42 protein-coding genes and 1 tRNA gene are annotated in these 52798 nt (G+C 37.6%); 21 read left to right on the top strand and 22 right to left on the bottom strand.

Annotation, left to right across the window (positions count from 1 at the left end; translation table 11 throughout):
- The first annotated feature begins 459 nt into the window (after window positions 1-459).
- The 3 genes from G6N06_RS17645 to G6N06_RS17635 all read left to right on the top strand — a co-directional run bounded on the left by G6N06_RS17645 (window position 460) and on the right by G6N06_RS17635 (window position 4377).
- Window positions 460-1257: an AAA family ATPase gene (locus G6N06_RS17645; protein WP_163518033.1), complete on the top strand. Its 798-nt coding sequence runs from the start codon at window positions 460-462 to the stop codon at window positions 1255-1257.
- An 80-nt stretch (window positions 1258-1337) separates the two neighbouring features.
- A complete protein-coding gene (locus tag G6N06_RS17640; protein WP_163518032.1) occupies window positions 1338-2264 on the top strand; it encodes a PfkB family carbohydrate kinase in 927 nt (308 codons plus the stop codon).
- Between the two features lie 214 nt (window positions 2265-2478).
- On the top strand, window positions 2479-4377 hold the full coding sequence (locus tag G6N06_RS17635) for an amidophosphoribosyltransferase (RefSeq protein ID WP_163518031.1): 1899 nt from the start codon (window positions 2479-2481) through the stop codon (window positions 4375-4377).
- Between the two features lie 646 nt (window positions 4378-5023).
- On the opposite strand, the gene G6N06_RS17630 is transcribed toward G6N06_RS17635, so the two are convergent.
- Window positions 5024-5632 (bottom strand): superoxide dismutase, encoded by a 609-nt coding sequence (locus G6N06_RS17630; protein ID WP_163518030.1) that lies wholly within the window; start codon window positions 5630-5632, stop codon window positions 5024-5026.
- Between the two features lie 211 nt (window positions 5633-5843).
- Here G6N06_RS17630 and G6N06_RS17625 point away from each other — a divergent pair, with 211 nt between their 5' ends.
- The 4 genes from G6N06_RS17625 (at window position 5844) to G6N06_RS17610 (ending at window position 14519) form a co-directional block, all read left to right on the top strand.
- Window positions 5844-8990: a UvrD-helicase domain-containing protein gene (locus G6N06_RS17625; protein ID WP_163518029.1), complete on the top strand. Its 3147-nt coding sequence runs from the start codon at window positions 5844-5846 to the stop codon at window positions 8988-8990.
- Window positions 8991-9013: 23 nt separating this feature from the next.
- Complete coding sequence (kbl, locus tag G6N06_RS17620) at window positions 9014-10207, top strand: glycine C-acetyltransferase (protein ID WP_163518028.1); 1194 nt, start codon at window positions 9014-9016, stop codon at window positions 10205-10207.
- Between the two features lie 124 nt (window positions 10208-10331).
- On the top strand, window positions 10332-11693 hold the full coding sequence (locus tag G6N06_RS17615) for an OmpA family protein (protein ID WP_163518027.1): 1362 nt from the start codon (window positions 10332-10334) through the stop codon (window positions 11691-11693).
- Between the two features lie 66 nt (window positions 11694-11759).
- On the top strand, window positions 11760-14519 hold the full coding sequence (locus G6N06_RS17610; protein WP_163518026.1) for a PD-(D/E)XK nuclease family protein: 2760 nt from the start codon (window positions 11760-11762) through the stop codon (window positions 14517-14519).
- Window positions 14520-14580: 61 nt separating this feature from the next.
- On the opposite strand, the gene G6N06_RS17605 is transcribed toward G6N06_RS17610, so the two are convergent.
- Window positions 14581-14654 (bottom strand) — tRNA-Ala (locus G6N06_RS17605).
- A 264-nt stretch (window positions 14655-14918) separates the two neighbouring features.
- Between G6N06_RS17605 and G6N06_RS17600 the strand changes: the two genes are divergently transcribed.
- Complete coding sequence (locus G6N06_RS17600; protein WP_163518025.1) at window positions 14919-15422, top strand: GNAT family N-acetyltransferase; 504 nt, start codon at window positions 14919-14921, stop codon at window positions 15420-15422.
- A gap of 303 nt (window positions 15423-15725) precedes the next feature.
- Here the strand turns inward: G6N06_RS17600 and G6N06_RS17595 are convergent, their stop codons facing one another.
- Window positions 15726-16367 (bottom strand): 2OG-Fe(II) oxygenase, encoded by a 642-nt coding sequence (locus G6N06_RS17595; RefSeq protein ID WP_163518024.1) that lies wholly within the window; start codon window positions 16365-16367, stop codon window positions 15726-15728.
- A 118-nt stretch (window positions 16368-16485) separates the two neighbouring features.
- On the opposite strand from G6N06_RS17595, the gene G6N06_RS17590 reads away from it, so the two are divergent.
- Together G6N06_RS17590 and G6N06_RS17585 are read left to right on the top strand one after the other, a co-directional pair.
- Complete coding sequence (locus G6N06_RS17590) at window positions 16486-16935, top strand: 6-pyruvoyl trahydropterin synthase family protein (protein WP_163518023.1); 450 nt, start codon at window positions 16486-16488, stop codon at window positions 16933-16935.
- Window positions 16936-17123: 188 nt separating this feature from the next.
- Entirely contained in the window at window positions 17124-17876 is a 753-nt protein-coding gene (locus G6N06_RS17585) for a UDP-2,3-diacylglucosamine diphosphatase (protein WP_163518022.1), read from the top strand.
- On the opposite strand, the gene G6N06_RS17580 is transcribed toward G6N06_RS17585, so the two are convergent.
- The 5 genes from G6N06_RS17580 to aspA all read right to left on the bottom strand — a co-directional run bounded on the left by G6N06_RS17580 (window position 17873) and on the right by aspA (window position 23638).
- Window positions 17873-19153, bottom strand: coding sequence for an MFS transporter (locus tag G6N06_RS17580; RefSeq protein ID WP_163518021.1), 1281 nt, complete (start codon window positions 19151-19153; stop codon window positions 17873-17875). The two genes, G6N06_RS17585 and G6N06_RS17580, sit on opposite strands and share 4 nt — an antisense overlap.
- Window positions 19154-19281: 128 nt before the next feature.
- Window positions 19282-19719, bottom strand: coding sequence for a DUF8479 domain-containing protein (locus tag G6N06_RS17575; RefSeq protein WP_163518020.1), 438 nt, complete (start codon window positions 19717-19719; stop codon window positions 19282-19284).
- Window positions 19720-19767: 48 nt separating this feature from the next.
- The gene (recJ, locus tag G6N06_RS17570) at window positions 19768-21459 is read right to left on the bottom strand and encodes a single-stranded-DNA-specific exonuclease RecJ (RefSeq protein ID WP_163518034.1); all 1692 of its coding nucleotides are present in this window, start codon (window positions 21457-21459) and stop codon (window positions 19768-19770) included.
- A 101-nt stretch (window positions 21460-21560) separates the two neighbouring features.
- Entirely contained in the window at window positions 21561-21983 is a 423-nt protein-coding gene (locus tag G6N06_RS17565; RefSeq protein ID WP_163518019.1) for an OsmC family protein, read from the bottom strand.
- A gap of 233 nt (window positions 21984-22216) precedes the next feature.
- Window positions 22217-23638: an aspartate ammonia-lyase gene (gene aspA, locus G6N06_RS17560; RefSeq protein ID WP_205334790.1), complete on the bottom strand. Its 1422-nt coding sequence runs from the start codon at window positions 23636-23638 to the stop codon at window positions 22217-22219.
- A 498-nt stretch (window positions 23639-24136) separates the two neighbouring features.
- Here aspA and G6N06_RS17555 point away from each other — a divergent pair, with 498 nt between their 5' ends.
- Window positions 24137-26983, top strand: a complete 2847-nt coding sequence (locus tag G6N06_RS17555) for a carboxypeptidase-like regulatory domain-containing protein (protein WP_163518017.1) — start codon at window positions 24137-24139, stop codon at window positions 26981-26983.
- 5 nt (window positions 26984-26988) lie between these two features.
- Complete coding sequence (locus G6N06_RS17550; RefSeq protein WP_163518016.1) at window positions 26989-31560, top strand: TonB-dependent receptor plug domain-containing protein; 4572 nt, start codon at window positions 26989-26991, stop codon at window positions 31558-31560.
- A 94-nt stretch (window positions 31561-31654) separates the two neighbouring features.
- On the opposite strand, the gene G6N06_RS17545 is transcribed toward G6N06_RS17550, so the two are convergent.
- From G6N06_RS17545 to G6N06_RS17530, 4 genes are all read right to left on the bottom strand, one after another.
- The gene (locus tag G6N06_RS17545; RefSeq protein WP_163518015.1) at window positions 31655-32230 is read right to left on the bottom strand and encodes a uracil-DNA glycosylase family protein; all 576 of its coding nucleotides are present in this window, start codon (window positions 32228-32230) and stop codon (window positions 31655-31657) included.
- Between the two features lie 13 nt (window positions 32231-32243).
- Window positions 32244-33614 carry a dihydrolipoyl dehydrogenase family protein gene (locus G6N06_RS17540; protein ID WP_163518014.1) on the bottom strand — a complete coding sequence of 457 codons (1371 nt, stop codon included), beginning with the start codon at window positions 33612-33614 and terminating at the stop codon, window positions 32244-32246.
- 209 nt (window positions 33615-33823) lie between these two features.
- Window positions 33824-34501, bottom strand: a complete 678-nt coding sequence (gene rsmI / locus G6N06_RS17535; protein ID WP_163518013.1) for a 16S rRNA (cytidine(1402)-2'-O)-methyltransferase — start codon at window positions 34499-34501, stop codon at window positions 33824-33826.
- A 3-nt stretch (window positions 34502-34504) separates the two neighbouring features.
- Complete coding sequence (locus tag G6N06_RS17530; RefSeq protein ID WP_163518012.1) at window positions 34505-35242, bottom strand: DUF8457 domain-containing protein; 738 nt, start codon at window positions 35240-35242, stop codon at window positions 34505-34507.
- Window positions 35243-35345: 103 nt separating this feature from the next.
- Here G6N06_RS17530 and G6N06_RS17525 point away from each other — a divergent pair, with 103 nt between their 5' ends.
- The 6 genes from G6N06_RS17525 to G6N06_RS17500 all read left to right on the top strand — a co-directional run bounded on the left by G6N06_RS17525 (window position 35346) and on the right by G6N06_RS17500 (window position 42001).
- Window positions 35346-35993 carry a thymidine kinase gene (locus G6N06_RS17525; RefSeq protein WP_163518011.1) on the top strand — a complete coding sequence of 216 codons (648 nt, stop codon included), beginning with the start codon at window positions 35346-35348 and terminating at the stop codon, window positions 35991-35993.
- The gene (alr, locus tag G6N06_RS17520) at window positions 35986-37092 is read left to right on the top strand and encodes an alanine racemase (RefSeq protein WP_163518010.1); all 1107 of its coding nucleotides are present in this window, start codon (window positions 35986-35988) and stop codon (window positions 37090-37092) included. The genes G6N06_RS17525 and alr overlap by 8 nt, the downstream gene beginning before the upstream one ends.
- 77 nt (window positions 37093-37169) lie before the next feature.
- Entirely contained in the window at window positions 37170-37580 is a 411-nt protein-coding gene (gene mscL, locus G6N06_RS17515; protein ID WP_163518009.1) for a large conductance mechanosensitive channel protein MscL, read from the top strand.
- Window positions 37581-37703: 123 nt separating this feature from the next.
- Entirely contained in the window at window positions 37704-38693 is a 990-nt protein-coding gene (locus G6N06_RS17510; RefSeq protein WP_163518008.1) for an aspartate-semialdehyde dehydrogenase, read from the top strand.
- Window positions 38694-38829: 136 nt separating this feature from the next.
- Complete coding sequence (locus tag G6N06_RS17505) at window positions 38830-40995, top strand: prolyl oligopeptidase family serine peptidase (protein WP_163518007.1); 2166 nt, start codon at window positions 38830-38832, stop codon at window positions 40993-40995.
- A 67-nt stretch (window positions 40996-41062) separates the two neighbouring features.
- Window positions 41063-42001 carry an ABC transporter ATP-binding protein gene (locus tag G6N06_RS17500; RefSeq protein ID WP_163518006.1) on the top strand — a complete coding sequence of 313 codons (939 nt, stop codon included), beginning with the start codon at window positions 41063-41065 and terminating at the stop codon, window positions 41999-42001.
- Between the two features lie 86 nt (window positions 42002-42087).
- Here G6N06_RS17500 and G6N06_RS17495 read toward each other — a convergent pair whose 3' ends face one another.
- The 9 genes from G6N06_RS17495 to pdxA form a co-directional block, all read right to left on the bottom strand.
- Entirely contained in the window at window positions 42088-42549 is a 462-nt protein-coding gene (locus G6N06_RS17495; protein WP_163518005.1) for a 3-oxoacyl-ACP synthase, read from the bottom strand.
- Window positions 42539-43234: a monofunctional biosynthetic peptidoglycan transglycosylase gene (gene mtgA / locus G6N06_RS17490; RefSeq protein ID WP_163518004.1), complete on the bottom strand. Its 696-nt coding sequence runs from the start codon at window positions 43232-43234 to the stop codon at window positions 42539-42541. The genes G6N06_RS17495 and mtgA overlap by 11 nt, the downstream gene beginning before the upstream one ends.
- Before the next feature lie 48 nt (window positions 43235-43282).
- Complete coding sequence (locus G6N06_RS17485; protein WP_163518003.1) at window positions 43283-44398, bottom strand: NAD(P)/FAD-dependent oxidoreductase; 1116 nt, start codon at window positions 44396-44398, stop codon at window positions 43283-43285.
- 366 nt (window positions 44399-44764) lie between these two features.
- A complete protein-coding gene (gene accC, locus G6N06_RS17480) occupies window positions 44765-46117 on the bottom strand; it encodes an acetyl-CoA carboxylase biotin carboxylase subunit (RefSeq protein WP_163518002.1) in 1353 nt (450 codons plus the stop codon).
- A gap of 99 nt (window positions 46118-46216) precedes the next feature.
- The gene (accB, locus tag G6N06_RS17475) at window positions 46217-46702 is read right to left on the bottom strand and encodes an acetyl-CoA carboxylase biotin carboxyl carrier protein (protein ID WP_163518001.1); all 486 of its coding nucleotides are present in this window, start codon (window positions 46700-46702) and stop codon (window positions 46217-46219) included.
- A gap of 40 nt (window positions 46703-46742) precedes the next feature.
- Entirely contained in the window at window positions 46743-47738 is a 996-nt protein-coding gene (locus G6N06_RS17470; protein WP_163518000.1) for a beta-ketoacyl-ACP synthase III, read from the bottom strand.
- Between the two features lie 180 nt (window positions 47739-47918).
- Window positions 47919-48122: a 50S ribosomal protein L32 gene (gene rpmF / locus G6N06_RS17465; protein ID WP_066430995.1), complete on the bottom strand. Its 204-nt coding sequence runs from the start codon at window positions 48120-48122 to the stop codon at window positions 47919-47921.
- A gap of 11 nt (window positions 48123-48133) precedes the next feature.
- Entirely contained in the window at window positions 48134-48673 is a 540-nt protein-coding gene (locus G6N06_RS17460; protein ID WP_163517999.1) for a YceD family protein, read from the bottom strand.
- A gap of 72 nt (window positions 48674-48745) precedes the next feature.
- Window positions 48746-49792: a 4-hydroxythreonine-4-phosphate dehydrogenase PdxA gene (gene pdxA, locus G6N06_RS17455; RefSeq protein ID WP_163517998.1), complete on the bottom strand. Its 1047-nt coding sequence runs from the start codon at window positions 49790-49792 to the stop codon at window positions 48746-48748.
- Window positions 49793-49928: 136 nt separating this feature from the next.
- Here pdxA and G6N06_RS17450 point away from each other — a divergent pair, with 136 nt between their 5' ends.
- Complete coding sequence (locus G6N06_RS17450; RefSeq protein WP_163517997.1) at window positions 49929-50519, top strand: riboflavin synthase; 591 nt, start codon at window positions 49929-49931, stop codon at window positions 50517-50519.
- On the opposite strand, the gene G6N06_RS17445 is transcribed toward G6N06_RS17450, so the two are convergent.
- Complete coding sequence (locus G6N06_RS17445) at window positions 50516-50746, bottom strand: Fjoh_0651 family PID-CTERM protein (RefSeq protein ID WP_163517996.1); 231 nt, start codon at window positions 50744-50746, stop codon at window positions 50516-50518. The two genes, G6N06_RS17450 and G6N06_RS17445, sit on opposite strands and share 4 nt — an antisense overlap.
- Before the next feature lie 515 nt (window positions 50747-51261).
- Here G6N06_RS17445 and G6N06_RS17440 point away from each other — a divergent pair.
- Window positions 51262-51645, top strand: a complete 384-nt coding sequence (locus tag G6N06_RS17440) for an acyl-CoA synthetase family protein (RefSeq protein ID WP_371865867.1) — start codon at window positions 51262-51264, stop codon at window positions 51643-51645.
- A 21-nt stretch (window positions 51646-51666) separates the two neighbouring features.
- Window positions 51667-52506, top strand: coding sequence for an alpha/beta hydrolase family protein (locus tag G6N06_RS17435; RefSeq protein WP_163517995.1), 840 nt, complete (start codon window positions 51667-51669; stop codon window positions 52504-52506).
- Window positions 52507-52798 lie beyond the last annotated feature (292 nt).

Genomic DNA, 52798 nt, shown 5'->3' with positions numbered 1-52798 from the left:
ATAGGTTGGCAGATTCATCTGGCAACAAAGCTATGTTTTCAAGTCCGTTCGGCTGACAAACCTCTATAACCAACTAAATTTCAAATATTTCAAAGAACAATTTTAAGTTTTAATGGGACAGTAATGATAGTTTTTAAAAAGTGAAAGACGAAAGCGTGGCACCATCACCCCGAAATAGCTACTTATATTTGAAACCTCTCGGAAGCAAAGGTTTAGAAATATGTTTCTAAAGGTTTCTTGACGAATATGGCTTATTGGCACAGCTGCTTTTGGCACATAACTCTCTGAATAAAAACTGTATTGTCTTCAACTCTAATCATATTTGTGAGAATGCGCATCATTCATGTCAAACGGTTTTATGGCGTTGTGATAATTCTATTTACTTGTTGTTCTCCAAATTAAAAGAATTAAAATAAGTATCTTGATTCCTATAAATATCGTATTTCTTTGATAAAAACAATGTCCTACCTGTCTTCCATACATATTGAAACCAACAGAACCCATCCTTTCCCGTATGATATTCCCGCGATCAAATATGCGAAAAACACTGATGTATCCAACTCAATCACATTTCTGGTTGGAGAAAACGGTTCAGGAAAATCGACCTTGCTGGAAACATTGGCATGTAGATTACAGCTCCCTCACTTGGACGGCGCCGATTACAACAAACCTAGTTTTGATGCGGCAAAACGACTACTGCCCTATTTGGAGCTCACTTGGACCATTGAACGTCCTACAGGATTTTTCTTTAGGGCTGAAGATTTTGGCGATTATCTGAACAGTGTGAATAGAACAGATGCCCAGATTCAAAATAAATTTTCTGATTTGGAAGGCCATGTTCCGGATCACATCATCAGTCAAATGAAAGAAAATGCCAATTACCAACTGCGCTATATGCGGAAAAACTATGGTCAGGAATTAAATGCCTTTTCCCACGGGGAAGCCTATCTTCATATCATGGAGCAAATGATAAAGTCGCCAGGTATTTATGTATTGGATGAGCCCGAAGCCGCACTTTCTCCATCAAAACAATTATCTTTTATCTATTTTCTCCATAACCACCTGCAAAATCACTTATCCCAATTCATTATTGCCACACATTCCCCCATGCTGATGGCTTATCCTGGAGCAACCATTTATGAGATTACCAATGAGGCAATGCAGGCAACCCCACTCGAAAACACGGATCATTATTCGGTTACAAAATCGTTTTTAAATGACCCCAATGCCTTTTTGCGACATTTCAATCCCGAATAAACACACATAAATTCCTCGAAAATAGTGCTGAATTCGAAGCTAAAAAGCATTATCTTTGCACCAAATTTTGAAACCGCAATATGAGCAAATTAGTAATTGTAGGTACCGTTGCCTTTGACGCTATCGAAACACCTTTTGGAAAAACTGATAAAATCTTGGGTGGTGCTGCAACCTTTATAGGCTTGGCTGCATCCCAATTTAATGTAGATGCCGCCATTGTTTCGGTTGTTGGGGGTGATTTTCCTAAAGAATACTTAGACTTATTAGCTAATAAAAATCTTGATATTTCTGGTGTTGAAATTGTAAAAGAGGGCAAAACCTTCTTTTGGAGAGGCAAATATCATAACGATATGAACACTCGTGACACTTTGGCAACAGAGCTTAACGTCCTTGCCGATTTCAATCCCGTGGTTCCGGAAGATTATAAAAACGCAGAGGTAGTCATGCTCGGCAACCTGCATCCTTTGGTTCAAATGAGTGTTTTGGAGCAAATGAACAAAAAACCAAAAATGGTGATTTTAGATACCATGAACTTTTGGATGGATTGCGCTCTTGATGAATTAAAAGCAGTCATCAATAAAGTGGACGTCATTACAATCAACGATGAAGAAGCCCGTCAGTTGACCGGAGAATATTCGCTGGTAGTGGCCGCCCAAAAAATTCATAAGATGGGCCCAAAATATGTGGTCATTAAAAAAGGAGAGCACGGTGCCTTATTATTCCATGGCGAAAATGTCTTTTTTGCACCAGCCTTGCCTTTGAAAGAGGTATTTGATCCAACTGGTGCTGGCGACACATTTGCTGGGGGATTTGCCGGATATTTGACAAAAACGGAAGATTACTCTTTTGAGAATATGAAAACTGCCGTTATTTACGGTTCCACATTAGCATCGTTTTGTGTAGAAAAATTCGGAACAGAACGCATGGAGGAACTCCAAGACAGAGAAGTGTACCAGCGATTGGATCAATTTAAACAATTGACCAAATTCGAGATTATTTTAGAGTAATCAAAAAGTTTGTAAAGAACCTATCATTAGAACTAAAAAACTGTTTCATATGATTTTTAATAATGCTTCTTGGAAACATATAAAAAATGAATTGATATAAATCAACGCGCTCTAAATGGAGCGCGTTTTTTAATAACCCTAGTTTGTAATAATTCTCAACTTATTAAGACTAACCCTCAATAAACTGTAGCGAATCTAAAATTGAAAAAACCCAATGAGTGATGCGATAAAACATGAGTGCGGAATTGCGCTTATCAGACTTTTAAAGCCTTTAGAATTTTATAAAGAAAAATACGGCAGTGCATTTTATGGTGTCAATAAAATGTATTTGATGATGGAAAAACAGCACAATCGTGGACAAGATGGCGCTGGTTTTGCAAGCATTAAACTCGATACGGCACCGGGAGAGCGATATATCAGTCGTGTACGCTCTATTGCACAACAACCCATTCAGGACATTTTTGCCCAAATCAATGAGCGCATCAATAGAGAATTTACTGAGCATCCAGAATACACCGATGATGTGGCCTTACAAAAAAAGAACATTCCTTATATAGGAGAGGTACTTTTGGGACACGTGCGTTACGGCACTTTCGGAAAAAACAGTGTTGAAAACGTTCATCCATTTTTGCGACAGAACAATTGGATGCACAGAAACCTGATTGTTGCTGGAAATTTTAACATGACCAATGTGAATGAATTATTTGAAGGCTTGGTCAAAATCGGACAGCATCCAAAGGAAAAGGCAGATACCGTTACCATTATGGAGAAAATCGGTCATTTTTTAGATGATGCCGTTGCTAAAAAATACAAGCAATTGAAGCATGAGGGATACAATAAAAACGAATGCTCACCATTGATAGCTGACCGACTCAACGTTGCAAAAATCCTGAAACGTTCCGCAAAGGACTGGGATGGAGGTTACGCCATAGCTGGGCTTTTAGGACATGGTGACTCCTTTGTGTTACGTGATCCTGCGGGAATCAGGCCGGCTTACTATTACCAAGATGATGAAGTCGTGGTGGTTGCATCTGAACGCCCCGTCATACAAACCGTATTCAATGTCAACTTTGAGGATGTTAAAGAACTAACACCTGGCCATGCCATTATCACTAAAAAATCAGGAGAAACGAGCATTAAAAAAATACTGAAACCATTGGAACGCAAAGCTTGTTCCTTTGAACGGATTTATTTTTCTCGAGGTAGCGATGCCGAAATTTATCAAGAGCGAAAAAATTTAGGTAAACTGCTCATGCCAAAAGTCTTGGAAGCCATTAACTTTGACACGAAAAACACCGTGTTTTCTTATATTCCAAACACCGCAGAAACCTCCTTCTTTGGAATGATTGAGACCGTAGAAGACCATCTCAACAAAAAGAAAACCGAAGCTATTATTAGTGGCAATGGTGAACTTTCTGCCGAAAGAGTCACACAAATATTATCTGAACGTCCTCGAATAGAAAAGATAGCCATCAAGGACGTTAAACTCCGAACGTTCATCACTGAAGATAGCAGCAGAGATGATTTAGTGGCTCACGTCTATGATATTACCTACGGTGTCATAAAACCTACGGACAACCTAGTGATTATCGATGATAGTATTGTACGTGGCACCACTTTAAAGAAAAGTATCATTAAAATGATGGAAAGGCTCCATCCTAAAAAAATAATCGTCGTCTCCTCTGCACCTCAAATTCGTTATCCTGATTGCTATGGGATTGACATGGCAAAATTGGAAGACCTAATCGCATTTAGAGCCATGCTTGAACTGCTCAAGGAAAATGACAAATACCATCTGGTAGAAGAAGTTTATAAAAAATGTCTAGAACAAGTGCAGTTGGAGGACAAAGAGGTTAGAAATTTTGTCAAAGAACTTTACAATCAGTTTAGTGCAGAACAAATTTCGGATAAGATTGCAGAACTTATTTGTGACCCAAGCGTAAAGACAGAGGTCAAGACCATATTTCAGACCATAGAAAACCTACATATAGCTTGTCCCAAAAATTTGGGCGATTGGTATTTTACAGGAAATTATCCTACGGTTGGCGGAAATCGAGTTGTCAACAGGGCATTCATTAACTTTTACGAAGGAAATAACAAACGTGCTTATTAAATTTAAAAGAAGGCAATCAGCCACTTTATCTATCAAAAAGTCTTTTAATCGGATAATTTGGTAATTCATCTAAATTTTATATCAAGTTGTTGAAATTCAATATACTTTAGTATCACCATAACATAAGTAGGTTAAGTTCATGGTAGATTTGGGGCAAAAAAAGGTAAACTTCTGTTTACCTTTTTTTATGCCCTTTTTTAGTAGTGTTTAAATAAGCTTTTAAGTGTATAATATACTTCATTCAAATACTTACTTTCAACTCCAAGCAATTACTTTTAACTATGACACCTTCGATTTGGGTTTATTTACCCAAATTCATCATTCAGCCTAATTTATTCGTAGTTTATCTAATAAATTGAATTTTTACATTTTAGTCCACCTATATTTGTTTCACCATAACATAAGTAGGTTAAGTTTATGGTAGATTTGGGGCAAAAAAGGTGGACACTCGTCCACCTTTTTTCATGAATACCCGTGAAGGCGAGTATCTCAAAATTCAAATCCCAACATGGACTTTTTCAAAAATCCACAATTCCACATAAAAAAAGCGAACCTTTTTAGATTCGCTTAGCTTGCTATAAAGTATTAAAAAACCTACAAGATTTTAAAAACCTTGTAGGTTGGTATATAAGCTTTTTAGAAAATCTTATTTCGCTTCCGCATAACGTCTTTCAACCTCATTCCAATTGATCACATTAAAAAATGCATTGATATAATCAGGTCTTCTGTTTTGGTATTTCAAGTAATAAGCATGCTCCCAAACATCCAATCCTAATATTGGTGTTCCACCACATCCAACCCCTGGCATCAACGGATTGTCCTGGTTTGGAGTTGAGCAAATTTCTACTTTTCCGCCTTTGTGTACACATAACCAAGCCCATCCAGAACCAAATTGGGTTGCAGCAGCTTTACTGAACTCATCTTTAAAAGCATCAACTGAATCATAGGCTGCTTCAATAGCATCTTTTAATTCTCCTGACAAACGTCCTTTGCCTTCTGGATTCATAATTTCCCAAAATAGGGAATGATTGTAGAAACCACCACCATTATTTCTAACAGCTTTTTTATCCATATCCAAGTTGATCAAGATATTTTCAATAGTTTTTCCTGCCAAATCAGTGCCTTCAATAGCAGCATTTAGGTTATTGGTATATCCTTGATGATGTTTTGAGTAATGGATTTCCATTGTTTTTGCATCAATATGAGGCTCCAAGGCATCATACGCATATTTTAATTTCGGTAATTCGAAAGCCATAATGTATCTGTTTTTAAGTGTTAATATTTATTCAAACCAAATTTACGCATAAAACTGTGCATTAAAAAATATTAAAGGCTTCGTATCTAACTGTTAAGAAAAGTTTAACGTTGGCCACAGCCACTGTATAAAAAGCACTTGACCACTGAAAAGTTTAAATTTCCTCATATAAATCAAGTATAGTTTTTATCTTGTATGAAAAATCAAAACAATGGAAGTCAGACAACCTTTCCTCATCTATAATGCTTCGGCCGGAAGTGGAAAAACTTTTACCTTGGTAAAGGTATATTTAAAAATACTGTTTACTTCCAATCAGCAAAATGCCTTTAAAAATATATTGGCTTTAACATTTACAAATAAAGCCGTTGCTGAAATGAAAGAACGGGTCGTAGAAATGCTTATCGCATTTTCAGATCCTGATATTTTAGAAAGACCAACCCCAATGTTCGAGATTCTATCTAAGGAACTCAATATGGAACCCAAAACACTTCACGAAAAATCGAAAATTATCCTAAACACCATTGCCCATAACTATGCGGCATTTGACATATCTACCATTGACAAGTTCAACCATAGGCTTATAAGAACCTTCGCCCACGACTTGAAACTACCTCTCAATTTTGAGGTAGAATTGGACACCAAGACAATTCTTTCAAAAGCTGTGGACCAATTGATCGATAAGGCTGGAACTGAAAAACAACTCACAAAAATACTTGTTGACTTTGCCATTGAAAAAGCCGATGATGACAAAAGCTGGGATGTGGCCTTCGATTTTAATCAAATTGCGCAAGTGCTCATCAATGAAAATGACATTCCGTATTTTGAAGCTTTAAAGGACAAGTCTATTGAAGATTTTAAAGGTCTAAAAACGCAACTCTTAAAAATTATCAAGACTCAGGAATTAGATGTCGTTGAAAAATCACAACACGTTTTAAACCTTTTAGATGAAAATGGCTTGGAGCACAGCGATTTTTCAAGAAACTCATTGCCTAACCACTTTCTTAAATTAAGGGATAAGAATTATGATCTTAAGTTTGACAACAAATGGCAGTTGGAAATTGAAGACACAAAGCTCTATCCAACAAGAGTTTCGCTTGGCACCGCTGCAACTATTGATACTATACAGCCCATTTTAGTTGCTGCCTTTCAAGAAACCAAAGAGCAAGTGTACCAACTGAAGTTCTTAAAGAACATCATGAATAACCTCACGCCTTTATCTGTATTGAATGCCATATATAAAAGTCTTCAGGAGATTAAAGTCGATGAAGATTTAATCCTCATTTCAGAATTCAATTCACTTATCAGCAATGAAATAAAATCACAACCAGCCCCATTTATCTACGAACGGATCGGTGAAAAATACAGGCATTACTTTATTGATGAGTTCCAGGACACTTCTGTAAAACAATGGGAAAACCTTATTCCATTAATCGAGAATGCCATCTCAAGTCAGAATTTAAAAGGTGAAACAGGCTCGGCAATGCTGGTGGGCGATGCAAAACAGGCTATCTACAGATGGCGCGGTGGCAAGGCCGAACAGTTTATTGACTTATATACCAAACGAACACAACCATTTCACATTGAACAGCATATTGAAGACTTACCAACCAATTATAGAAGTTTAGAGACGATCGTAAATTTCAACAATGATTTCTTCAAGCACACTTCCTCTCTTGCGTTTTCCAATAGATCACATCGAGAAATTTATGAAGCCAGTCGGCAAAATTTTCATTTGACAGGTGATGGTTATATTGAGCTTTCGTTTTTAGAGTTTGAATCTGAAGACAAAGACGCTATTTATGGAAAAAAAGTGTTGGAAGCGATCCAAAAGGCTCAGGAAAACAAGTTTGAATTGCGGGATATGTGCATCATATCTCGAAAATCTAAAGAAGGGACCGCTCTTGCTGAATATTTGAGTGTTAAAGGAATTCCCATCATTTCTTCCGAATCCTTGCTGCTAAAAAATTCACCCGAAGTCCAATTTCTCACCAACACCATCGCATTAGCCTCTCAACCTTATAACGAGATGTTGAAAATTGAGGTCTTAAGTTATTTGGCTGACCAGCACATTCAATTGGATGATAAACATCTGTTTTTTGACAACCTTGTACATTTGGAGGCTTTTGAAATGTTCAAAGCACTCAGTAAATACAATCTGTTTTTCGATTTTAATCAATTTTTACAACTTCCATTTTACGAAGCTGTAGAAAGTGTGGTCAGACAATTTAATTTAAACAAAACCTCCAACGCCTATATTCAGTTTTTCTTGGATGAAGTTTTGGACTATTCGCAGAAGCACAATGCCAGTTTTTCTGATTTTATTTCACATTGGGAGATTAAAAAAGAAAAACTATCCATTACTTCTCCTCAGGGTAATAACGCGGTCCAAATTATGACTATCCACAAATCTAAAGGTTTGGAGTTCCCGGTTGTAATTTTCCCTTATGCCAATCAGGATCTTTATTTTGATATGTCCCCTAAAATGTGGTTTCCTGTCAATCCGGAGATATTCAATGGTTTTTCAAATGTATTCATCAATGTCAATAAAGATTTGGAAGGTCTTGGAGAATTAGGACAAAGCTTGTATGCCGATTATAGGGCACAATTAGAATTGGATAGCATGAATCTTCTGTATGTTGTCCTCACCAGAGCCGTGGAACAGCTGTATATTGTATCTGAATACGATGTTGATAAAGGGCAAAACGAAAATCCTAACGTGTATTCGGGTTTATTTATCAATTATCTTAAATCGGCTGGATTGTGGAATGATGCCGAAAAAACCTATACGTTTGGAGATCCGACTCGGGTTTTACCCACAAAAAAAGTAGAAGAATCCACTCTTCAGAAACGCTTCATTTCGGTTGCTAAGGAAAATCACGATTTACGGATTGTCACCAATACTGGTTACCTATGGGACACAGAGCAAGAAGCCGCCATTGAAAAAGGAAACTTGGTACATTTAATCATGTCCAAGATCAAAACAGAAAATGACATCAATTTTGTTTTTCAAGAACTTGAAAGCAAAGGGGATCTCAATGCCCATCAAAGTTCAGAACTACAACCAATCATAATGCAAATTGTCCGTCACGAACAATTGAAAGACTTTTTTCTACCTGATCTTACTGTTTATAATGAAAGGGATATTCTCATATCAGGGGGGCTTATTTCACGACCGGATCGCATTATTGTCAACAATAAATTAGAGACAGTTATTATAGATTACAAAACAGGTGCTGTACGTCCATCACATCAAAATCAAATCATGGAATATCAAGTTATTCTTGAGGAAATGGGTTTTAATGTAGTAAAAAGAATACTTGTATACATTAATGAGGATATTCAAGTAAAAGAATTTTAACTTTGTACTAAATTCAAATTATTATGTACGGAAATATACAACAACACTTACAAAAAGAACTTGAAGACATTAAAGAAGCAGGGCTTTACAAAGAAGAGCGCATCATCACTTCTCCTCAAGGCGCAGAAATAACTCTCAATACAGGCCAAACTGTTCTGAACTTTTGTGCCAATAATTATTTAGGCCTTTCTTCCCATCCTGAAGTAGTACAAGCTGCCAAAGACACTTTGGACAGTCATGGATTTGGAATGTCTTCAGTACGATTTATTTGTGGCACTCAAGACATCCATAAAACTTTGGAGCAAAAAATCGCTGAATTTTATGGCACCGAGGACACCATCCTATATGCGGCAGCATTTGATGCCAATGGTGGGGTTTTTGAACCTCTATTTGGTGCAGAGGACGCGATTATTTCTGACTCATTGAATCATGCGTCAATTATTGACGGGGTACGTTTATGCAAGGCGGCACGCTATCGTTATCAAAATAACGACATGGAGGATTTAGAAAAACAGCTGGTTGAGGCCAATAAGAATGGCGCACGCTTTAAGATTATTGTGACCGATGGTGTATTCTCTATGGACGGCTTGGTGGCACCTTTGGATAAGATTTGTGATTTGGCAGATCAATATGACGCTCTGGTCATGATAGACGAATGCCATGCCACTGGATTTATTGGAGATACAGGACGTGGTACCTTAGAAGAAAAAGGGGTTATGGACCGAATAGACATCATTACCGGAACCTTAGGGAAGGCAATGGGTGGTGCCATGGGTGGATATACTACAGGAAAAAAAGAAATCATTGAAATACTTCGTCAACGCTCAAGACCCTATTTGTTTTCAAATTCGCTGGCTCCAGCTATAGTTGGTGCTTCCATCAAGGTATTTGACATGCTTGCCAATGACACTACATTAAAGGATCAATTGACCAAAAACACGAAATATTTCAAAGAAGCGTTGCAGAAGGAAGGATTTGATATTATTGATGGCGATTCAGCGATAGTCCCAGTGATGCTTTACGACGCGAAATTATCCCAAACAATGGCATCAATGCTTCTTGAGGAAGGAATCTATGTAATAGGCTTCTTCTTTCCAGTCGTACCCAAGGACCAAGCAAGGATTAGGGTACAGTTATCAGCGGCCCACACCAAAGAACATTTGGACAAAGCAATAGCCGCTTTTATAAAAGTTGGGAAAACCTTGAAAATTATCTAAAATTAGTCCAAACAGTACTGTTTTAAGGCAAATAGTCAATATTTTTATATATTTGTCTTTGTTAATAACGTTTAACAACTTACTTTTGTTCATAATTAACACTTAAAAATTAAATTATTAGAATATGAAAAATCTTAGCAGATTATTTTTCGCTATGTTGCTTCTATTGAGCTTTAGCAACGCCAACGCACAAGACGCAAACAACCCTTGGGCTATTGGGGTTGGCGTGAATGCAGTTGACTTTTACCCAACGGGTGAAGACGGACAGGGTGAGATCTTTGATCAATACTTCAATTTTGGAGATCACTACAACGTCTTACCTTCATTATCCTCAATTTCTGTTTCTAGATACTTATCAGACGGTTTTTCATTAACTGCAGCTGGTACTATCAACGAAATCAGTAAAATAGGTAATACCTCAGCTGACGATTTATCTTACTATGCATTAGACGGTACGGTAAAATATAGCTTTGCCAACCTAATTAACTCAAAAGTTTTTGAGCCTTACTTAGGAGTAGGTGGTGGTTATACCTGGGTTGATGATATTGGAGCAGGTACATTAAACGGAACCCTTGGTTTCAACCTATGGTTTTCTGAAAACATTGGTGTAACAGTTCAATCTGCCTACAAACATGCATTCGAAGATTACTTAGCTACACATTTCCAACACACAGTTGGTTTAGCACTTAAATTTGGTGGAAAAGACACTGATGGTGATGGCATATATGACAAAGATGATGCTTGTCCAGACGTTCCTGGTTTACCAGAGTTCAACGGTTGTCCTGACACAGATGGCGACGGTATTGAAGACGCAAAAGACGACTGTCCAGACGTTCCTGGTTTAGCTGAATTTAACGGCTGTCCTGATACTGATGGTGACGGTGTTCCAGATCATTTAGATGACTGTCCTACTGTTGCTGGATTAAAATCGTTAAAAGGTTGTCCTGATGCTGATGGTGATGGTGTTCCAGATCATTTAGACGAGTGTCCAAACGAAGCTGGCCCTGCTGCTAACAAAGGATGTCCTTGGCCAGATAGAGATGGTGACGGTGTATTGGACAAAGATGATAAATGTCCAGATGTTCCTGGTACTGTTGCAAACTTCGGTTGTCCAGAAGTTAAGCCAACTCCTGAGAAGATGAAACAATTGAATGACTATGCTAGAACTATCTTATTCGATACTGGTAAAGCTACTTTCAAGAAAGAGTCTATTCAAACATTAGAGGCTATGAACGCCATCTTCAAAGAATTCCCAGAAGCTACCTTTGTTATTGAAGGCTATACTGATAGCGTTGGATCAGCAAGATCTAACCAATTATTGTCAGAAAGAAGAGCTAATGCGGTGAAAGACTGGTTAATTGCTAACGGAATTGACAAAGATCGTTTAACTTCTAAAGGCTTTGGTCAGGAGAATCCAATTGACACTAACAAAACTGCTGCTGGTAGAACCAACAACAGACGTGTAGAAGTAAAACTTACAAACTAAGTTTTATAAACTATAAATATTTCAGAAAAACGCTCCGATATTCGGGGCGTTTTTTATTTTTATACAATGAGAAGTTTTTTAAAAGAAGTTATTGACGACATCCAAAAAAAAGAATTGGATATTTCACAGCTCACCTTTATATTGCCAAGCAAAAGAGCTGGTACTTTCTTAAAGGATATCCTCTCCCATTCCATCTCCAAAACTACATTTGCTCCCGAAATTTTATCCATTGAGGAATTTGTGGAAAGTCTTTCTGATCTTAGTTATGCTAGCAACACCGAACTTCTTTTTGAGTTTTACCTAGTATATACCCAACTTACCCCAGAACCTCAGCGAGACACTTTTGATCAATTTTCAAAATGGGGACAACTTTTACTTCAGGATTTTAATGAAATAGATCGGTACCTTATAGATCCTGATCATATTTTTGATTATTTAACATCCATTAAGGAACTCAATCATTGGTCTTTATCAGAACAGCAGACCCCTTATATCAAAAATTATTTAGCATTTTGGAACCGACTTAAAATCTATTATAATGCATTCCGAGAAAAGTTGATCTTAAATAAAAAAGGATATCAAGGCTTAGTCTATAGGGAGGCAGTAAATGGCATCGAACCCTACATAGGTTCAAACCCCAATAAACAACATGTTTTTATTGGCTTCAATGCCTTAAACAACGCTGAAGAACGTATTATACAAGAATTATTGCAACAGGATCTGGCAGATATCTATTGGGATATTGACGCAACTTTCATTAAAAATCCAATCCATGATGCAGGTTTGTTTATCAGGCAGCATCTCAAGAACTGGCCCTTTTATAAAAACAATCAAATGAACTGGGTAGGCGAGAATTATCGCTCCGAAAAAAACATCCAGACCATTGCCGTTCCAAAAAATATTGGTCAGGTAAAGTATATTGGAGAATTACTGGACAGCTTAGCTCCCGGCGATTTAAAGAAAACTGCAGTCGTTTTAGGTGATGAAACCCTTTTAATGCCATTGCTCAATTCTATTCCACAAAAGGTAGAAGCCATAAACATCACCATGGGTCTTCCTCTGAAATCGGTACCAATGGCATCCTTATTCGATTTAGTATTCAAGATTCAGAAAAATCATAACCACACACTTTATTATAAGGATGTGGTAGCTATTTTATCACACTCCTTTATACAGTCTGTATTGACACATAAGGGAGTCAATTTTAGCAATCAGATCATAAATTATATTCAGAGCAATAATATTGTTACAATTTCAGTTGATAAGTTAATAGCATTAGCAGGTGCAAAATACGAGGTTGTAAGGCTTCTATTCCAATCGTGGGAAAATAGCTCTGAAAAAGCATTCAGGAATTGTTCCAAACTCATCCTCACGCTAAAGTCAGAACTTGATTTAGAGAAGTCAAAACATCTTTTGGCTCTCGAGTATCTATATAGATTTAATCAAATATTCAACGAGTTAGAGCACTATAACACCAAATACAATCTCATCAGCAACAGTACTACACTTTATTTTCTCTACAAGGAGTTATTGAGTAGTGAAACTTTAGATTTTAAAGGTGAACCTCTACAGGGACTTCAAATTATGGGAATGCTCGAGTCTAGAGTTTTGGACTTTGAAACGGTTATCATATCGTCCGTTAATGAAGGAATTCTTCCGGCAGGAAAAAGTAGCAACTCATTTATTCCTTTCGATGTGAAACTTGAAAATGGACTACCAACCTATAAGGAAAAAGATGCAGTTTATACCTATCATTTTTACAGACTGTTGCAACGTGCAAAAAATGTGTATATCATTTACAATACAGAGCCTGATGTGTTGAATGGTGGGGAGAAAAGTCGGTTTATAACCCAACTCCAAATTGAAAACATCCACCATATACAACATAGCATTGTCGTTCCGAACGTGGAAGTCGTACAAAAGCAGCCTAAAATCATTGAAAAAACGCCCGGTGTAATCACAAGATTGCAGCAGATTGCTGGCTACGGACTTTCGCCATCATCCTTGACAAATTACATCAGAAATCCTTTAGATTTTTACTATGAAAAAGTCTTAAAAATACAGAGTTTTGAAGATGTTGAAGAAACCGTAGCAGCCAATACCTTGGGGAGCGTCATCCATCAGACCTTAGAGGATTTTTACACACCGCATAAAGGACAACTACTCACTGAAGCCGATTTACTCCAAATGAAAGCTCAAATAAATGCTAATGTGGCCCATCACTTTAAGTCGTTTTATAAGGAAGGTGATATGACCAAAGGAAAAAACCTTATTATTCTTGAAGTCGCCAAACGTTATATATCAAATTTTATTAATAAAGAAATAGAAACTTTAAAAGCGGGGCATCAGATTAAGATCATACACTTAGAAAAGGAACTCGACATACCAGTGGTCATCCCTGAATTGGATTTTAACGTTCGTTTAAAAGGCACTGTGGACAGAATTGACGAGTTTGATGGGACACTTAGGATAATAGATTATAAAACAGGTAAAGTCAACCAAGGACAGGTTGAAATCGTTGATTGGGAAAACATCACCTCAGATTACAATAAGTATAGCAAAAGCTTTCAAATTTTGGCCTATGCTTATATGCTGAATGCAACAGAAGGTATATCTCAATCATTAGAAGCCGGTATCATTTCCTTTAAGAATCTACAAGGTGATTATTTTTTAAAGTTTGGCAAAAAACCATCATCAAGAAGTAGAGATAAAGATCAAACAATAACAAAAGAAACCTTGGATAGTTTTTATGGAGAACTTAAAAAACTGATCATAGAAATTTGCAATCCGGAAATCGATTTTATCGAAAAGGACGTGGGATATTAGACATATCGATCGTCAAAACCTATATAAACAAAAAAGCAACGCTTTCGCATTGCTTTTCACGTGGAGAAGATCGGGCTCGAACCGACGACCTCTTGGCTGCCAGCCAAGCGCTCTAGCCAACTGAGCTACATCCCCAAATTATTTTTACGCCACTTCCTTCCTGCAGAAGATTTAAAAAATTTTTAGGCTTCTTTGATTAATCGGCAAACTTAAAATATTTTTTTCTTTTTTAGCCTCTTTTCTATCACTATATTTTTACTTGTAGATTTTTCTTACTTTAATCCGTTCAAAATCTGTTGCTCTTTTCAAATAATTTGATATATTTTTGACGATTATATAGCTTCCTTAATAATTTTCTTATCTGAATTAAAGACTAAATTTATCAAAAAATAAATAAAAATGATTCGAAATGCAAATTCATCGGATATTGAATCTATATTATTATTGACGAAGGCCTGTGCCAGGTCTATGACAAAAAAGGGAATTTATCAATGGAACGAGCATTACCCAAATGTCGCTGCGTTTGAAAAAGATCTCGCAAGAAAAGAACTCTATGTGCTGATTGATGATGATGACAACATTATTGGCACGATTGTGATTTCTTCTTTTATGGACGAAGAATATCACGCTGTAAAATGGCTCACACCTAATGATAAAAATCTATATATTCATCGATTGGCCGTACATCCGGACCATCAAGGGCGGGGTTTTGCACAAATACTAATGGATTTTGCTGAAAATCTGGGAAGATCCAATGGATATAACTCCATAAGATTAGACACTTTTTCCCAAAACCATAGAAATCAAACCTTTTATGAACTTCGCAATTATAAGCGTTTAGGCTCCATTTATTTTCCTATGCAAAGTGAACATCCATTTTACTGTTATGAACTTCTCTTATGAGTTGGACAATCCGTTTGAAAAATATCAATCGTATGATTGTCTTTCCCACTGAAAAGTCCGAGTTATAAGTTGTAAGCAAATTTTTTTCTGTTTATTCTTTGAATGACTGTCAGAGGCCCGCTACTGATCCTAAAATTCAGATAACTTTTCTTGCCATTCGAACAAAACGATTAACTTTGGCAGCACTTATTGCAATTTCAACTATGGAAATACTCGAATATTTAAGTGGTAACGGCTTATTTTTAATATTAGCCATCGTATTGGTTGTCATTTATGTTTACAACCGAAGAAAAAACAGATAATCTAACGGGTTTTTAACCATCCGGTAATACTCAATCTCTCGGTCTTGACCGGTTTTACTTCGTGTTCAATGATCTGACTTTTAAAAATAACGACACGACCTGGAAACGGATAGATAATCTTTTCTATCTCCTTGCCATTATCGTCCAAATACAATACCAGTTCGCCGCCATTTTCTGGCAACCAACCCGATTCATTCAAATAGCAGACAAAAGATAGCTTGCGTCTGTCGTCATTTTGAAATGTATCGATATGACGTTTATAAAAAGTACCTTTTGGGTATAAAGCATAATGAAATTCTTTATGAAGGATACCTAAAAAGCAGGTCCTGTTGAGATAGCTGACAAGATTATTGATTTTATCAAAAAACAACTTTTCGGTCGTATTGGCGTTGGATTCATCCATCCATAAAATAACATCACCTCTAATCGTTTTGACTATGGTGGCATTAAGTTTGTTGCCGATTGCCGCTTTTTTGAAAGCATCTTCTTTGTGCTTGTCAATTAAAGATTGCCTGAGCAGCTGAACTTCTTTTTCATCAAAAAAATTTTCCACAATGGCATACTTCTGAGAAACGATATCATTAATAATCGTTTCATATAAAGGGTTCTCTTCAAAAGCAATGTCTTGAAAGATTGGATTCATATAACTTAGAAATTAAGAACTTGGAGTACAAATGAATATAAGCAATAATCAGCCAAATGTAGTCTAAAAAGGGATTCCTTTTTACAATTTGAATATCTTTGCGATAAATTGATGCCAAATGAGCAAAATTCGGATTACAAAACAATTTTCTTTTGAAACTGGTCACGCCCTATATGGCTACGATGGCAAGTGCAAAAATGTCCATGGACACAGTTATAAATTGTCAGTAACTGTTGTTGGAAAACCAATCAGTGATTCTTCTAATGTTAAATTTGGGATGGTCATTGATTTTTCAGATTTGAAAAAAATCGTCAAAGACGAAATCGTCGATGTTTTTGACCATGCCACGGTGTTCAACAAAAACACACCACATGTGGAGTTGGCAAAGGAGCTAAAAGATAGAGGCCATAGTGTACTTTTAGTAGATTATCAACCAACTAGTGAAATGATGGTGATTGATTTTTCGCAAAAAATTAGAAAACGTTTACCTGAAAACATCCAACTTCATTCCTTAAAACTTCAAGAAACCGATACGAGTTTTGCGGAATGGTATGCGAGTGATAATTAGAAAGTAGTGGGTAGTGGGTAGGAAATTATTGCTTCCGAGAATATGCTTTCTGTTTCAAAGAAAAAATATTTGAGTAAATATGCATCTACCAGATTCGTTTTTAAATCATGAGATTAACTTCGTTGAACCTAAAGGTTTTCTGCCTTCCTGTCTGCCGACAGGCAGGCAGGAATTTAAATAGCTGACTAATGAATATTCCAAAAGGGAAAAAAGTATATTTTGCTTCTGACAACCATTTAGGGGCTCCTACAAAAGAAGCATCGTTTCCACGAGAAAAGAAGTTCGTGGCTTGGTTGGATGAGATCAAACAAGATGCCGCGGCCATTTTTTTGCTCGGAGATCTTTTTGACTTTTGGTTTGAATACAAAACTGTTGTTCCAAAAGGATTCACAAGAACTTTAGGCAAGCTTGCTGAAATAAGCGATTCTGGAATTCCCATTTATTATTTTGTGGGCAATCATGATTTATGGATGCATGGGTATTTTGAGGAAGAACTGAATATTGAAGTATTTCATAAACCCAAGGAATTTATCTTTAACGACAAAACTTTTTTTATTGGACATGGTGATGGTTTGGGGCCACATGACAAAGGCTACAAACGCATGAAAAAAGTGTTCACCAATCCATTTTTCAAATGGTGTTTTAGATGGCTGCATCCAGATTTAGGCGTTAAACTTGCCCAATATATGTCGGTCAAAAACAAATTGATTTCTGGCGATGAGGATGCCAAATTTTTAGGTGAAGACAAAGAATGGCTGGTTCAGTATTCCAAAAGGAAATTAGAAGAAAAACACCGTGACTATTTTATATTTGGTCATAGGCACCTCCCGTTGAAAGTTAAGTTAAATGACCAATCCTCCTATATCAATCTTGGAGATTGGATCCATTACTATACCTATGGCGTTTTTGATGGAGAGAACATGGAGTTGAAGAAGTATTAATCTTCCTTCCCATGTTCCTCAATATCCTTGCGCAAATCTAACTTTCTAAACGAAGGAGAAACAATACCTGTCGTCACTACCGTCAATAATGTCATCGTGCCTCCAAAAACAACGGCTGTAACCGTTCCCATAAGCTTTGCTGTCAATCCGCTCTCAAAAGCTCCAAGTTCATTGGAGGACCCCACAAACATGGAATTCACAGATGCCACACGTCCGCGCATATGATCTGGTGTTTTCAATTGTAAAATTGTTTGACGGATGACCATCGAAACGCCATCAGTCACCCCACTAAAAAACAAGGCAGCAACGGATATCCAAAACACGGAGGATAGGCCAAATACAATAATACTCACTCCAAAACCAAATATGGCCACCAACAATTTCATTCCCGCATTTTTACTGATAGGAATATAAGCTGTAACCAGCATGGTCAAAAACGCGCCTACAGCCGGAGCCGCTCTTAACACCCCAAAGCCTTCTGATCCCACCTTCAGAATATCCTGTGCGAATATCGGTAATAGGGCCACTGCACCACCAAAAAGTACAGCAACCATGTCTAAGGTTAAGGCACCCAATATCGCTTTGGTTTTGAATACAAATTTCACGCCCTCTTTAAGGCTGTCCATAATCGGTTCTCCAATTTTTGGATTTAAGATTGGCTTCTTTGAAATGCGGAGTAAATTGATAAGTGCCAAAAGTGCAAAGGCCATGATCAAGCACATGGACCAATGTACACCAATCCAACTAATACTAAAACCTGCCAAAGCAGGCCCAAAAACGGATGCCACTTGCCAGGTGGAACTGCTCCATGTGGCCGCATTAGGGTATAGTCTTTTAGGAACGATCAAGGCAATCAACGAAAATATAGTCGGACCTATAAAAGCCCTGACCAACCCGCCGCAAAACACCAAGAAGTAAATACTGTAGAGGATTTCATTAGTTGACCATTCACCCACAATTTTTGGCCAGGTCAACAAAAACAGTCCAAGACTGATGACAGAAAATCCCAAAATACATTTGATAAGAAGCCCTCTTTTTTCTTTTTGATCAACGATATGTCCCGCAAAAAGAGCAATTAATACAGCTGGAATAATTTCCATCAGACCAATTAAACCAAGCGCCCATGGGTCTTTGGTGATGGAATACACTTCCCATTCAATGATGATAAACTGCATGGACCATGCAAAAACCAGCGCAAAACGTACCATCAAAAAAATATTGAATTCTTTTATCCGAAGTGCGGCGTAGGGATCTTTTTTGATTGGTTTTTGTTGCATAAATATCAGACCCTTTTAAGTATTGGCTTGATAATCCTAAAAGAGGATTTTATTTCAATGCAAATGTAAAACAAGATGGGTTCTTATCTTAGTTGAATTTATCAAATAAAACAATTCAGAAATCAATTCTAATATTCGTTAGATTCCAAAACAATGTCAGTTACAAAATTCTTGTCTTTATCGTAAAATCTATAAACTAATGTTGCACTATTCTTTTTAAAATATTCAGCTTGATTTTGGCTCTGTAAATTTTTCTTGAATTCAGGTTTAAATATATTTTCAAATGCCTCTGTGTCGATATCAAATTTACTGTCATTCAATAAAGTGTAATTCTGTCTCAAAACATTCTTTTCAGGCGAAGTAACACTATCAAGTCTCGTATTCGAATCAAACGTAAAAGGACAATCTTTATTCATAATTGCTGCCCTTTCCGTGATAGTATTGTCACTACTCAATGTCAAATCTTTTTTAGAGTTAAACAATTTCGGCCCAAAATTTACGGCCAGTACAACTATCACTACAATTATAGCTGTTCCAATAAGATTATTTTTTTTCTTTTCTTCCATTACTTTTTTTTAGCGAGTAGGTTTTTGAACAAAGAAACACAACGCTGATTAGGCTTTAATATCCCTTAATTTCAGTTGCAAACTCACATTACCTTGCCAATGGTTTTCATCAATGGAATACACAGCCTTAAAGGGTTTTTTATCGGTGATCAAATTATATTTGTCACCCAAGTTAAAGCCGATACCTACTATATTCTGTGAATTTCCCTGCCTAGCTATAATTCTTAAATGTTTGTCATCGGCACCAACACATTTTCCATAACCTGTATCCTGTAAGTTTTCGGTCATAAAAACGGGTGCCATATTGCCTGGGCCAAAAGGGGCAAATTGCTTTAGGATCCGGTAAAATTTTGGGGTAATATCTTTAAAATCTATTTGAGTGTCCACTCGGATTTCTGGAATCAATAAAGACTTATCTATCGTTTTAGAGACTTCATCTTCAAAAGCCTGTTTAAAAGCTTCATAGTTCTCCTCTTTAAGCGTCAAACCCGCGGCGTATTTATGTCCTCCAAACTGTTCAATATGCGCACTGCATGCTTCCAAGGCATTATACACATCAAATCCAGATACCGATCGGGCCGAGGCCGCCAATTTATCACCACTTTTGGTGAACACCAAGGTTGGCCTATAATATGTTTCAATCAATCGCGACGCCACAATACCAATAACACCTTTATGCCAAGTTTCTTGAAAAACGACTGATGTGAAACGTTCCTGTTCTTCATACTCTTCAATTTGTAGCAGGGCTTCTTGGGTTATTCTTTGATCGGCTTCCTTTCTGTCGGTATTGAACTGCTCGATTTCTTGGGCATAGGTTTGCGCAAGCACTTCATCTTCTTCGGTTAATAATGTTACGGCGTGATTGCCGTGTTTCATGCGGCCTGCTGCATTAATCCGAGGTGCTATGATAAAAACCACATCAGTAATGGTCAATTGGGCCTTTTTGGTTTGATCGATAATGGCTTTAATTCCGGCACGGGGATCTCCATTAATCACCTGCAATCCAAAATACGCCAAGGTTCTATTTTCCCCAGTAATAGGAACAATATCAGCACCAATGGCTGTAGCCACTAAATCGAGATACCCGGTTAAGTCTTCAATGGATTTACCATCTCTGGACGCTAACGCTTGAATTAATTTGAAACCCACACCACAGCCGCATAATTCGTCGTAGGGATAGTCACAATCCTCACGTTTCGGATCCAAAATGGCCACGGCATCTGGAAGTTCAGCACCAGGCCGGTGATGGTCACAAATAATAAAATCAATGCCTTTTTCTTTCGCATAGGCAACTTTGTCAATCGCTTTTATTCCACAATCTAGTGCTATGATCAGCGCAAAATCATTGTCATGTGCGAAGTCTATACCCTTTATGGAAACTCCATAACCTTCATCATAACGATCAGGAATATACGTAGCAACCGTATCTGTTCTTGCTTTTAGATAAGAAGACATTAAAGCTACTGCCGTGGTACCGTCCACATCATAATCGCCAAACACCAAAATATTTTCGCCATCATTGATTGCTTTTTCAATACGATCGACTGCCTTGTCCATATCCTTCATTAAAAAAGGATCATGTAGCTCATCAAGACTTGGTCTGAAGAACTGTTTGGCATCTTCGTAAGTCTCAATGCCGCGCTGTAGCAATAACGAAGCAATAGCATGCTCCACCTGAAGGGCTTCAGATAACTGCTTTATTTTGGAAAGCTCTGGTTTTGGTTTTAAGGTCCAACGCATTTTCTCGTTTCTGGTTTCAGCTTTAAAATGTTTCAAGTTTTAATTGATTTCAGATCTGACAATCCCGACATTTATCGTGACGGTCGGGTCTTGGCTCAAAACTACTTATTGTGATAATGGATCGAGGTGTTCACTTTGGCAAATCTTCTGAACATTTCCATGACGCCACAATATTTTTCTATGGATAAATCAACCGCCTTCTTGATTTTACCTTCATCCAGGTTTTTTCCATAAAAATGATATTCCACAGACACTGTATGATAATATTTTGGATGTTCTTCGGTCAATTGGCCGTAAGTATCCATCCTAAAATCTGAAACGGTAACTTTCATCTTATTGAGGACAGAGACCACATCGAGACCTGAACAGCCCGCCAACGCCGCGAGCATCATCGCTTTAGGGCGCAGTCCGGAATTATATCCGCCATGTTCTGCCGAAGTATCCATCAATAAGGTTTTTCCGCTAGGGTTATCGGATTCAAATTGCGAATTCCCTTTCCAATGCGTGATGACTTTATCTTCCATATTCTATGTATTTAATGTTGTTAAAATTCTATGATATATTCCAAAAATACTACTAAATATCAAGATTGTGAACTTAGTAGATGTCAATATATTTGGAACGAAATAGAAATTCAGGAAACCCAGCTGGGCTACTTGATCAGATAAAAGTCTTAGTCAGTGATAATCACAAGCACCATTATTTCTAAATTTATTTAAAGAACTACAAATTCTTATTAATGGCGGTGGTCCATTGTTTATTTCTGAGCCAATGCCGTATATTCTGGGTGCATTAAATTTACTGGACTGAGGATTAGATCCAATTCTTGCTCCGACAGCAAATTCTTTTCAAGAACAAGTTCACGTATGGTTTTGCCCGTTGCTATAGCTTCTTTTCCAATCAAATCGCCCATATGATGTCCAATATAAGGACTCAGAAACGTGATCAGTCCCACTGAGTTGTATACCATTTCTTTAGTGTGCGCTTCGTTTGCCGTGATTCCAGAAATACATTTATCGGCAAGCGAAACACAGGCATTTGAGAGCAATTCAATCGATTCAAATACGCACTGTGCAATAACTGGCTCCATGACGTTTAATTGCAATTGTCCTGCTTCTGCCGCAAAAGATACGGTCACGTCATTTCCAATGACTTTAAAACACACCTGGTTGACCACCTCGGGTATAACCGGATTGATTTTGGCTGGCATAATAGAGGACCCTGCTTGCATTTCAGGCAAGTTTATTTCGTGGAAACCACAACGCGGACCTGAGGACAATAATCTTAAATCATTGCATATTTTGGACAGCTTTACTGCGGCCCTTTTCAATCCTCCGGAAATCATAACATAATCACCACAGTCAAAAGAGGCTTCGATTAAATCCTCTGCCTCAACAAAACTTGCTTTGGTGAATTTTGCCAAATAGCCGACCGAAAGTTTGGAAAAGCCATTTGGGGCGTTAACACGTGTACCGATTGCAGTCCCTCCCAAATTCACAGGCAAAATGATGTCTCTGCACATTTTCAGCATTTTGGTTTCCTCTTTTAAATTTGCGGCCCATGCCGAAAACTCATCACCCAACGACATGGGTACGGCGTCCTGTAGTTGGGTCCTACCCATTTTTAATACCTTTTTGAACTCCGTCCCTTTGATGTCCAAACGCGTCGTGAGCAGATTGATTTTTTCCAAAAGATGGTTCATATAGTAGTATATGGCTACTCTTAGACTGGTTGGGTAGGCACAATTGGTTGACTGCGACTTGTTGACATGATCATTTGGGTGTAAAATATCATAACGGCCTTTCTCATAGCCATTCATTTCAAGAGCTACATTGGCAATGACCTCATTTGCATTCATATTGACCGAAGTGCCAGCACCTCCTTGAAATATATCGGATGGAAAATATTTCACATAGGTATCTAGGTTGGCCAAAATCTCATCGCAAGCAGCGATAATCATATCCGCTCTGGACGAAGATATCGTTCCAATCTCCCTATTTGCACAGGCACAAGCTTTTTTGGTAATAATCAGCCCTTTCACAAATAATGGATAATCTAATATTTTAGATTTTGAAATCTTAAAATTATCAATCGCTCGCTGCGTGTGAATACCATAATAAACATCATTATCGATCTCTAATTCACCAAGCAGGTCTTCTTCTATTCTGGTTTGCATAATATTGTGCACTTATTAATATTTAATACTTTTTCGACATGGTGGATGTCAAATTTCAGGTCACTGACCATCAACTATATATCATTTTTATGACTTATTCAAATAGCTGTTTATCAGTAATTTAAATTTTAAAATTATGAATTTTTTATAATGTCAAAAATCAAATAAAATCGTAAAACTACTGAATTAAGTTTAAATCTTGATAGCTATTTTGAAGAGGAATTGAATTGAGCCACACTATTATTCATTTCTAAATTTCCGTAGGCTATTTTTGAAGTTTTGACCATTATGTTTGAAAAAAAATCACTAAAATGGAATCTTCTATAGTGATGTTATTGGGGACGAAATTATTGGTTCATGAATAATTATTAATTTATTCATCAGTAATAAGCGGGTTTTTGACTCAAAAGTGTGTTGGCTCATTCAAATGCTGCATTCACTCATTCTTCTTTTTTATTGAATTGGTATTACAATAGCTTTGAGTTATAAAACCAGCCAACCATGAGAAATCAATACCATCCTTATCTTTTCCTCTTCTTCTTTTTAATGATCGTTACACATGGTTTTGCACAACAAGGGACGGTTTCGGGAATCTTAAAATCTGATGTTGATGGTTTGCCATTGCCCGGCGTATCTATTGTTATAAAAGGCACCAACAAAGGCGTTCAAACCGATTTTGACGGGAATTACAAAATTGACTGCAAAATTGGCGACATTCTGGTCTTCAGTAGTGTTGGCATGAAAAGTACTGAAGTGAAAGTCACTACACGTCTATTTGGAATGGATCCGAATATTAAAACCAAAGCTCAGGAACCTGTGGCCAAGATTCAAACTGAAGCTTATGCCAACGCATTAAAAGAGTTGAATAAAACGTCTTTTGAAGTCCCAAGCTTTGAACATTCCGAAAGAACCTTTAATAAAAATAATCATTTTGAGTACAATCGGATTAAAGCGATGGAAATTAAACCTGATAGAGTAGAACTTACCTATTTTGATCCTGACATCTATTATGAAATTGGATACAGCTCCTTTACATCGTTTCAATTCATTAAGAAGAAAAACCTTCCAGAACTACAAACGTCTTTCAGCCAGGGTACAGTTTCAAATAATAAGTTGTCATTTTTAGGCCCAGAAACCGGCAATCCATTTTCTTACGGACCGTATTTGAGAACTTTGGAATTTGACGGCAGCTCTTACCCTTATGATGTGAATGGCCGTTTGGTAACACTTGGAAATGGCAACGGCATTCCAGCACAAGCTTATGATAATTCTATTTTAAAAACCAATCTTAAATCACATCACAATCTATTTTTTAAAATCTCGACTGAAGATTGGATTTTAGGCTTCGACTATAATTACGACATGGACGAAGATGCTTTTGGAAGAGAAGCCAGCACTAAAAACAATCTTGCCCTAACCTATAAGAACACCAATTATTACCGAAAAAGAATAAAATGGGACACAAGTCTTAGATATACAGATCAATTCAACGCCCAGCCCAATACCAATGGTTTTATAAACAATCTGTTCTTGAATTCTTGGACCACACCAACAAGTTTTGAGAATTCACAAGGCGCCACCTTAAACAATCAAACACAGCGCAGTTATAGTCCTTTAAGGTTCAACAATCCGGAATGGCTTTTCAATTACAATAAAAATGCAGATTATTATCAGCTATTTCTTGGAAGCATTCAAAATCAATTTAAAATTTCTGATGACCTTCAACTTACCAGCAAAATCAACTATCAACACACAAATAATGAGCAAAACTTCGGACTTGTGGCGCAGACCGTTGGATTTGAGAACGGGTATTTAAGTCAAAAAAATATTGAAAAAAATACGCTCATTGCCAATGTCAATCTCAACTACAAATTTGAAGAAAACAACTATTCCCTTACCATCAATTCAGCAATCGATTATGGTTATGACCATTTGAAATACCGTTTCAATGAAGCCACTGGATTCAATGATTTTTCATTTTCAAATCCAAACAACAAAAACTCCAATGTACATGATGCTTCAATGCATTCACTAAGAGTTTTGAACGAGGCAAGCTTGGAATGGCATCATCTTGGTTTGGAATTAACGCTTAGCAATAGCAGTTTCATATCATCCCTTCAAAAAAACCATTATGTATTACCAACAGGATATTTAAAGCTGAATCTCATTGAACTATTCGAAATATATAGTTTAGACAAACTTTACTTGAGCTCACGTAACTCCTTTGATGTTAAAGAAATGCCCCTATTCTATAACAATCAAAGCCATAATAGTCTGGTGATGAGCCCTTCAGAAACTTTGAGATATACGGCAAACCAAGATTTATTCCTCAACGACGAACTCCAACTTGAAAAAAAAATCTACCATGATGTTGCCGCAACAATAGGCCTCAAGGTATGGGACATCACTGTCGATTTCGGCATGACCTATTTCTATAGCAAACATAAAGGCAGTGTTTTCCCTGTACATGAAGGGAACGGATTTCAACTTAGAAATACTGCAGAGATACAAAATAACGGCATAGAAATGAATTTGGAGTTTATGCGCTATCGGTACAATAATTTTGGGTTTACCTCTCAAATTCTATTTTCAACCTATAGAAGTAAAGTGTTGGATTTAAAAATCCCTCAAGAACGCTTGGCAATTGCAGGATTTTCAACAGTTTCAAAAAATTTGGTGGTGGGCCAACCCGCTGGTGTTATTTACGGTTCAGCGTATGCCAGAGATGCTCATGGAAATCAAATTATTGGAGCGCACGGGTTTCCACTGGTCGCTTCAGAACTCCAGCAGATTGGGAATCCAACACCTGATTTCAATTTAAGTTTCTCCAACGGATTGACTTGGAAACGCTTTCAATTAAATTTTGTTATCGATTTTCAAAAAGGCGGCGATGTATGGAATGGCACTCAAAACGTCTTGAATTACTACGGAACCTCCCAACAATCTGCGCAAGAAAGAGGCATCAAAGATTATGTTTTTGCTGGCGTCAACGCTCAGGGTCACCCAAATACAATTCCGGTAGATTTTTATAATCCTTCTCAGGGTATAGAAGCCAACCGCTTTGTGCGTTACGGTTTTGAAGGGGTTGCTGAAGATGCTATTGAAGACGGAAGCTATATCAATTTAAAGTCGGTGGACATCACCTACAGTTTCACAAACCAAAACAACCATTCATTCTTCAGGGCTTTTGACCTCGGACTATATGCCAATAATCTATTTACCTATACAAAATATCGAGGAGCTTCACCTTATAGCAGTCTTTATGACACCCATTCCGGACAGGGCTTAAACTTTTTTAATGCGCCAATAGCGACTGAAATCGGTCTGAAACTCAACATTAAAATCTAAACATCATGATAAAACATCGCCCAATTACCAGAACACTGATTTTAGTAGGTCTTTTATTTTTTGCGCTGATTTCCTTTAACAGTTATCAGTCAGACAAATCGCTTTTGGAGAAAATTTACACACAAACGGACAGGCCATTTTATTTCCCAGGGGAAACCATTTGGTTCAAATCCTATATAGTAAGTTCAGACCACACCATTTCCAATCTGAGCGATCTTGTTCATGCAGAATTGATTTCACCAAAAGGGGCGGTTGTCACCTCACGATTATTGAGCGTCGATCAAGGGTATGCCTACGGTGATTTCCATATTGATAACGATTGGGCTGGCGGGATTTATACTTTAAAAGTATATACAAATTGGACGCATAATTATGGTGAAGAGGCGATTTTCACCAAACAGATTACTGTTCAAAAAGTCGTGCAGCCCAACCTATTGTTGAATCTTAAATTTCAGAAAGAAGGCTACGGAAAATCTTCAGAGGTGATTGCCGATTTTGTAGTGAAAGACCTTAAAAACAATCCGTTGGTCCATAAAGAAATGACATTCGAAGTCACGCTCAAAGGACAATCGTTCCTTACGGAAAAGTTTATGACTGATGCAGATGGGAAAGCGCACCCAAGATTTAAACTTCCTGAAAATCTGGAAACTGCCGATGTGGTACTGAATGTTTTAATTCCTTATCAAGGCAGTACAGAATCGATTTCACGAGCGGTTCCGGTGGTTTTAGATACTATCGATCTTCAGTTTTTCCCTGAAAGTGGCCAAATGATTTCTGGGACCACCAATACCATTGCCTTAAAAGCACTCAATGAATTTGGAAAACCCGTGGATGTCAGCGGACAGATATTGGACAATAACTTGAACGTAGTGGCTGATTTCAAAAGTTTTCACGATGGCATGGGAAGTTTTAAGTTTTTTGTTAAACCAGATCAGGTTTATTATGCGAGAATTATGGAACCTTTCAAGTCTGATCGAAACATCCAACTTCCAGACGTTCATAATAAAGGCGTCAAGTTCTCTATTGAAACAGATAGTTTAACCACTAAAATTGATCTTTTTTCAACCTTAAATGAGATTTTATTTCTTGAAGTCAGAAACTCATCGAAGATATTAATGTCACAAACCATAGGTTCAAATCAGAAAAACATAGTTTTAAATACGGCACATTTCCCTATGGGGATTGCCACTTTCAGCATTAAAAATGCGAATCAAGACATCCTTGCTGAACGATTGGTATTTATGAATGCCCACAAACAACTCAAGGTAACCATTGCTTTAGAAAAAGACATCTATGATACAAGAGAGAAGATGTGCATAAAAATAAAAACCACAGATGCGAACAACACCCCTATTCCCTCCAATTTATCAGTATCCGTTGCCGATAATAAACTGTTGTCCTTTGCCGATGATAAGCAGGATCATATTTTATCGTCACTATTGGTATCTTCAGAATTAAAAGGAAAACTACACAAGCCCCATTTTTATCTCAACCCAAAGGAGCCGAAATCTGAGCAAGCTTTGGATTATGTGATGCTCACCCATGGCTGGAGAAATTATATTCGCACACCAACGGTCACTGCAGAAAACGCCGCTTTTTTACCTGAACAAAGTGCCATACAAAACGGTATCGTCCTTGATAGAAAAGGAAATCCTAAAAAAGCCAACTTATTCTTATTCGATGAACATGGTGACAAGGTATTGGTATTTGAAACCAAGGAAAATGGCACATTCTCATTCAAATTCAATAAAAACAGAAGCTTGGTACTTATTGCCTATGCCGATGATGGCGAAACGCTTACTATCAAAAACACCGATTTCAAAAATGCACAATTGGCCCAGGGCATAAACGCCATCCATCAAGAAAATAAAACGATAGCAAAGCGTTTTGATAAAAATGAAAATCCGCTAAAAAAAACCATCACACAAAACGCCATTGCCACAATTTCCCTAACTGAGGATTCTGCGGCATTGGATGAAGTGGTGGTGGTTGGTTATGGGTACAAAAATAAACGGGAACTATCAGGTGCTGTTACCGTAGTGCGAGCTGAAGCACTTATGCGCGACGGATCTGTGATCAATGCACTCCAAGGCAATGTTGCAGGTATCCAAGTTATTCAGAATGCAGGTCAACCAGGAAATGCATCAAAAACAAGTATTAGAGGCATGAGCTCCATTAGTGGAAACAATGAACCATTGATTATTGTTGACGGTGTGCCTTACGATCAAAACACCTTCGCAAACCTTGATGCCAATCAAGTCAACTCAGTCACGGTCTTAAAAGATGCCGCAGCAACGTCTCTATATGGGAGTCGAGCAGCAAACGGTGTCATCCTTGTGGGAACAAAAAACGCTCATTTTTATAATAATTATGGCAAGAAAAGACTAAATAATGCGAATTACAACAACTACGCTGTGCAACAGTACTATAATTATAATACGCCCAACACCTACAGCTCTCAACAATTTTATGTGCCAAAATACGATAGCAAAGACGTGGTGGAAGAACGCACAGATTTTAGACAGACCATCTATTGGAATCCTGTGGTGCAGACCGATGCCAACGGCGAAGCGCAATTAGAGTATTACAATTCTGACGCCATTACCTCTTTTAAAATTGTAGCAGAGGGCATTGGGTTTAATGGATTAATTGGTCGAGCAGAAGAAATCTATGCTACCAAAAAAATTCTGGCTATCGATTTTAAAGCGCCCAATTATATGACTTTGAATGATACGGTCATTTTGCCTATTACCATCACAAATGAGAGTGATCAGGCCATTTCTGCCGATTTCAAGATAAATCTACCAGAACATTTAAAACTTGTTGGATCCATAGAAAAGAAGATTCTGGTGGATGCGAAAAGTTCAATAATCAGAAACATTAGCGTGATTCCTATCAAAAAGGGAGAAAAAATACGGCTAAGTTTTGAACTCCAATCAAAAGAATATTCAGACACTGTAAATCGGGAAGTGGCGGTCGTCAGTCCGTATTTTCCAACCGAAATGAGTCTTTCAGGATCACAATCGCAAGCTTTTGAATTTGATATTAATAATGTTGTGGAGGGTAGTTTAGAAGCCGAATTCAACATTTACACAGATGTTGTGGGTGATGTCATGAACGGTATTGAAGGCATGATCAGCAAACCTTATGGCTGCTTTGAACAAACCTCATCAGCTACCTATCCCAATATTATGGTGCTTCAATATTTGAAAGCATCAGGAAAAAGCAATCCTGACATTGAAGCTATAGCCATGGACTATATTAAAGAAGGCTATAAGCGATTGATAAGTTATGAAACTTCTGAAGGTGGTTTTGAATGGTTCGGCCATACGCCACCTCACGAAACACTGACGGCCTATGGCATCTTGGAGTTTACCGAAATGAAACAACTTTATAATGGCGTAGATCAAAAGATGATTGATAGAACCGTAAAATGGTTATTAGGCAGAAAAGATGGAAAAGGTGGCTTCAAAAAAAGCGACAAAGGTTATGACAGTTTTGCAAGCTCACCATCGGATGTTGCCAATGCCTATATTGTCTATGCCTTGAGCGAAGCTAAAATTGATGCATCTCTTGAACTTGAGTATAATTCTACTTATAAAGATGCACTTCATAGCAATGACAGTTATAAAATGGCACTTTTAGCTATGGCCAGCCACAATCTTGGAAATCAAGAAAACCTGAAGGTCCTGATCAAAAAGATAAAAACGAATATTTCAGAATACGGGTTTAACGGACTTCCTGTACAAAACACCATTACACGCTCTTATGGCGATTCAAAAACTATTGAAACCACGGCATTAACACTTTTGGCCTTAATGAGGGAAAATCAACCAGATGATACGCTCATCGCCAAAGGCATTGAATATTTGGTCAGTAAACGAAAAGGCGGCACGTTTGGAAGCACCCAAGCTACGGCCATGGCATTAAAGGTTTTAATCAATTACACCGTACAACAGAATCAAAAAATCATTAGTGCCAATGAGGTTGTAGAATTGATCATCAATGGAAGTTCCATAAAAACGAAACTTGAAATCAATGCCCAAGGAAGAATCACTCTTAACGGACTTGAAAAACACATCAAGGAAGGTAAGCAGACTGCAAAAGTGATTTTCAACACTCCCGAAAACAGCTATCCTTATGCCCTAAACTTAAAATGGGACAGTACGTTGCCAAATTCATCAGAAGCCTGCCCGATGGATTTGAAAACTGAATTGGCCTCAAAAATGCATAAGGTTGGTGATAACGTGAGCATGACCATAAAAGTGAGCAATACTAAAAATGAACCTACAGGAATGACCATTGCCATGATTGGAATCCCGTCCGGTACCACACCCCAACCTTGGCAGCTTAAAAAGATTTTAGACGAAAATCAAGCGGCCTATTATGAGATTTTCGACAATTACCTCGTATTTTATTGGAGTGAATTTAGAGAAAATGAAACCAAAACTTTGCGCTTGGACTTAAAGGCAGATATTGCCGGAACCTATAAAGCCCCAGCAAGCAACGTGTACTTGTTTTATGGTGATGAAGATAAAACCTGGATTTCAGGAAATGATCTTGTGATTGGGAATTAGGATTTGATTGATTTAGTTTGAAGACCTCACCAGTTCCGTTTCGAAGCTTCGAAATTGGAAGGTGGGGTTTTATTGAATATTATTTATGATCCTATTATGGATTCAAGATCGTTTTTATGGATTTTTGCAACTGAGATACCACCTCCCCCTCAAACCAAGGATTCCGCGTCAACCAAAACCGATTGCGGGGCGATGGATGCGGCAAGGGAAAATATTTGGGCAAATAATCTTGATATTCAGCAACAGTTTCCGTCAGGGTTTTCTTGGCATCGTTCTTCAAATAGTATTTTTGGGCATACATGCCTATTAAAAGGACCAATTCAACATTGGGCATAAATTCCATGAGTTGTTCATGCCATTGTGGAGCACATTCTGGTCGAGGAGGCAAATCGCCACCTTTGCCTCTCCCTGGATAACAAAATCCCATTGGTACAATGGCAAAGTTCTTCTCGTCATAAAATTCTTCCACGGTCACACCCAACCATTTTCGCAATTGTTTGCCGCTGGCATCATCCCAAGGGATTCCAGAGGCGTGCACTTTCGTTCCTGGTGCCTGTCCAATAATAACGATTTTTGAATCTTGGTGTGCAGTGACTACAGGCCTTGGCCCGAGTGGCAAATGAGCTTTACAGAGACTGCAGTTTCTTATATTGTGAAGTAAATCTTGCATTAATTCTATATCACTATTCTTTGTTCTCCATCATCTTCTTAAAATCCATGCTATACGAAGGATAGGTCAACACCATACGCTTAAATTCCTTAACGGTCATTTTATTATAAATGGCTGCTGCAAAAACATTGATACTTTCGTTGGCTTTTGAACTCAAAATATGGGCGCCCACAATTTCATCAGTGCGCTCGTTGACTAAAATGGTATAGGCATAAGTGTCTTCATTTTCCTTTTTCGCATTAAACCAGTTTCTGCAATCCCCTTGATAAACCTTGACGTTTTTATAACGCGCTTTGGCTTCGGCTTCGCCATAACCAACTGATGATAAATTTGGCGTGGTAAATACCGTTGAAGGCACGCAAGGCACATCTAAAATCTTTGATTTTTCTTTGACCACATTGTTCCCAGCAATATAGCCTTGTAGGCCAGAAAGTGGTGTAAGAGATGGCGATTTATTAGAGACATCGCCGCAGGCATAAACTTTTGGGTGCGATTTACTTTGTAAATGATCATTGACAACAATTCCATCCTTATCCGTCTCTATTCCCGCTTTGTCGAGTTCTAAGGCTTCTATTGCCGGAACTCTTCCTGTCGCATTAATAACTTTTCTGGATTTATGACTCTTTGATTTACCATTATGAGCATACAAAATTTTTAAGTTTTTTTTCAATTTCTGAACTCCAGTGACATCGGCATTAAAAACAAATTTAACGCCCAAACTTTCAAGTTTTACGATTAATTTTTCCACCAAATAGTCATCGAATTTAGCAAGAGAGGTCTTATCTCTTTCCAAAATTGTCACCTTGCAGCCCAATGTCGCCAACATACAGGCAAATTCCATGGCAATATAACCAGAGCCGATAAAGGTGGCGGACTTTGGGACTTTCTTAAAATTCAGAACATCTTCACTCACTTTCAGAAATTCCTTGCCTTCAATATCAAGTTCCCTCGGAATATTTCCGGTAGCGATAATAAAATGATCGGCAGAAACAACCTTTCCTTCTACCTCAACCTCATTTTTACTGATGAATTTTGGCGATTGGTGATACAATGAAATCCCTAAATCCTTTAACTTTTCTTCTGTATTTGGCGGAATGGGGTCAGAAAATGACCTCTTGAACTTTTGGACGCTCTTCCAATTTAGTTTTGGCAGCCTTTTAACACCAATACCTTTAAGGTTTCTACTTTGATAGACCAATTGAGAAAACTGAAGCAGTATTTTTTTGGAATCACAACCTCTATTGGCGCAAGTGCCGCCAAACTCTCTATTATCTGCAATGGCTACGCTCAACTTGTGCTCCCTACAAATCTCAGCAGCGGTCTGTCCTGCAATTCCACTGCCAATGACAAAAACGTCATAATGTTTGTTTTTAGTCTTTTTCATATTAAGGATTAAGATACCGAATCTTCCGACAAATTATGTTATGAAAAATCTAAAGTTTAGAAATAAAACTTGGAAAGTCAGAGAAAGAAACCAAGACCGCTGCGCTGTTAGAATAAAGAATAAAGACGTCAATGCTCGATAATATCCATATTATGATCTAAAAGATACCTTAATTATCTAGTTTGGTACTCGTTCTAAAAATTAAAACGTTAATCCTTTGGCTTCCCACCAACTACAATCACTATTTCACCTTTTGGAGGTTTTGCAGTATAATGTTGTAAAACTTCTTTAGCGGTCCCTCTGATGGTCTCTTCATAAAGTTTGGTCATTTCCCTCGAAACGGATACAGGTCGATCTTCACCAAAATATTCGCAAAAATGGGATAGGGTTTTAATGAGTTTATGCGGACTCTCATAAAAAATAATGGTTCGGGTTTCTTCTGCCAATAACAGCAATCGGGTTTGTCGTCCTTTTTTGACTGGCAAAAATCCCTCAAATACAAATTTATCATTGGGCATTCCGCTATTCACCAAAGCGGGAACAAAAGCAGTTGCTCCAGGGAGACAATCCACTTCAATTTGATGTTCAATACAGGCACGCGTCAACAAAAATCCGGGATCGGAAATAGCCGGTGTTCCTGCATCACTAATTAAAGCAATAGCTGTACCCGATTTTATCTTTTGCACCAATAATTCCACCGTTTTATGCTCATTGTGCATATGATGGGATTGGCAAGGCGTTGCAATTTCATAATGTTTAAGGAGTTTGCCAGAAGTACGCGTGTCTTCAGCCAAAATCAAATCAACTTCCTTTAGAACCTCAACGGCCCTAAAAGTCATGTCTTTCAAATTGCCAATGGGCGTGGGTACGATGAATAATTTACTCATTAATTAATTGAACTTACCCTCTATAATGTTCATAAAACGTTCTTCGACGTCCTCTTTTCCTAACCAATTGTTATAATCGGGTTTGACGATATTTTGGATTAGATTTTTAGCTTCATCCAACGAGCTTGACGTATTGATCTGAGAAAGTACCCGATCATAATCTTCACGATGCCCATCAAAAAGATGTTTTATAAATGCAATCTTGTCGTTTAGACCAATATTGAGTCCGTTTTTAAGCTTATCGTTTAGTGATTTTTTTAAGTGACCATTGGTTTCTGAAGCGGAAACAGGGTCAAAAACCGGCATGTTCTTAAAATCGGCAGTCAATTCTTCAAATTCATCTTTATTTTTTGGTGCATCCGGAAGTGGGTGTTCAAAAAAAGCATCAATTTGATGTGTTTCATGAGGCATTTGAGCAACCATATCTTTAATTTTTTCCATGACAGGCTCCATAATATCATCATCTTCTACCTCATCAAGATTGACATAAATTTTATCGTCACGTTCAATATTATCACTTATTTTATTATTAAATGCCACATCCAACATCTCAAAAAATGATGAATCGACCCCTATTGTAGGCATAGATTGTTCTAAGTTTTCATTGGCAAATTTCAAAACACTCAATTTTTCATATAACAACCCTACTTCTCTGTGCATTTCCTTAACATCCTCTTTGCCCTTCAACTTCAGAATACGATGGGCAATACTCATTAATTCAGACTCCAACTTCTTCTTCATAACTTTTAACTTTAATTCTAATTTATGCTTTTGATTTTTAATAAATTTGCGCCACCTTTATAACAAACGAAGGCAAGCTTTGTTTTAGTGTTAAAATTACGAAATGTTTCTTGAAAATACAGTAAATCCTAAAGAACAATTTGGGTGGATTGAGGTTATTTGTGGCTCTATGTTCTCTGGTAAGACTGAAGAATTGATCAGGCGTCTTAAGCGTGCGCAGTTTGCAAAACAAAAAGTTGAAATCTTCAAACCTGCTGTTGATGTGCGCTACGATGAAGGAATGGTCGTGTCTCATGACGCCAATGAAATTCGCTCAACCCCAGTACCTGCTGCAGCCAATATTCCAATTTTAGCCGACGGATGTGATGTGGTTGGAATTGACGAAGCTCAATTTTTTGATGATGAAATCGTACGCGTCTGTAATGATTTGGCCAATAAGGGCATTAGGGTCATTGTTGCCGGTTTGGACATGGATTTTAAAGGCAATCCGTTCGGTCCAATGCCAAATTTAATGGCAACAGCCGAGTATGTCACTAAGGTACATGCCATTTGCACCCGTACTGGAAACCTGGCACAATACAGCTACAGAAAAGCACAAAGTGACGCTTTAGTACTTTTAGGCGAAGTGGATGAATATGAACCCTTGAGCCGTGCCGCATTTTACAAAGCTATGTCAATGGATAAAATAAGAGGAATGAAGGTCACCGATGCCGTAGAACTCACTGAAAAACCAAAAAACTCCAATGCCTAAAACGCAAGAAACCGTACTCGAAATAGACCTATCGGCCTTAAAGCACAATTTTGAATATCTCAAATCCAAACTCCAAAAAAAAACCAAGTTTTTAGCAGTAGTCAAAGCCTTCGCCTATGGCCATGAGGCTGATGAAATCGCTCTTTTTCTGCAAAATTTAGATGTTGACTATTTTGCGGTGGCCTATACAGGAGAAGGAGTCGCTCTACGTGATGCAGGAATTACAAAGCCCATTTTGGTACTGCATCCTTTGCCGGTAGGCTTTAGCAGTATCATAGACCGATGTTTGGAACCCAGCATTTATAATGCAAAGGTGCTTAATGCCTTCATGCAAATGGCTTCGGATAAGAATCAAAAAGACTATCCCATACATCTAAAATTTAATACCGGACTGAACCGATTGGGTTTTTCTGAAAATGATATTGAAGGCATATATTCAAAGATAAACTCATCAAACGTAGTCAGAGTTGAATCCATATTTTCTCATTTGGCCGCAAGCGAGGATCTATCAGAAAAAGAATTTATGCTGCATCAAATAAATTCCTTTAAAAAGATAACAGAAAAATTTAAAGTCTGTTTTGGTTACCAACCTATGCTTCATATGTGCAATACTTCAGGGATATTAAACTATCCTGAAGCCCATTTTGACATGGTACGTAGTGGCATAGGATTGTATGGCTTTGGAAATTCTGAAAAAGAAAATAAAAATTTCAGACCCATTGCTTCGCTCAAATCGGTTATTTCACAAATACATCATATTGAAAAAGGCGAAACGGTAGGCTATAATCGGGCTTATAAAAGCACATCATCCATGAAAACAGCCACAATCCCAATTGGTCATGCTGATGGAATTGGCAGACCTTATGGCAATGGAAAAGGCTATGTGATCATTGATGGAAAAAAAGCAGCTATAGTAGGTAACGTTTGTATGGATATGATTATGGTTGATATCACCGGAATTGACTGTCATGAAGGAGATGAAGTTATTGTGTTTGATGCTTCAAATACCGCCGACGATTTGGCGCATTCGGCGAATACCATTTCGTACGAATTGATTACGGCCATTTCACAACGCGTTAAAAGGAATATCATAAATTAATCTCTAAGTAAGAATTAACCGTAATAAATTTTTCCTATTTTAGTATCCTATTAACCAATGTAAAAATTCAATTAACTATGTGGAAAGAATTTAAAGATTTTATCATGACGGGCAACGTCATTGATTTGGCGGTTGCCGTTTTACTTGCTGGAGCCGTTGGCTTGGTGGTCAATGGGTTTGTAAGTGACATCATGATGCCTATTGTTGGATATTTCACCGGAGGCGTTGACTTTTCAGATATGTTCTATGCCTTGGACGGAAAGACCTATGAGTCATTGGCCGTTGCTAACGAAGCAGGAGCTGCAGTCATTGCCTATGGTAATTGGATCAACTCCATCATCAATTTAATGATTGTTGGTTTTGTACTGTTTATGATTGTTAAGGCTTACGCAAAAGTAAGAGCTAAAAAGGAAGAAGCACCTGCAGCTCCTGCTGGCCCAACTGAAATTGATTTATTGAAAGAAATTAGAGACGCACTAAAGAAATAATCACGCTACACCCATATTCTAACTTTAACCCGATTCTTTATCAGAATCGGGTTCTTTTTTTATATAATCTTCTTTAAATACATTGAATAATTGGTTACTTTAGCGACTTAAATTTTTTTTATTATGAAAGTAGCTGTTGTTGGCGCCACAGGTATGGTTGGCGAAGTGATGTTAAAAATTCTTGAAGAGCGTAATTTCCCTTTTACAGAGTTAATGCTCGTAGCTTCAGAAAGGTCTGTCGGGAAAGAAATTACCTTTAAAAATGAAACCCATAAAGTTATTGGTTTGGCAGAAGCAGTCTCAAAAAAACCAGATATCGCCTTCTTTTCAGCCGGAGGCACTACGTCGTTGGAATGGGCTCCAAAATTCGAACAAGTTGGCACTACGGTTATTGATAACTCTTCCGCTTGGCGAATGGATGCTACAAAAAAACTGATAGTTCCTGAAATCAATGCAGATCAACTTACAAAAGACGATAAAATCATTGCCAATCCAAACTGTTCGACCACTCAGATGGTGATGGTCTTGGCACCACTTCACAAAAAATATAAAATCAAAAGAATCGTTGTTTCTACCTACCAATCCATTACGGGAACTGGGGTAAAAGCAGTAAAACAACTAGAAAATGAATTGGCTGGAGTTAAAGGTGAAATGGCTTATCCTTATCCAATAAATAAGAACGTTATCCCACATTGCGATGTTTTTGAAGAAAATGGCTATACCAAAGAAGAAATGAAATTGGTTAGGGAAACCCAAAAAATTCTGGATGACCGCTCCATAGCTGTTACTGCCACCGCTGTGAGAGTTCCAACGCAAGGTGGTCATAGCGAGGCCGTAAACATTGAATTTGAAAATGATTTTGATGTTTCTGAAATTCGTAAACTGCTAAGTAAAACTCCTGGTGTTGTGGTTCAAGACAATCTAGATGTCAATACCTATCCAATGCCCATTTATGCCAATGGGAAAGATGATGTTTTTGTTGGACGTATCAGACGCGACGAGTCTCAACCAAACACACTAAACCTATGGATCGTTAGTGACAACCTCAGAAAAGGTGCCGCTACAAACACCATTCAGATTGCAGAATATTTAATTGATAAGAATCTGATTTAAAAATGTAATTCACAAAAAATAGAGATGTTTATCAATCGATAGATTTCTTAACATTATATTAAAAAGCCTCTTACATCCGCTTGTAGGGGCTTTTTTGTTTATTTTTGGAACACAACACTTAACACGTTTAACTTTTATGAGAAATTTAGCGCTTGCCATGGTAGTTCTAACCACAATTACCGCCTGTAAAAATGAAAATGAACTTAAAAAATCCAATGTCATTGCCGTGACTTATCCTGAGACCAAAACCGTAGATTCCGTTGACACTTATTTTGGAGAACAAGTAATAGACCCATACCGGTGGCTCGAAGATGATAGAAGCGAAGAAACCGGCGAATGGGTAAAAGCCCAAAACGAAGTGACTGCCGATTATTTGGCCCAAATTCCATATCGTCAAGAACTAAAAGAACGATTGGAAGAAATTTGGAACTATGAAAAAATTGGTGCTCCTTTCATCGAGGGAGAATATACTTATTATTACAAAAATGACGGTCTACAAAACCAATCGGTTATTTACAGAAAGAAAACTGGCGAAGATAACGAAGAGGTCTTTTTGGATCCCAATACCTTCAGTAAAGACGGTACCATTTCGTTAGGTGGACTAAATTTTTCGAAAAACGGAAAACTGGCGGCTTATCAAATTTCTGAAGGCGGAAGTGATTGGCGAAAAGTGATCATCATGGATGTCGAATCCAAAAAACAAATTGAAGACACGATAGTGGATGTCAAATTTAGTGGCATTTCATGGAAAAACAATGAAGGCTTCTATTATTCGAGCTATGACAAACCAAAAGGCAGTGAGCTTTCAGCTAAAACAGACCAACATAAACTCTTTTACCACAAATTAGGAACCTCACAAAAACAAGACCAATTGATCTATGGCGGTACTGAAGCACAAAAACATCGCTATGTAAGCGGTAGTGTTACAGAAGATGGCAACTATCTGTTCATATATCCAAGAAACTCCACTTCTGGAACAAAATTATTAATGCAGGATTTATCGCAGCCAAACAGCAAAATGATTACTATTTTGGAAAACTCAGACAGCGATACGGGAGTCATTGAAAATGTTGGAAGCAAGCTCTATTTAATTACCAATAGAAATGCTCCCAACCAAAAAGTTGTTACCGTTGATGCTTCCAATCCGAGTCCGGAAAACTGGAAGGATTTGATTCCAGAAACAGAAAATGTACTTCGTGCTTCTACCGGTAGTGGTTATATATTTGCTAGTTATATGGTGGATGCAGTTTCTAAAGTAAAGCAATACGACTATGATGGCAAATTGGTGAGAGAGATTGAATTGCCTGGTGTTGGAAGCGCTAGTGGATTTGGAGGTAAAAAAGAAGACCAAGTCATTTACTACTCATTTTCCAACTATATCACTCCAAGTACGATTTACAGTTTTAATCCTAAAACTGGTACTTCTGAAGTGTATATTAAACCTGGAATCAATTTTAATGCCGACGATTTTGAAAGCAAACAAGTCTTTTATACCTCAAAGGATGGCACCAAAGTACCCATGATTATATCTTATAAAAAAGACATAGAGCTTAACGGTAAAAATCCTACCATTCTTTATAGTTATGGTGGATTCAATATTTCCCTGACCCCATCCTTCAGTATCGCCAACGCAGTCTGGATGGAACAAGGAGGTATTTATGCAGTGCCTAACATTCGCGGAGGTGGAGAGTATGGTAAAAAATGGCATGATGCAGGAACCAAATTGGAAAAGCAAAATGTATTTGACGATTTCATCGCTGCCGCAGAATACTTGATTGACAACAATTACACTTCATCAGATTATTTAGCTATTAGAGGCGGTTCAAACGGAGGGCTTTTAGTTGGTGCAACCATGACCCAACGTCCAGATTTAGTAAAAGTAGCCATCCCTGCAGTTGGCGTGTTGGATATGCTACGCTACCATACCTTTACTTCAGGTGCTGGCTGGGCGTATGATTATGGAACGTCTGAGGATAACAAGGAGATGTTTGACTACCTAAAAGGCTATTCTCCCATCCATAATGTCAAAGAAGGGGTAGAATATCCTGCAACGTTGATCACAACAGGCGATCATGATGATCGAGTAGTACCTGCACATAGTTTTAAATTTGCCGCAGAATTACAAAGCAAACAGACAGGAACCAATCCCACATTAATCAGAATTGAAACTGATGCCGGGCATGGCGCAGGTACTCCGGTGAGCAAGACCATAGAGCAATACGCCGATATATTCGGATTTACGCTTTACAATATGGGTTATAAAGTGCTTCCAAATACCACTAAATCAAAAATTAAGGGATAATTAATTCAGAGTTGATTTCAGACCTGTCAGGTATTTGAAACTTGACAGGTCTTTTTATAGTTTACAGATGCTTAAAGTCCAAAACATTACCTTCACTTATAACAAAAAAAGCACAGATTCTCCGGTGCTCAATAATCTTAACTTTTCGGTCAAAAGAGGCGAGCACATTTCTGTCATTGGGGAAAGTGGATCAGGAAAATCGACGCTGTTGAAAGTGATTTATGGAGAATATGACTTAAATGAAGGACAAATTTTTTGGAATGACACTGAAATCTTAGGCCCAAAATACAATCTCGTAGTTGGCTATGATTTCATGAAGTATGTCGCTCAGGAATTCGACTTAATGCCATTCATCACTGTTGAAGAAAATATTGGCAAACATCTGTCCAATTTCTTTCCCAAAGAAAAAAAAGAACGCGTTCAAGAGCTTTTGGAAGTGGTCGATTTAGAAGACTTCGCCAAAACTAAAGTGAAGACTTTGAGTGGCGGACAAAAGCAGCGTGTGGCCTTAGCAAGAGCATTAGCCAAACAACCGGAGATCATATTGCTGGATGAGCCCTTTAGCCATATTGACAATTTTCAAAAACAATCATTGCGCAGGAGCATCTTTAATTATCTGAAAGAAAAAGATATCGCCTGTATTGTGGCTACCCATGATAGTGAAGACGTTTTGGCTTATGCTGACAGAATGATTGTCCTACACGATTCGAAAATCATCGCCAACAAATCGCCTCAAGAACTTTATAAAAGCCCAGAAATGCCTTTAACGGCCTCATTTTTCGGCGAATTTAATCTCATCAATGATCAAATCATCTATGCGCATCAACTTCAAAAAGTTGAGAAATCTGATTTAAAAGTGAAAGTTTACCGCAATTACTTTAAAGGCCACTATTACTTAATTGAGGGACGTACAGACGATGATATTGTTTTTTTCGAGAGTAAATTCAAGCTTGAAATCAATCAAGAAGTTTATTTGGAGGTTGCATCTAACTCTTTTTTTGAATGAATCTCGAAAGACTACTAGTTCAAATTTGAATGATAATTTTAGACCTGACAGGTTTTAAAAACCTGCCAGGTCTTTTCGTTAACCACTTATCCAACGGATTCAATCACAAACGTGTGATCCCGAAAAACGATGGCATCTCCAACCTTTTTCCCCATTAATAGCAATCCAATGGGCGTATTTGGAGAAATGGCAAAAAACGATTGTGAATTAACTGTCATTTGACCTGCACTGATCGCCATAAAGTAATTGGCTTTTGTTGTAAACACAACACTTCCCAATCCGATTTTTTGAGAGATCTTATCCACATCAAGTTGAGATAAAGCTTCTTTCAGCCTTTCTACTTCTGCCAACTGTTGTCCTGCTTTTTCACGTTCCAATTGCATCATCGCCCTACCAGTTTCATGTTTGTCACCGGCACTACTTTTAGTCTCTGAGGTCAAGGATTCCTGAATCTCAGCTATTTGATTTAGGATCTTAAAATGGCGCTCTTCAACAAATTTGACACATTGTAGAAAAAGTTCCTGCTTCAATGGGAGATTATTTTTCATCTTTCCTGTCGTAATTTAAAGCACCGTGAAAACTCATCTGCTTCATGATCCATAATTTGCGACTTGCAATATATTTGGTTAGAGGATTGGCTCGATATTTTAGTGGTCGTGGCAAAATAGCCGCAATGGCTGCAGCCTCACTTTTGCTCAACTTTGAAGCCGGTTTCTTAAACCAAAATTGAGAAGCCGCTTCTGCTCCATAAATCCCGTTACCCATTTCAATACTGTTCAAATAAACCTCCATAATGCGTTCCTTGGACCAAATTAATTCGATCCAAAAGGTGACGTAGGTTTCCATTCCTTTCCTGAGCCAACTGCGTTCTGGCCATAAAAATACATTTTTTGCAGTCTGCTGACTAATGGTGCTGCCTCCCCTTACCCTTTCACTTTTCTGATTACTGTCAAAGGCCTTTTCAATTGCTTTCAAGTCAAATCCGTTGTGACTTAAAAAATTCTGGTCTTCACTACATATCACCGCCAACTGTAAGTTTTTGGAAATCTCATCAATTGGTACCCAATCGTGTTTCCATATGGTTTCTTTATCAGCACCTTTCTGCTCAAAATATCGAATGACCATTAATGGTGTTGCTGGAACAGGCACCCATTTGAAAACTACCACACCAATTATAGGAATGACCAAAAGCCATAATAATGTTTTGAATAGAAATCTGAATATTTTCATCATGAATTTTTCAATTTAAACCTACGGGCCATGTGATGTCAATGCACCATATTAATCCACCAAATGCGCCAATTCCCTACCTACATGGCTTCCAATGGCAATTCCCATACCTCCAAGTCTTACACCACAAAATACCCTGTCGCTCAGCTGTTCTACAATCGGTTTTTTAGTGCTTCCAACTCCCATTATACCACTCCATCTCTGCTCGATTTCAAAAGGCGTATATGGAAGAATGGTGGTTTTCAAGAGTTCTTCCAACTTGTTCTGAACGATTTCAGTTTCTCCCATTTCAATCGTTTCTTCGGTTTTGAAATCCAGATTCCGTCCACCACCCAATAAAATTCGCGAGTCAATATTACGAAAATAATAGAACCCTTTATCGAGATGGAACGTGCCCTTAATCTTTAAGTTTTCAATCGGTTTTGTGATCAAAACTTGTGCTCTCGCGGGTTTTACTTCAGCATTTATCAGTTTCGATGCGAAACCATTGGTGCAAAAGAGCAAGCGATTCGTTTTAAATTCAAATTTATCAGTTTTAACATGCACGCTTCCATTCAATTCGTCAAAATGCTCAACCGAAACTGAATTAAGGATCAGAATGCCTTTGCTCAAAACTAAATCAGTTAATGAGCGCATCATTTTTCCGGTATCGATTTGTCCTTCAAATGGTGTAAAGCTTAATTGTTTTTGAATGTTATTAAAATTGAACAGATTGTCCCTAATTTGAAAAACATTGTCCTTAAAATATGGCTTTAAAAGGACGTTTACTTTGTCCATACGCGACATACAATAGTCGTATTCTTTATGGTCGTTATGATCAAATAATTCATACCCACCATGCTGTTGATAGTCGATGGCTTTATCAGATAATGTTTTGCGTAATAATAAAAGACCTTTACGCCGCTTCTCTATCAACTGTACGACTTCATCTTCAGAATGCGTTTTCAGATCGTCTAAAATCTCACTGAGACTCCCAAAACAAGCGAAACCTGCATTTTTAGTGCTTGCTCCCTGTGGCAAAATTCCTCTTTCAAGAATAACTATGGCTGCTTTTGGAAACCGCTCCCGCAACCGTAAAGCGCAATTGAGACCAACAATTCCACTGCCAACAATGGTATAATCAATGTTGGAGAGGTAACTTTTTATCTCCCAATAAGAAAGAATCATAATTTTTATTGTTTCTAAAGAAATTTGTAATGAAGTGAAATTAGTGTATTTGTTTAGAATTTGTAATCCCTATTAGAAATTATCAAACCCTGTTGAAATTATTGAGGCCAATTACAAGGTGAAAATGAGTTTTAAAGTGATGGACACCCATAACCAACAATATCAAGGAGTAACCTAATTTAGGTTTAAAAATCTTCGACCCAATCCTGCTAAGCACTGAGCTCTTTAAATACGAATATGATCCTCGAAGGGATTATAACTCCCGTGGACAATTTTAGTAAGGTTTATTTAAGGAAATGAGAGTTTAAGTAAATCCGGATTTGACAATAAAGTAAAACTCCGAAATTTCTTTCGGAGTCTGTATTGTTAGTCTTCAACCGGTGCTTCCATTTTAAAGCTTTCCATAAATTTAGTGGTATAATTACCAGCCAAGTAATCTGGATGCTCCATCAATTGTCGATGGAATGGAATTGTAGTCTTGATACCTTCTATGACGAATTCGTCCAAAGCACGTTTCATCTTACTGATGGCTTCATCACGTGTTTGCGCAGTAGTAATCAACTTTGCAATCATCGAATCATAGTTTGGTGGAATCGTATAGCCTGAGTACACATGCGTATCCAACCTCACGCCGTGCCCGCCTGGAGCATGCAGCGTCGTTATTTTTCCTGGAGACGGTCTAAAATCGTTATAAGGATCTTCTGCATTGATTCGACATTCTATGGAATGCAATTTTGGAGTATAATTTTTACCAGAAATTGACACCCCTGCAGCTACTAAAATTTGTTCTCTGATTAAGTCAAAGTCAATAACTTGCTCAGTAATAGGATGTTCCACCTGAATACGGGTATTCATTTCCATAAAATAGAAGTTACGGTGTTTATCCACCAAAAACTCTATGGTTCCCGCACCTTCATATTTAATAAATTCTGCCGCTCTCACCGCTGCCAATCCCATTTCGTTTCGAAGCTCATCAGTCATAAATGGTGATGGAGTTTCTTCTGTCAATTTTTGATGGCGACGTTGGATGGAGCAATCACGTTCTGAAAGATGACATGCTTTCCCACGAGAATCACCCACAATCTGTATTTCGATATGACGTGGTTCTTCAATAAGTTTTTCGAGGTACATCGCATCATTGGCAAAAGCTGCTCTAGCCTCATGACGTGCAGAATCCCATGCGTCTCTAAGTTTTTCCTTTTTCCAAACGGCGCGCATTCCTTTACCACCACCTCCTGCTGATGCTTTCAACATTACTGGAAAGCCCATTTCAACTGCCAATTTCTCAGTCTGCTCATAGGACTCCAAGATACCATCACTTCCAGGAACACAAGGTACACCGGCTTTTTTCATGGTTGCTTTGGCCGACGCCTTATCGCCCATTTTTTCAATCATTTCTGGCGAAGCACCAATGAACTTTATATTGTGCTCTTCACATATCTTCGAAAACTTTGCGTTTTCAGACAAGAAACCATAACCAGGATGTATTGCATCGGCATTAGTGATCTCTGCTGCCGCGATAATATTGGACATTTTCAAATAAGACTCACTACTTGCCGGTGGTCCGATACACACAGCCTCATCTGCAAATTTAACATGTAAACTTTCTGCGTCAGCGGTAGAGTACACAGCTACAGTTTTGATGCCCATCTCCTTGCAGGTTCTGATGATCCGTAGTGCAATTTCACCCCTATTGGCTATTAATATTTTTTTAAACATAACATTTCAAATTAAAAATTTCTCCCGATAGCTATCGGGTCCACGCACCAAATTCCAAGTTTTGGATTTTGAGATTTGTCTATTGTAATTTTCATTTGGTTATGATGGATCTACCAAAAATAATGGCTGATCAAATTCGACAGGAGAGGAATCGTCAACTAAAATTTTAATGATTTTACCAGAAACTTCAGATTCAATTTCATTGAACAGCTTCATCGCCTCAATAACGCACAAAACGTCACCTTCTTTTATTGTTTTGCCTACTTCAACAAACATTGGTTTGTCGGGAGACGGTTTACGATAGAAGGTACCTATAATTGGTGATTTAATGGTGATGTATTTTGAGTTTTCGTCATCGGCAGGAGCAGCAATGGGTTGCGGTGCTACCTGTTGTGGTGCTGGGGCTTGTTGTTGAGCAACTGGGGCAGGTCCCATTGGAATTTGTTGCACATAAGTTGTGGATTCCCCTCTATCTTCACTACCCGTTTTAATGGTAATTTTGATATCATCCATCTCCAATTTAACCTCACTCGCGCCAGATTTAGCAACAAATTTGATTAAGTTTTGAATTTCTTTTATATCCATAATAATTAGAATTTAAATATTTAAAGATTAGTTAGTTAGTTTATGAATTATAGGCCCAAGTAAGGTACACTGAGCCCCAGGTAAAACCACCCCCGAATGCCACAAATAATAATTTGTCGCCTTTTTTTAGTTGTTTTTCATAATCATATAAGAGTAGTGGTAGAGTTGCCGAAGTCGTATTTCCATATTTATGGATATTCATCATTACTTTGCTGTCTTCAAGTTCAATTCTACTTGCCGTAGCATCAATGATTCGTTTGTTAGCCTGATGTGGCACCAACCAGGCAATATCATCCTTGTTAAGATTATTTCTGACCAATATTTTTTCAGTAACGTCGGCCATATTGAAAACAGCATTCTTAAAAACCATCTTACCTTCTTGAAAAATATAGTGCTTTCCTTCAGCTACTGCTTCTGGCGTTGAAGGATATGACGAACCTCCATAAGTAGCTTGTAGAAACTCCCTTCCCGCTCCGTCACTTCGCAACAACTCATCCTGAAGGCCATAACCTTCTGTATTGGGTTCAAACAAAACAGCACCTGCACCATCTCCAAAAATGATACATGTGGCTCTGTCTTCATAATTGATCATTGAAGAGTTCTTATCCGCACCTATCAATAATACTTTTTTATATTTTCCGGATTCAATATAACGTGCAGCTACAGACATTCCATATAGAAAGCTCGAACAGGCGGCCTCCAAATCAAATGAAAAAGCATTTACAGCACCAATTTGTGTCGCAGTATAGGCTGATGTAGCTGCCGCCTTCATGTCTGGTGTCGCTGTAGCAACGATGACAAGCTCTATCTCTTTGGGGTCTAAGCCTTTTTTTTCTATGAGATTTTCAGCGGCTTTTATCGCTAAAAAAGAGGTGCCTTTGCCATCTTCCTTAAGGATTCTTCGTTCCTTGATTCCCGTTCTACTGGTTATCCATTCATCATTTGTATCGACTAAGGTTTCTAAAATTTGATTTGTCAACACATAATCAGGTACATATCCTCCTATGGCCGTAATTGCAGCAGTGATTCTACTCATTGTTTTGTATTAGATATGACCATTATTTGACAAAAATCCGTCAAACGAAGTAAATTTCAGATGAATTTACTAAATATTTAGTCAAATATGATGCAAATTAAGTTGTTTTTCAGACTTTCTAAAATTAAACATAAAAAAAACGCCCTAGTGTGAGCGTTTTTTTGTATGCGTGCATAGTAGTTATGCCAAATTCTCTTCTTTCTCAGAGTTATCGATTAGCACTTGACCTCTGTAGTAGAGTTTTCCTTCATGCCAATGAGCCCTGTGGAATAAGTGTGCTTCCCCTGTAGTAGGACACGTTGCAATTGTAGGAACAACTGCTTTATAATGTGTTCTTCTTTTATCTCTTCTGGTTTTAGAAATTTTTCTTTTAGGATGTGCCATTTTATATCGTGTTATTTATCCGTTAATAGTTTTTTTAATGTATTCCAGCGAGGATCAATATCCTCTGATTTTTCTTTTTCTTTTAGGCCCTTTGGGCTTAACTCTTCTAGTTTTTTAAGTATTTCTGATTTGAGGGTACCATCTTTGATTCCTGGATGGACGCGCTTTATGGGCATTGCCAAAATAATCAACTCATAGATATATTGAGCAATATTTAATTCAAACTCTCCATGAGGTAAGATCAAAATATTCTCATTTTCGTCATTGTACTCATCTCCAAACTTTACAACCAAATTGAAATCATCTTCAATCGTTTGCTCATAAGGCTCATTTGATGTGTCACAATTGACATTCACCGTACCCGATGCTTCAAAATCCAATTCTAAAAGTGTGGCTTTTTTTTCAAAAAGTATATTCACTTTTATATGGGCATCATTGAAATCATCATACTCAAAATGTTCAAAGAACTTTTTATCAATTTGATAATCAAAATGGTGCTTTCCTAATTTCAATCCTACAAATTGTATATCATACTCTTTCAGGGGCTTCATGTTCGCATTCATTTTGAGCCTGCAAATATAGAAAATATTTCTTATTAGAAAAAAGCTATTAACAAAAAATGTTTACATCTTTTTTGAAGCTCTTTTTAAAGGGTTTTTGGTCAGCTTCTGATATTCTTTTCTATTCCTATAGATTTGAATCGCAGTAAAAACCGCTGCTTTAAATGAGCTCTCATCTGCAGTTCCTTTACCTGCAATTTCAAAGGCAGTTCCGTGATCTGGGGAAGTTCTTATTTTGTTCAAACCCGCGGTGTAATTGACACCTTCACCAAAAGTGATGGTTTTGAAAGGAATCAGTCCTTGATCGTGATAGGAAGCGATAATCGCATCAAAATTTTGATAGTTTTTAGATCCAAAGAAACTATCTGCTGAATAAGGTCCATATACCAATTTGCCCCTTTCCCTGATTTTCTGAAGTGCTGGTTTTAAAATTTCCTCATCTTCCTTACCAATAACTCCATGATCTCCAGCATGGGGGTTAATGCCCAAAACAGCAATTTTTGGTCCATTGATGCGAAAATCCTTTATCAAGGACTCATAAACGGTCTGAACCTTTTCTTCAATAAGCTTTGCAGTAATATGTTGAGGCACATCTTTTACTGGAACATGATCTGTAAGCAACCCTACTTTAAGTTTATCAGAAACCATGAACATAAGACTTTTCCCTCCAAGTTCCTGGGCTAAATAATTGGTATGTCCTGGAAAGTTGAAGCGCTCCGATTGAATAGTCAGTTTATTGATAGGCGCCGTCACCAATACGTCTATATCATCGTTTTTCAATGCTTCTGTAGCTCGTTCTAAAGATTTTATAGCATACTCTCCAGCTTTTAAATCTTCTTCTCCAAAAGCAATATCAATAGTCTCTTTCCAAACATTAAGCACATTCACCTTTGCTTCAATTGCCTGATTTAAATCATTTATACCATGAAAATTAATGCCACTGTTGAAATGTTTCTTGAAGAAGGACATCGTTTTTATTGAGGCGAATATTATAGGTGTACAAAACTCAAGCATTCTAGAATCCTCAAACGTCTTCAGGATGATTTCTGCGCCAATGCCATTTAAATCTCCTATGGAAATCCCTACTCTAATTTGCTCTTCTTTTTTCATCCTAATTTTAATTATTCATGCATTCTGACATTTAATTGAAAACTTTTCTAAAGAGGAGTTTATCCCGAATTTCTCATTAAAGTCTTATCTTTGTAAGCCATCGCACGAATGCAAATTTAACTAATTATTCGACAATATGTTTACTGGAATCATTGAAGATTTAGGCGTCATCACAAATTTGGAACACGACCACGACAATCTTCACATCACATTAAAGAGTAATTTCACTTCTGAGCTAAAAGTTGACCAAAGTGTAGCCCATAATGGGGTATGTTTAACAGTGACCTCATTAAACGGCTCGCTATATACGGTTACAGCAATTAGGGAAACACTCAATAAAACCAATTTGGGTAAATTAAAAGTTGATGATCAGGTCAATTTAGAACGCGCCATGAAACTTGGCGATAGATTGGACGGCCACATTGTACAAGGTCATGTGGATCAAACCGCCATTTGTAAGTCGATTGAATTTCAAAATGGGAGCTGGCTATTCACTTTTGAATATGATTCTTCCTTAAACAACATCACTATTGAAAAAGGTTCAATTACTGTAAATGGTGTAAGTTTAACCGTAGTAAACAGTTTGAAAAATGAATTTAGCGTCGCTATTATTCCTTATACCTATGAACATACGACTTTTAAATTTTTAGAGGAAAACAGTATTGTGAACTTAGAATTTGATGTTCTTGGGAAGTATATCAAACGCCTCTATGAACTCAGAAACTAAACTTGAGAATGCTTTTTTGAGTGCTTTAAAATTATGTAAACACCATATATTACTGCTGCAACGAGCAATACAACCAATCCATCATCTATTGGCAAGCCCGGCGGTGGCGTTCCTCCTTGTGGAGGCGGAGGACCTGAACCCCCACCTGCACTATTTTGAGCAACGCCCATAATACTGATTAACATCAATAAGATAGAAGCGGTAATTTTCTTGTATAGTTTAATCATTATGATGTAAATGTATAAAAAAAAGTGAATCGACAAAACAAAAAACAAGAAAAAACATCCATGAAGAGCAATATTCTTCGATGAAATGCATGATTTTGTTTTTAAAAATGGCTATTTATTCACGTTATCAAATATATGTATTTTTAATATACTCCGTCCAATACATACATTTTTTTGTTCAAAAATAACCACTACATATAAAGCAAACAATTATCAATTAGTATTTTAGTCAGAATGCAAAAACATCCGACAAAAGTAATTGGAAGTCTTTTTTCTAAAAAACACATCACTCTCACTTCAAGGGCATTATGAGAAAATGAAAGTTTTCCATGATTACAAAAATATCATGCTTGACCATACTTTTAATGCCTTTTATTCAAGTGAATGATATTTGACACCCCTTATCAGAGCAGGACAGCACCGAAACACCAATAAAAAAAGGCAAAATTGGTGAACTCACCATCACCACTTTAGGTATTGAAGCCATGCCGTTATTGCGTTTTAAAACGGGTGATATGATGAAAGTCCATACCCAGGCTTGCTCCTGCGGAAGAACAACGTTGCGATTGGGACCAATTGCTGGCCGTAAAAAACAAATGATCAAATACAAGGGCACCACCTTATATCCGCCAGCCATGGAAAACATTCTCAATAACTTCAACACTTTGGAATGTTTCGTTATTGAAATCAGCCATAATGCGATTGGAACAGATGAAATTTTGATAAGAATTGCGTCAGCGAACCCATCAGACAAATTATTAAGTCAAATAAAAGATCACTTCAGAGCAAAATTAAGGGTCACTCCCATGATAGAATGGTCTGATAAAAACGTGATCGACACCTTGCGTTTTCCTAAATTAAGTCGAAAACCCATTCTCGTGATTGATAAACGAAAATAATGGCTTATTTTTATCGGTATCATGACACAAAAAAACATCATTTTAGAAAGGCCGGATAAAAAGCCCATCCTTTGGGATGCATTTTTCAACGCAACGGATATCCAAAAGCCTTTGGTCATATTTTGTCATGGGTACAAAGGATTTAAAGATTGGGGCGCCTGGGATGTAGTGGCAGAAGCTTTCGCTAAGGCAGATTTGTTTTTTGTAAAATTCAATTTTTCGCACAACGGTGGTACGATGGACCAACCCATTGATTTTCCAGATTTGGAAGCCTTTGCAGAAAACAATTATTCAAAAGAACTCGAAGATTTGGATGATCTTATCAAATTTCTGCATTCTACATCCAATCCTTTTCAAGCTGAAATTAATCCTAACAAGCTCATTATTATTGGTCATTCCCGCGGTGGTGGGATTGCCACCATCAAAGCTTCGGAAGACCAAAGAGTCACACAATTGATTACATGGGCCAGTGTGAGCGATTTCGGAAGTAGAACCGCAACTTCAGGTGAACTCGAACAATGGAAAAAGGACGGCGTTAAATACGTGCTTAACAGCAGAACAAAACAGCAATTACCACACAATTATCAATTTTATGAGGATTTTAAAGCGCATGAAACACGCTTAAACATAGAACAAGCGGTTAAAAAGCTCAACATCCCACACCTGATCATCCATGCAAAAGAAGATCCTTCGGTCAAATACAGTGAAGCTGAAGACTTACACACCTGGAATCCTAAAAGCATCCTATTTCCTATAAAAAAAAGTGATCATGTTTTTGGAGCATCACACCCATGGCAAGACAGTACGCTTCCAAAACCATTAAAGATGGTCGTTCAAAAAAGTATTGAATTCATCAATTGAATTGACCTCAACACCTCATAAAAGTTCTCACACACATTGCAGTCAACAATTGTTTCAAATGGGTGCGCTCATCTTTGAAACAATTTATAATATGCACACGTCTCTGAATCATTACAATTTTTCAGTAAGGGTTCTCTAATTTAGATGCTATATTTTATATGATAACACTAGTGTCCCATTAAAATCGGGACGTTTTAAAAATTAAATAAATTTGGCCCATTAAGGCTATCTCGTTCTTTGTCATTTTGAAATTTAGTTTTGCTGAAAAGTTCTCTGAGATTCGTTTTATCAG

Source organism: Gelidibacter japonicus (genome assembly GCF_010725055.1).
Lineage (GTDB): Bacteria > Bacteroidota > Bacteroidia > Flavobacteriales > Flavobacteriaceae > Gelidibacter > Gelidibacter japonicus.
Note: the sequence above shows the minus strand (reverse complement) of the source record. Positions and strands in the feature narration are given on the sequence as shown.

Bases quoted from the DNA above. Each gene is read 5' to 3' on its own strand.
- G6N06_RS17645 (WP_163518033.1), top strand. From the start codon at position 460: ATGTCCTACCTGTCTTCCATACATATTGAAACCAACAGAACCCATCCT.
- G6N06_RS17640 (WP_163518032.1), top strand. From the start codon at position 1,338: ATGAGCAAATTAGTAATTGTAGGTACCGTTGCCTTTGACGCTATCGAA.
- G6N06_RS17635 (WP_163518031.1), top strand. From the start codon at position 2,479: ATGAGTGATGCGATAAAACATGAGTGCGGAATTGCGCTTATCAGACTT.
- G6N06_RS17630 (WP_163518030.1), bottom strand. From the start codon at position 5,632: ATGGCTTTCGAATTACCGAAATTAAAATATGCGTATGATGCCTTGGAG.
- G6N06_RS17625 (WP_163518029.1), top strand. From the start codon at position 5,844: ATGGAAGTCAGACAACCTTTCCTCATCTATAATGCTTCGGCCGGAAGT.
- kbl (WP_163518028.1), top strand. From the start codon at position 9,014: ATGTACGGAAATATACAACAACACTTACAAAAAGAACTTGAAGACATT.
- G6N06_RS17615 (WP_163518027.1), top strand. From the start codon at position 10,332: ATGAAAAATCTTAGCAGATTATTTTTCGCTATGTTGCTTCTATTGAGC.
- G6N06_RS17610 (WP_163518026.1), top strand. From the start codon at position 11,760: ATGAGAAGTTTTTTAAAAGAAGTTATTGACGACATCCAAAAAAAAGAA.
- G6N06_RS17600 (WP_163518025.1), top strand. From the start codon at position 14,919: ATGATTCGAAATGCAAATTCATCGGATATTGAATCTATATTATTATTG.
- G6N06_RS17595 (WP_163518024.1), bottom strand. From the start codon at position 16,367: ATGAATCCAATCTTTCAAGACATTGCTTTTGAAGAGAACCCTTTATAT.
- G6N06_RS17590 (WP_163518023.1), top strand. From the start codon at position 16,486: ATGAGCAAAATTCGGATTACAAAACAATTTTCTTTTGAAACTGGTCAC.
- G6N06_RS17585 (WP_163518022.1), top strand. From the start codon at position 17,124: ATGAATATTCCAAAAGGGAAAAAAGTATATTTTGCTTCTGACAACCAT.
- G6N06_RS17580 (WP_163518021.1), bottom strand. From the start codon at position 19,153: ATGCAACAAAAACCAATCAAAAAAGATCCCTACGCCGCACTTCGGATA.
- G6N06_RS17575 (WP_163518020.1), bottom strand. From the start codon at position 19,719: ATGGAAGAAAAGAAAAAAAATAATCTTATTGGAACAGCTATAATTGTA.
- recJ (WP_163518034.1), bottom strand. From the start codon at position 21,459: ATGCGTTGGACCTTAAAACCAAAACCAGAGCTTTCCAAAATAAAGCAG.
- G6N06_RS17565 (WP_163518019.1), bottom strand. From the start codon at position 21,983: ATGGAAGATAAAGTCATCACGCATTGGAAAGGGAATTCGCAATTTGAA.
- G6N06_RS17555 (WP_163518017.1), top strand. From the start codon at position 24,137: ATGAGAAATCAATACCATCCTTATCTTTTCCTCTTCTTCTTTTTAATG.
- G6N06_RS17550 (WP_163518016.1), top strand. From the start codon at position 26,989: ATGATAAAACATCGCCCAATTACCAGAACACTGATTTTAGTAGGTCTT.
- G6N06_RS17545 (WP_163518015.1), bottom strand. From the start codon at position 32,230: ATGCAAGATTTACTTCACAATATAAGAAACTGCAGTCTCTGTAAAGCT.
- G6N06_RS17540 (WP_163518014.1), bottom strand. From the start codon at position 33,614: ATGAAAAAGACTAAAAACAAACATTATGACGTTTTTGTCATTGGCAGT.
- rsmI (WP_163518013.1), bottom strand. From the start codon at position 34,501: ATGAGTAAATTATTCATCGTACCCACGCCCATTGGCAATTTGAAAGAC.
- G6N06_RS17530 (WP_163518012.1), bottom strand. From the start codon at position 35,242: ATGAAGAAGAAGTTGGAGTCTGAATTAATGAGTATTGCCCATCGTATT.
- G6N06_RS17525 (WP_163518011.1), top strand. From the start codon at position 35,346: ATGTTTCTTGAAAATACAGTAAATCCTAAAGAACAATTTGGGTGGATT.
- alr (WP_163518010.1), top strand. From the start codon at position 35,986: ATGCCTAAAACGCAAGAAACCGTACTCGAAATAGACCTATCGGCCTTA.
- mscL (WP_163518009.1), top strand. From the start codon at position 37,170: ATGTGGAAAGAATTTAAAGATTTTATCATGACGGGCAACGTCATTGAT.
- G6N06_RS17510 (WP_163518008.1), top strand. From the start codon at position 37,704: ATGAAAGTAGCTGTTGTTGGCGCCACAGGTATGGTTGGCGAAGTGATG.
- G6N06_RS17505 (WP_163518007.1), top strand. From the start codon at position 38,830: ATGAGAAATTTAGCGCTTGCCATGGTAGTTCTAACCACAATTACCGCC.
- G6N06_RS17500 (WP_163518006.1), top strand. From the start codon at position 41,063: ATGCTTAAAGTCCAAAACATTACCTTCACTTATAACAAAAAAAGCACA.
- G6N06_RS17495 (WP_163518005.1), bottom strand. From the start codon at position 42,549: ATGAAAAATAATCTCCCATTGAAGCAGGAACTTTTTCTACAATGTGTC.
- mtgA (WP_163518004.1), bottom strand. From the start codon at position 43,234: ATGATGAAAATATTCAGATTTCTATTCAAAACATTATTATGGCTTTTG.
- G6N06_RS17485 (WP_163518003.1), bottom strand. From the start codon at position 44,398: ATGATTCTTTCTTATTGGGAGATAAAAAGTTACCTCTCCAACATTGAT.
- accC (WP_163518002.1), bottom strand. From the start codon at position 46,117: ATGTTTAAAAAAATATTAATAGCCAATAGGGGTGAAATTGCACTACGG.
- accB (WP_163518001.1), bottom strand. From the start codon at position 46,702: ATGGATATAAAAGAAATTCAAAACTTAATCAAATTTGTTGCTAAATCT.
- G6N06_RS17470 (WP_163518000.1), bottom strand. From the start codon at position 47,738: ATGAGTAGAATCACTGCTGCAATTACGGCCATAGGAGGATATGTACCT.
- rpmF (WP_066430995.1), bottom strand. From the start codon at position 48,122: ATGGCACATCCTAAAAGAAAAATTTCTAAAACCAGAAGAGATAAAAGA.
- G6N06_RS17460 (WP_163517999.1), bottom strand. From the start codon at position 48,673: ATGAAGCCCCTGAAAGAGTATGATATACAATTTGTAGGATTGAAATTA.
- pdxA (WP_163517998.1), bottom strand. From the start codon at position 49,792: ATGAAAAAAGAAGAGCAAATTAGAGTAGGGATTTCCATAGGAGATTTA.
- G6N06_RS17450 (WP_163517997.1), top strand. From the start codon at position 49,929: ATGTTTACTGGAATCATTGAAGATTTAGGCGTCATCACAAATTTGGAA.
- G6N06_RS17445 (WP_163517996.1), bottom strand. From the start codon at position 50,746: ATGATTAAACTATACAAGAAAATTACCGCTTCTATCTTATTGATGTTA.
- G6N06_RS17440 (WP_371865867.1), top strand. From the start codon at position 51,262: ATGATGAAAGTCCATACCCAGGCTTGCTCCTGCGGAAGAACAACGTTG.
- G6N06_RS17435 (WP_163517995.1), top strand. From the start codon at position 51,667: ATGACACAAAAAAACATCATTTTAGAAAGGCCGGATAAAAAGCCCATC.